General features: G+C 52.0%; 44 protein-coding genes (1 of these 44 running past the window's edge). 33 read left to right on the forward strand and 11 right to left on the reverse strand.

All coding sequences use genetic code 11. From position 1 onward, the window contains the following. From QF669_00270 to QF669_00280, 3 genes are all read left to right on the forward strand, one after another. Window positions 1-1,550: T9SS type A sorting domain-containing protein (locus tag QF669_00270; GenBank protein ID MDP6455879.1), on the forward strand; the 1,550-nt coding region annotated here is incomplete at its 5' end. A 186-nt stretch (window positions 1,551-1,736) separates the two neighbouring features. Continuing rightward, entirely contained in the window at window positions 1,737-2,207 is a 471-nt protein-coding gene (locus tag QF669_00275) for a PKD domain-containing protein (GenBank protein MDP6455880.1), read from the forward strand. Window positions 2,208-2,280: 73 nt separating this feature from the next. Next, complete coding sequence (locus QF669_00280) at window positions 2,281-2,466, forward strand: hypothetical protein (protein MDP6455881.1); 186 nt, start codon at window positions 2,281-2,283, stop codon at window positions 2,464-2,466. Window positions 2,467-2,518: 52 nt separating this feature from the next. On the opposite strand, the gene QF669_00285 is transcribed toward QF669_00280, so the two are convergent. The 3 genes from QF669_00285 to QF669_00295 are packed head-to-tail and all read right to left on the reverse strand — an operon-like array spanning window position 2,519 to window position 11,063. After that, complete coding sequence (locus tag QF669_00285) at window positions 2,519-3,616, reverse strand: PorV/PorQ family protein (protein ID MDP6455882.1); 1,098 nt, start codon at window positions 3,614-3,616, stop codon at window positions 2,519-2,521. Between the two features lies 1 nt (window position 3,617). Next, window positions 3,618-7,316 carry a hypothetical protein gene (locus QF669_00290; protein ID MDP6455883.1) on the reverse strand — a complete coding sequence of 1,233 codons (3,699 nt, stop codon included), beginning with the start codon at window positions 7,314-7,316 and terminating at the stop codon, window positions 3,618-3,620. Between the two features lie 27 nt (window positions 7,317-7,343). After that, window positions 7,344-11,063 carry a TonB-dependent receptor gene (locus QF669_00295; protein MDP6455884.1) on the reverse strand — a complete coding sequence of 1,240 codons (3,720 nt, stop codon included), beginning with the start codon at window positions 11,061-11,063 and terminating at the stop codon, window positions 7,344-7,346. A gap of 153 nt (window positions 11,064-11,216) precedes the next feature. On the opposite strand from QF669_00295, the gene QF669_00300 reads away from it, so the two are divergent. The 8 genes from QF669_00300 (at window position 11,217) to QF669_00335 (ending at window position 26,920) form a co-directional block, all read left to right on the forward strand. Next, window positions 11,217-12,596, forward strand: a complete 1,380-nt coding sequence (locus QF669_00300) for a GWxTD domain-containing protein (GenBank protein MDP6455885.1) — start codon at window positions 11,217-11,219, stop codon at window positions 12,594-12,596. 98 nt (window positions 12,597-12,694) lie between these two features. Beyond that, the gene (locus QF669_00305) at window positions 12,695-14,710 is read left to right on the forward strand and encodes a multiheme c-type cytochrome (GenBank protein ID MDP6455886.1); all 2,016 of its coding nucleotides are present in this window, start codon (window positions 12,695-12,697) and stop codon (window positions 14,708-14,710) included. Window positions 14,711-15,044: 334 nt separating this feature from the next. Continuing rightward, on the forward strand, window positions 15,045-15,704 hold the full coding sequence (locus tag QF669_00310; GenBank protein MDP6455887.1) for a hypothetical protein: 660 nt from the start codon (window positions 15,045-15,047) through the stop codon (window positions 15,702-15,704). Window positions 15,705-15,741: 37 nt separating this feature from the next. After that, window positions 15,742-18,741, forward strand: a complete 3,000-nt coding sequence (locus QF669_00315; GenBank protein ID MDP6455888.1) for a TonB-dependent receptor — start codon at window positions 15,742-15,744, stop codon at window positions 18,739-18,741. A gap of 34 nt (window positions 18,742-18,775) precedes the next feature. Next, a complete protein-coding gene (locus QF669_00320) occupies window positions 18,776-22,036 on the forward strand; it encodes a T9SS type A sorting domain-containing protein (GenBank protein ID MDP6455889.1) in 3,261 nt (1,086 codons plus the stop codon). Window positions 22,037-22,066: 30 nt separating this feature from the next. Further along, on the forward strand, window positions 22,067-23,086 hold the full coding sequence (locus QF669_00325; protein MDP6455890.1) for a PorV/PorQ family protein: 1,020 nt from the start codon (window positions 22,067-22,069) through the stop codon (window positions 23,084-23,086). A gap of 94 nt (window positions 23,087-23,180) precedes the next feature. Further along, window positions 23,181-25,436 (forward strand): T9SS type A sorting domain-containing protein, encoded by a 2,256-nt coding sequence (locus tag QF669_00330; GenBank protein MDP6455891.1) that lies wholly within the window; start codon window positions 23,181-23,183, stop codon window positions 25,434-25,436. A gap of 179 nt (window positions 25,437-25,615) precedes the next feature. Continuing rightward, the gene (locus tag QF669_00335) at window positions 25,616-26,920 is read left to right on the forward strand and encodes a peptidylprolyl isomerase (protein ID MDP6455892.1); all 1,305 of its coding nucleotides are present in this window, start codon (window positions 25,616-25,618) and stop codon (window positions 26,918-26,920) included. Between the two features lie 123 nt (window positions 26,921-27,043). Here the strand turns inward: QF669_00335 and QF669_00340 are convergent, their stop codons facing one another. The 5 genes from QF669_00340 to QF669_00360 form a co-directional block, all read right to left on the reverse strand. Continuing rightward, entirely contained in the window at window positions 27,044-28,144 is a 1,101-nt protein-coding gene (locus QF669_00340) for a M23 family metallopeptidase (GenBank protein ID MDP6455893.1), read from the reverse strand. A 26-nt stretch (window positions 28,145-28,170) separates the two neighbouring features. Next, window positions 28,171-28,608 (reverse strand): type II 3-dehydroquinate dehydratase, encoded by a 438-nt coding sequence (locus QF669_00345; GenBank protein ID MDP6455894.1) that lies wholly within the window; start codon window positions 28,606-28,608, stop codon window positions 28,171-28,173. Beyond that, window positions 28,608-29,543: an SDR family oxidoreductase gene (locus QF669_00350; protein MDP6455895.1), complete on the reverse strand. Its 936-nt coding sequence runs from the start codon at window positions 29,541-29,543 to the stop codon at window positions 28,608-28,610. The genes QF669_00345 and QF669_00350 overlap by 1 nt, the downstream gene beginning before the upstream one ends. Window positions 29,544-29,679: 136 nt before the next feature. Continuing rightward, a complete protein-coding gene (locus QF669_00355) occupies window positions 29,680-31,956 on the reverse strand; it encodes a hypothetical protein (protein MDP6455896.1) in 2,277 nt (758 codons plus the stop codon). Then, the gene (locus tag QF669_00360) at window positions 31,953-32,645 is read right to left on the reverse strand and encodes a glycosyltransferase family 2 protein (GenBank protein MDP6455897.1); all 693 of its coding nucleotides are present in this window, start codon (window positions 32,643-32,645) and stop codon (window positions 31,953-31,955) included. The genes QF669_00355 and QF669_00360 overlap by 4 nt, the downstream gene beginning before the upstream one ends. A 142-nt stretch (window positions 32,646-32,787) precedes the next feature. Between QF669_00360 and QF669_00365 the strand changes: the two genes are divergently transcribed. From QF669_00365 to QF669_00405, 9 genes are all read left to right on the forward strand, one after another. Continuing rightward, window positions 32,788-34,296 carry a UbiA family prenyltransferase gene (locus QF669_00365; protein MDP6455898.1) on the forward strand — a complete coding sequence of 503 codons (1,509 nt, stop codon included), beginning with the start codon at window positions 32,788-32,790 and terminating at the stop codon, window positions 34,294-34,296. A 4-nt stretch (window positions 34,297-34,300) separates the two neighbouring features. After that, window positions 34,301-35,044, forward strand: coding sequence for a ubiquinone/menaquinone biosynthesis methyltransferase (locus QF669_00370; GenBank protein ID MDP6455899.1), 744 nt, complete (start codon window positions 34,301-34,303; stop codon window positions 35,042-35,044). Continuing rightward, window positions 35,041-36,144 carry a glutamine-hydrolyzing carbamoyl-phosphate synthase small subunit gene (gene carA, locus QF669_00375; GenBank protein MDP6455900.1) on the forward strand — a complete coding sequence of 368 codons (1,104 nt, stop codon included), beginning with the start codon at window positions 35,041-35,043 and terminating at the stop codon, window positions 36,142-36,144. Before QF669_00370 ends, carA begins: the two co-directional genes overlap by 4 nt. Before the next feature lie 8 nt (window positions 36,145-36,152). Continuing rightward, a complete protein-coding gene (locus QF669_00380) occupies window positions 36,153-37,058 on the forward strand; it encodes an ABC transporter ATP-binding protein (protein MDP6455901.1) in 906 nt (301 codons plus the stop codon). Continuing rightward, window positions 37,055-37,891, forward strand: a complete 837-nt coding sequence (locus QF669_00385) for an ABC transporter permease subunit (protein ID MDP6455902.1) — start codon at window positions 37,055-37,057, stop codon at window positions 37,889-37,891. The genes QF669_00380 and QF669_00385 overlap by 4 nt, the downstream gene beginning before the upstream one ends. 155 nt (window positions 37,892-38,046) lie before the next feature. Beyond that, on the forward strand, window positions 38,047-38,739 hold the full coding sequence (locus QF669_00390; GenBank protein ID MDP6455903.1) for a hypothetical protein: 693 nt from the start codon (window positions 38,047-38,049) through the stop codon (window positions 38,737-38,739). Next, complete coding sequence (locus QF669_00395) at window positions 38,714-39,760, forward strand: prenyltransferase (GenBank protein MDP6455904.1); 1,047 nt, start codon at window positions 38,714-38,716, stop codon at window positions 39,758-39,760. The genes QF669_00390 and QF669_00395 overlap by 26 nt, the downstream gene beginning before the upstream one ends. Continuing rightward, window positions 39,760-42,987 carry a carbamoyl-phosphate synthase large subunit gene (gene carB / locus QF669_00400; protein MDP6455905.1) on the forward strand — a complete coding sequence of 1,076 codons (3,228 nt, stop codon included), beginning with the start codon at window positions 39,760-39,762 and terminating at the stop codon, window positions 42,985-42,987. Before QF669_00395 ends, carB begins: the two co-directional genes overlap by 1 nt. A gap of 16 nt (window positions 42,988-43,003) precedes the next feature. Beyond that, window positions 43,004-44,260 carry a pyridoxal phosphate-dependent aminotransferase gene (locus QF669_00405; protein MDP6455906.1) on the forward strand — a complete coding sequence of 419 codons (1,257 nt, stop codon included), beginning with the start codon at window positions 43,004-43,006 and terminating at the stop codon, window positions 44,258-44,260. A 94-nt stretch (window positions 44,261-44,354) separates the two neighbouring features. On the opposite strand, the gene deoC is transcribed toward QF669_00405, so the two are convergent. Continuing rightward, window positions 44,355-45,137 carry a deoxyribose-phosphate aldolase gene (deoC, locus tag QF669_00410; protein ID MDP6455907.1) on the reverse strand — a complete coding sequence of 261 codons (783 nt, stop codon included), beginning with the start codon at window positions 45,135-45,137 and terminating at the stop codon, window positions 44,355-44,357. A 526-nt stretch (window positions 45,138-45,663) separates the two neighbouring features. On the opposite strand from deoC, the gene hisG reads away from it, so the two are divergent. The 13 genes from hisG to QF669_00475 all read left to right on the forward strand — a co-directional run bounded on the left by hisG (window position 45,664) and on the right by QF669_00475 (window position 56,942). After that, a complete protein-coding gene (hisG, locus tag QF669_00415; GenBank protein MDP6455908.1) occupies window positions 45,664-46,539 on the forward strand; it encodes an ATP phosphoribosyltransferase in 876 nt (291 codons plus the stop codon). Continuing rightward, window positions 46,539-47,813, forward strand: coding sequence for a histidinol dehydrogenase (gene hisD, locus QF669_00420; protein MDP6455909.1), 1,275 nt, complete (start codon window positions 46,539-46,541; stop codon window positions 47,811-47,813). Before hisG ends, hisD begins: the two co-directional genes overlap by 1 nt. Continuing rightward, window positions 47,806-48,870, forward strand: coding sequence for a histidinol-phosphate transaminase (gene hisC, locus QF669_00425; GenBank protein MDP6455910.1), 1,065 nt, complete (start codon window positions 47,806-47,808; stop codon window positions 48,868-48,870). The genes hisD and hisC overlap by 8 nt, the downstream gene beginning before the upstream one ends. Continuing rightward, window positions 48,867-49,673, forward strand: coding sequence for a hypothetical protein (locus QF669_00430; protein ID MDP6455911.1), 807 nt, complete (start codon window positions 48,867-48,869; stop codon window positions 49,671-49,673). Before hisC ends, QF669_00430 begins: the two co-directional genes overlap by 4 nt. Continuing rightward, window positions 49,666-50,238 (forward strand): imidazoleglycerol-phosphate dehydratase HisB, encoded by a 573-nt coding sequence (gene hisB / locus QF669_00435; GenBank protein MDP6455912.1) that lies wholly within the window; start codon window positions 49,666-49,668, stop codon window positions 50,236-50,238. The genes QF669_00430 and hisB overlap by 8 nt, the downstream gene beginning before the upstream one ends. Beyond that, window positions 50,235-50,831 (forward strand): imidazole glycerol phosphate synthase subunit HisH, encoded by a 597-nt coding sequence (gene hisH, locus QF669_00440; GenBank protein MDP6455913.1) that lies wholly within the window; start codon window positions 50,235-50,237, stop codon window positions 50,829-50,831. The genes hisB and hisH overlap by 4 nt, the downstream gene beginning before the upstream one ends. Then, a complete protein-coding gene (hisA, locus tag QF669_00445) occupies window positions 50,818-51,540 on the forward strand; it encodes a 1-(5-phosphoribosyl)-5-[(5-phosphoribosylamino)methylideneamino]imidazole-4-carboxamide isomerase (protein ID MDP6455914.1) in 723 nt (240 codons plus the stop codon). The genes hisH and hisA overlap by 14 nt, the downstream gene beginning before the upstream one ends. Next, window positions 51,534-52,310 (forward strand): imidazole glycerol phosphate synthase subunit HisF, encoded by a 777-nt coding sequence (gene hisF, locus QF669_00450; protein MDP6455915.1) that lies wholly within the window; start codon window positions 51,534-51,536, stop codon window positions 52,308-52,310. The genes hisA and hisF overlap by 7 nt, the downstream gene beginning before the upstream one ends. Then, entirely contained in the window at window positions 52,300-52,698 is a 399-nt protein-coding gene (hisI, locus tag QF669_00455) for a phosphoribosyl-AMP cyclohydrolase (protein ID MDP6455916.1), read from the forward strand. The genes hisF and hisI overlap by 11 nt, the downstream gene beginning before the upstream one ends. A gap of 149 nt (window positions 52,699-52,847) precedes the next feature. Continuing rightward, a complete protein-coding gene (locus tag QF669_00460; GenBank protein MDP6455917.1) occupies window positions 52,848-53,039 on the forward strand; it encodes a pyridoxal-phosphate dependent enzyme in 192 nt (63 codons plus the stop codon). 213 nt (window positions 53,040-53,252) lie between these two features. Continuing rightward, window positions 53,253-54,503, forward strand: coding sequence for an argininosuccinate synthase (locus QF669_00465; GenBank protein MDP6455918.1), 1,251 nt, complete (start codon window positions 53,253-53,255; stop codon window positions 54,501-54,503). Between the two features lie 5 nt (window positions 54,504-54,508). Continuing rightward, window positions 54,509-55,699: an argininosuccinate lyase gene (gene argH, locus QF669_00470; GenBank protein MDP6455919.1), complete on the forward strand. Its 1,191-nt coding sequence runs from the start codon at window positions 54,509-54,511 to the stop codon at window positions 55,697-55,699. Between the two features lie 106 nt (window positions 55,700-55,805). Next, window positions 55,806-56,942: a PQQ-dependent sugar dehydrogenase gene (locus tag QF669_00475; GenBank protein ID MDP6455920.1), complete on the forward strand. Its 1,137-nt coding sequence runs from the start codon at window positions 55,806-55,808 to the stop codon at window positions 56,940-56,942. Between the two features lie 27 nt (window positions 56,943-56,969). Here the strand turns inward: QF669_00475 and QF669_00480 are convergent, their stop codons facing one another. Both QF669_00480 and QF669_00485 read right to left on the reverse strand, forming a co-directional pair. Beyond that, complete coding sequence (locus QF669_00480) at window positions 56,970-57,371, reverse strand: hypothetical protein (protein ID MDP6455921.1); 402 nt, start codon at window positions 57,369-57,371, stop codon at window positions 56,970-56,972. Then, window positions 57,364-57,671: the final stretch of a DUF3108 domain-containing protein gene (locus tag QF669_00485; protein MDP6455922.1), read on the reverse strand. It continues 436 nt past the right edge of the window; 308 of the gene's 744 nt are visible here — the last part of the coding sequence; its start codon lies off the right edge, out of view; the stop codon is at window positions 57,364-57,366. Before QF669_00485 ends, QF669_00480 begins: the two co-directional genes overlap by 8 nt.

A 57,671-nucleotide genomic window follows, 5' to 3' on the forward strand; every position in this document is an offset into this window, starting at 1 on the left:
GGCCCTCCGGCCCCAACCCTGCCGGGAATGAATTTCATGAAATAACAAATACCCTTTTAGAAAAAGAGGCTACAGTTGCCTGGCGGGGTTCTTCTGACGGGAATCTCTATGTAAAAACAATCTTTGTGAATACAGACGGGGATGTAGACAGCACAACGCCTAAAGTTCTCGTTCATGACAGAGCCGGTGGATCCGGTGGGGAGGCGTGGAATTACGATCAACCGGGTTCTTATAGGTTGGCCCATGACGGAGTCGGTGGCGCTATTTTGACTTGGGAGCAGGATAGAAACATCGACACAGCTGCGGATATTTATATTCAGCAGATTGGTAATGACGGTATGCTGGGAGCGAATAATTTCACTCTCGTTCCCAATCTCCACGGGAATTTCCGTTTCATCTGGAACAGCCATGGTGAAATGACCCATTGGGACTTAAATGAAGGTACTCCACTTGGCCCTAATGGCGAGTGGCCGGCGGAATCTGGGGCCCATTATCTTTCTTTTGGTGGTCTGTTGGTTATGGGATATGACGGTGAAGACCTGTTGCTGGGTGGCATAGGTAGAGATGAAGAGAGTTGGATTCCAAACTCCTGGGGCATTAGTTCTCATATTGAAGAAGGCTTTGAATTTGTGTCCAGATACATGATTGATCAAACCACTGGTCTGAGAGCAAAAGAGCTCATTGTTACCATGGACGGCGAAGATATGGTCTTGATTGGAACGAGCCTCAGTCACGATGGTCCTGATCCTTTAACGTTCGTCAGAGCCGGTTATGCTTTCGATTGGGACGTTTCTTATTCTGGGGATGGTGATCTTCTATATGCTGATGACGATCTTTCAGGTTCGTTGAGCTTTAATCTGATAGATCCCATCTATGCCAGCACTATTCCTGTGAAGGTAAGCTACATGTATGATGCTGACGGTTCTTCACCCGGTTATGTAGGTGCAGCCACCATTTTCGAAACGGAAACAGGTGCTGGTATGCACCTCTCATTTGACATGGATGAAGATTTAGAGGATGAGGAGTTCGTCGAACGGTTGCAGTCAGGTACCGATTCTCCCGATGAGACAGATCCAGCCGATTACGCTGTAATACAGATGTCTGGAGCTGTCGATCTGGGTCCCGGGGATAAAATGAAGTTTATTACTGTTGTGATGGCAGCGGACTCTCCTGACGGTTTTCAGTCCATGTTGCAAAGTGCGCTGACCTACGCGGTGCTTGCTGATATGGGGGAGTTCAGTGCTGCTGTAGATGAGCCGGTTGTATTGCCGGAAGAGTACGCCCTGCACCAGAATCATCCCAATCCGTTCAATCCGGTAACGACGATCCGCTACGATTTGCCGCAGGCGGGTGACGTCAAACTGACCATTTATGACATGCTGGGACGGGAGATGAAGGTACTGGTGAGTCAGGGTATGTCGCCGGGCAGCTATACCGCTGTGTGGGACGGTACTGACAGGTACGGCCAGCCGGCGGCAGCGGGAGTGTACATTTACCAGCTCAAGGCGGGTGATTTCAGCAACACAAAGAAGCTCGTCCTCTTGAAGTAATCACTCGCTGAAGCTCCCGATGGAGATGGCACGGTGGATGATGGGGAAATTTCACTGTTAATCTTTCTTTACGAAAATGATTGCAACCAAGAAGAACCGTTAGTATTTTATTCAAAGTTAGCTCAATAGAGGCTATGGTTTGACGGATCTATTTGAAGAGTTAAACAAAATAAAGGAGGGTAGCCCATGAACAATGGTTTTGGTCAATTAATCGCATTTATTTTACTTTTAGTTCTTTCCATTGGCGGCCGTATCCACTTAATAGATCAAAAAGCCCAGAAAGAGCAAAGATATCGAGCCACTCAAGAGGCGTTGAAAGCTGAGGAAGCAGAGTTGCAGGCCATAGAAGATGCTATCATCAAAAATGAAATCGAGCATGATGGCGATCCTGAGACAGCAAGTATGACCATCTCCCTGAATGGTGACGGCTTTGATAGTGATGGCGATAAGCTCACTTATAAATGGGAACAGATTGGCGGTAGCGAGGTTACAATTGACAATCCAGAATCTCCTTCTAACAGTTTTGAATCTGGTCCAGGTGAATATACATTCCAACTAACTGTAACAGATCCTTACGGTGCAACATCAAGCAATCAACAAACTTACAGGATCAGCGTGGAGCCTAACTCAGGTCCTGAGGCCATTATTAGCGAATAATTCTCATTCAGTAACACAAAGAAGCTCGTCCTCTTGAAGTAGTCATGAAGTAGTTACCTGCTGAGCCGGTACTATGACCGCGGCAAAGAAAAAACGGAAGAAGCGCCCCGCAAAGGGGCGCTTTCGTAAATCGTTGCGCCAGTCCACCCATCCGATTCCCGGAGAGAAGGTGGAGGAATCTGAGAAGAAGTATGACCGCGGCAAGACTAAGAAAGAATCTCAGAAGGATATAGATGCTGAGCTGGACAAGGAGGAGTGAGAGGCTGTTTCCAACCTGTCAGGACTGGTGCGACTTGACAGGTTTCACTCTGTCAGAATTTCAGTGAAAGGGTGAATCGCTGTACGCCTGAAAAGAACGGTATATTGGAATAAGAATAGTCCACAGTAACCACCGTATTGCTGAACGGAAGTTTCTGCTCCAGCCCAAAGCCAAACGTCATCAACTGTTCATAATCGCCCATCAGTGACGACGATGTTAAGATGTTCGAAATTCCCTCTGCTTCATCATATTCGAAGTTCCCCGAAAAGCGGTTTACGAGTCCTGCTCTCAGGGCTAGCACTTTGAAGACGACTGCCTCCGCTCCCACGTTCAGATACGGATTGAAGTCCCGCGGATCGAAGTAGTCCGCGTTGACGGTGACGGTTGCTATGCCGGGATTCATAATGCCACTAGGGCCCACGGGCTGAAGAGACATACCGATGCGGATGGAAGTGGGCAGGGGCCACGACTTGGGTTCCAGCAGTGAGTTTATATTGGGGTTGGAGCCGATGTCGGGATAGGGATCAGTTTTCTTATAGATAAGGTCCGTGCCGCCCATGGTCATTTCTGTGCCAAAGTTGGAGATTGCCATCCCTATTTTAAGTCCAAGGAAGTCAGTAGTGTAACGCGTCCCCACATCGATGGCCATGGCCCGAGCTCTTGAAAAGGAGATGACTTCTTGAATCAGTTTCATGTGTAGGCCTACACCGAATCTATCGGAAATCTTGCGTGCATATGCCACGCCGAACTGGAAATCACCCGCGGGGAATTTTCTGCCTGTCCCTTCTGGTTGCTGTTCGGTTGTCTCCTCCAGATCTTCCATACTCAGGGAAACAATGCTTAGTCCGAGGGAGCCGAACTTGGGACTTACAGGCCAGGCAATGCCAAGGAAAACATGATTGATATCTGTGATCCAATTCGTCTGCGAGAACATTACTTGGGGCGAAGCCATGACCGCCAGCCCGGCAGGATTCCAGTAGAGAGAACTTGCGTCGTCCGCCTGCGCCGTAAAGGCGCCTCCCATGGCTTCCGCCCTCCCGCCAACACCGATCTTCAGAAAGTGCGCCACCGAGGTGGCCACATTATCATTGGTTGCCGTCAATATGGTGGAGCAGATCAGCAAGGTGATTATTTTCCTGACTAATTTCATTCTATCTGATAATGGCGAACTTACCTGTTTCGCTGAATGTCTCTCCGCCGCCGTCAGTCTCAACGTGGAAAATATAGACGCCAAATGCCACCTCCTGATTGTTGTATGACCTCAGGTCCCACGCCTCCACTGCGGGACCGCGCCAGCCGAGACTCCCCTCCCGGTGCTCAATGACGCGCACCAGTTCACCGGCAACCGTGAAAATTCTGATAGTGCACTGCTGCGGCAGATAATGGAACTGCACTTCCTTTCTCTCAATATTTGTCTCAAAAACCGATGTCACCACGTAAGGATTGGGAACCACCTTCACCTGTTTCAGCTGATCCTTGTCGGACACTTCAGCCTGGCTGGCCGAGGTACGAATGAGATAACTGTCCTCCGACGTGAGCGGTTTACTGGTTGCAATGTATCTCGCATCACCAATGATAGGAGCGATGGCAGTATCGCAGATGGCGGCAACCTCGGCGGTGAATTTCAGGCCGATGAGGGTGTCGAAAGTAAAGGTGGATAAGTCATACTGGAAAACGTCAAGAATCTCGCCCGTGATGGTGGTATCCATTTGAGGCGTTGCACAGAGGGTGACGCTGTCGAGGAGCATCTGTGTCATATTAGCGATACCAATGTTGAGAGCCGATAGGGCGGTGGCTGAATCGAAATAACAGTCCATGAAAGATTCTCCCTCGTTCCACGTGCCGCTCGTGTCGAGGTCGGTGAACGGTTCCCCTTCGTCGTATATGCCGTTCCCCGCAAGGGTTGTATCGCACAGCACTGTCACATTCGTGTCCGCTGAAATTGTTGCGGGCTCAGGGGCTTGGAAAACAAAACTCCACGTGATGGCGCCCTGCTCCGCATTGTTAGGTACCTCTATGATTCTGACATCTGTCCCGCTGGTGATGACGCCGCCTTGGGGAGTTGGGGAGACAATGAGAGGTTCTATACGCAAGTTGTCTGAAGTGTTCCACAATTCGATGGGGACTTTTATCCCCGGCGGGGAGAGGATCTCTGTACTGTCGGTGGAGTAGCGGACTTCATAGTCGTCCGGATTCCCCGGGTCGATGAGGGATGTTGCCGTGATGAACCAGTTAGTGTTGGAAATATCGCCTTCGTTATCGGGGTTGTACCAATAGCTGGTGAGCGGGTCGGGCTGGATGGCGACCGGGTCGGTAATAGTGAGGCGTACCCCTTCAAAGCTGGGGTTGGACGTCTCGCCTGCCAAGAGTGTACTTTCATAAATGGGATAATACTTGTAAGAGATAGTGTATATGGTCCCTTTGACCAGTGCCCCCTCTTCTGCGGCGTAGATTATTCCGCTCTCATTCTCAACGGTAAAATCGGTGTTTTTATTGAATGTCACCTTTTCATCCCAGGCGCCGCTGGAGTTTACGTCCGTAAACGGTTCGCCGAAATCGTACGCGTTTGAGTTGTTCAAATCCTCATACCCCTCAGGCCCGGAGACAGATAGCTTGCCCTTTACCAGATTGCGCCGTGAAAGTTTAGTACCCGTCGGCACGATTAGTGTCGCTTCGGTAAGTGTGGCGTTATTAAGGACAGTGTAACTCTTGGTGTTGTTATCCTCACTGTCAAGATCGTCAGAGACGGTGAGAACGTAATCGTAACCGGAGAGTCTATCATTATCGTAGACATCAAACACAATTTGAGCGGTAGAATTTCCGCTCTGATGCTCCACATCGATTATCCCCTCCTGATGTCCTGCCGGCTTAGCCTGGGGCACCAGGATGACAGTGTTGTTGCCTGGCGCGGAGGCGTCACTACGCGATTTCTTAGGTGGATTCTCAAGAGGCGGAACGATGCCGTCAGGGTGGTCGTAAGCGGAGACAGCGTACCAATACTCTACACCGTTGAGTACTGTCTTATCAGTGAATGAATACTTCAATCCTGAGCTGTTGCCGAGATCGTAGTAGAGGGATGGACTCCCGTAGGCGAACATCCCGGACCAGTCATTCGCCTTGTCATATACTGCTTGCGGAACGTAGAAGGCGGTGTTTCCCTGTCCGTCAGTGACTGGCTTGCCCCAGGTGGCTCCCTTATCGATGGACTTGTAGACGCGGTAACCTTCGAAAGCGTTGTTGCCAGTGTTGGGATCGATGCTGAATTCGCTGGGATAGGCGTCCCAGTAGAGCGTGATTTCCTTGTCTCCGGCCACGCCGTAAACCACAGGTTCCTTGGGAGGCTGAGCTGCCTTGAACCCCACGTTGAAGAGACGCTGGGCTGTTCTGGCGTTGGTTAAAAGATCCGTTTCGTTGACACCCAAGATGTCGGCAAAAACGAAGTCGACGCTCTGTCCGGGTGCCAAGGTAAAGGGTCCCGATGTCATAACGGTGGTGACATCCGGTCCATAAGCGTACGGTTTCTGATTGATGTCATCGGCGTGGGGGGCTTCCTGGTATCCTGTGTAATCCGGATTATCGAAACCGAATCCGCCCCGGATCTGGGTGAAGTATGCTTCATTATCACTCTGTGCATCCAAGTCGTACGGGTAGGCGAAATAGTTGGTGATGCCGATCTCTTCCTGTTCGTCTTCTTCGTCAATATCGCCATCGGCATCATTGTCCAGACCGTCAAATCCTTCATCAATGAGTCCGTTGAGATCGTTATCTTCACCATCAGCTGTCTGGGTGTAGGGAGTCTTCAGTGCCTTGAGCCCGACCCAGCCGAGACCTGAAGATTTGAACCCTTCCGACTGATCGTCACCGTCCCAGATGATGCCGAGGTCCCACAGCAGATTAGATTCAGTTGTATCGGCCAGCTTCTCCGCCATGAGAGGGTCGTCCTTGTGGATGAAGAGTGAGTAGTCGTCTGTCCATTCGGCGCCGCCCTGCTCAGGTGTATCCGGATCGCCCACCAGCCCGACAAACACTTCGTACAACGTATCCTTGCCGACGTTCGTAAATTTCTCCCAGTAGATGATAAAGTCTTGGTTAAGGATATCATCGTACTGCAATGCCCACATATCGACGCGCACGTTGAGTGGACCAATGCCGTTACTCTCCAGCGTATTTCCTTCCAGCGGATCATTGTCTGTCGCTACGAAGTAAGCTTCCCGGGGAGCCACTGAAACGCCATCCAGGACGCCCGGGAATCTCAGACCGCTGCCGCCGGGCTGATCGATATCCAGTAAGCGCTCAATACCGCTCCACGATTTGTTGGTGACAGCGTCAGTATAGCTCCCCGTTGGATCTGTCTCGATAGGCCACGATGCTGGCCATGATGCCGGTTTGTCGTTGAAGGCGATGCCGATGTTGGCCTGTTCATCAACATAGTCGGCATCGTAGCCGGGAAGCGGTTCGAATTCCTCTTCGTGATCTCTCACGGCGCCGCGTACTCCCACGGCAACGGACGGCTGCCCTTTGATGAGTCCGCCAATGATAGGAGCCAGGGTCCAGTAATAAGTGCAGCACTGGAAAGTACTCATACTTCCAGCAGGAAATTCATGGCTTAGTCCCCACCGATCGTAGCCGAGGATAGCGGCATTGGAAAAGCGGAGCACGAGGTTACCAATGTCAAGGACACTTCGTTTTCTGTGCTCGTATCCAAACAGTCGGCTAAGAATGGGTGGACGCCCTTTCGACGGTGCGATCACCGTGTTGTAATATTCCAGTTTGTTCATTTTGTCCCGCTGTGGTAACAGAGTGCTGCAAAAGACAAGTAGCAGGAGAATGAGCGTCTTTTTGCCGGACATGAGATTACTCATCGTAAAGCATCGGGGCTACAGCCTGTCCTTCTTAAGGAATCCACTGAACAGATCTCCCGATTCCTTGAACAGGATTTCGATACCGATTTCAAGATGCCGCGGCGGGCCGAAATAGTGAGGTCTGTCTTCCCAGACCGGTGATGCATTAGGGTTAAGACTTTCATCCGGTTTGCCGGAATTGGAAAATACATTGTAGATGTTTCTTGTGTTGAGAGCATTCCTGACATCAAGGAAGAGGCGGGCGACCATGGACTTGAACTGGAAATCCTTGTAGGCCATGAAATCGATATATGCGTTTGACGGCATGCGGCCGCTGTTGCTTTCGCCGAGGTTGAGTCCGCGGACGTCTGTCGGCGTGTAGGGAAGACCGCTGCCGTAGTAGCCGATTAGGTTGAGACCGTATCTCTTTGGGTGTCTGTAGTCGAGGATGAAGTTGAGGGTGTGGGGTTGATCCCAGCTCATGGTTACCGTCTTCATGGAAGGATAAGTGCCGTAGACAGACGAGAGGTATTCTTCGTTCCAGTGGGAGTGTTCATTAGATGCGTTGCCGACAGCCTGTGAATATGTGTAGTTGATCGAGAACGAAAAGTTGCGGTTGAAAAGCTTCTGCAGATTGAGTTCAATGCCCCGGGAGTTGGCGTAGTCCTGATTCTCAAGGACAGCGTAATCCGTCGGGTCGACGTAGTAGTTAACGAAGGTTACATAATCGTATACGTCTTTGTAGTAAAGAGTTGTCTTAAGGAAGAAATTCTCGCTCAGATGCCACCGCAGTCCAAGCTCATAGAGAACAGTTGTCTCTGGCTTCATGTTCGGATTGCCGACGCGGGCAATGTACCAGTCATTGAGGGAGTACGGGAAGGGCCAGAGGGAATTTTGGTAGATATTGGGATCAGCCATGTTCGCCAGCCTGTACATAAGGTTGTATTCGCGCCACTTGAAGAACTGAGCGTATGAAAAGTGAAATGCTACCCGGTCAGTGATGGGAAAACCGATGCCGATGCGAGGGCTGATTTTCCACTTCTTCTCCGCCCGGGGTGCCTCTACAAAATTGCCATCGTCGTCGAGGTAGCCGTACTTGGCGACCCTCCCCGTCCAGAGACCGTCACCGTTGCCGTCTACAAAGTATTCGTGGTCATCTTCGTTGTCGAAGAAGCCGTTAGGGGTGTCGCTAAAGTTCTCGCCGTCGTCGTATTGGCCGTTGCCGTTAGCGTCGCTGAACGATTCTCCTACATCCCACCTGCCGTTGGGAGTATCGGTCCAGTCCCATACGCCGTTGCCTGTGTCGGTGAAGATTTCACCATTATCGTACTGGCCGTTGCTGTTGACGTCTTCAAAGTATTCACCCGAGTCCCATGCGCCGTTACCTTGGTCATAGAATATTTCTGGACCGGCGTTACCTGACGTAAAATTGCCGTTTTCATCTACCCATACGAGGGAACGCAGGGGATCGGGGAAACTGCTCTTGGGATCCACATAGTCCCACCGCAGGCTGAGGTTAACAATCCAGTCCCGGTATTCGATTTTGTCCTTGATGTAGAGACTTTTCTCCTCCGGTTTGTTGTGCCAGTTGACATAGCTGGCGTCGCTGGCGAGGCCCCAGATGCCACCTCCATAACCGCTGATCTGGTAGTCCGACAGGTCGTGCTTCTTGATCTCACCTCCGATCTGCAGCTGGTGAACCGGTGTAATCTGGGAGACGAAGTTGGCTTGGAGCGTTGTCGTGTTGGAGGTAGAGTTAGTATAGGAGATGTCTTCTGACTCAGTCCATCTGACGGAATCACCGTTCAGATCGTAGATGGGATAACTGCCGAAGAACTCGTAATTGGATGTCCCTTCGAAAGCTGATGTCCGGAACCAGGGGGTGGCGCCGTAGTTGTATTCCCCGTCGCCGTCCACATCGGTGAATTCTTCACCCTCGCGCCAGACACCGTCGCCGGCGATATCGATAAAGTAGTCGCCGTCTTGCGGATCATAAACACCGTCTTCATTGGCATCATAGACCAGAATGTCTGTGCTGCCTGCACGGTAAACTCCGTCGGGTTCATCGACGAAAGGCTCGGCGTAAAAACTCCACCACCGATCCATTACACCTTCTTCCCCCGGGGTCGGCAGGCCGTCCAGTTCGCCCTCATCCGGTCCCGTCCAGATACCGTCGCCATTCACGTCCACAAACGCCTCGCCCGGATCCCAGGTGTAGTTACCGTTGTCATCAGAGAACGATTCGGAAAAAATGCCGTCCATGCCGGTATCATAAACGCCTATGTCCCACTGGCCGTCATCGTCTATATCCTGGAACGGTTCTCCCTCTGTGTAGGCACCGTTGCCGTCCACATCGGCGTACGGTTCGTACGACCGCCAGTATTGATTAATCTTGGTGGCATCTTCCGTGTACCACATTTCACGATTCTTCATATACTTATCAAGGCCCGATCGTGTATCCGTTACAAAACTTGAAAACTTGATGTTATAGAACGTCTTCGGCGACAGTGTGTGACTCAGTGTCACATAGTAAAGATCGCTCTCATCCCAAGTGGGAGCCAGATTGTCCTGTACGAGACGAAAGCTCTGGCTGTATGATCTCCGCTTGATGCGGTTGAGAATGCTGGCGGTTGTAATCTTAATACCTGACAGAGGTCTGAACACCAGTTTGGCGTTAATCCTGATCTCGTTACGGAAGGTGCCATTCTTAGAGACAAAGCCCTTCACCAGTGGCTCCTCCTTGTCACCGTCCATATCCATATCGTGAATATCACTGACATATTCGTCGCCATCTTCCTCGTCATAAACACCGTCGTCGTCCACGTCGGTCAGCAGGATCGGTTTGGGGAATTTGCTTCTGGAGAGATAGGTGTTGGTGTTGTACGAATCGCCGGAGATGAAGAAGGTGGCAAAATCTTTCTTCAGAAATGGAATGGGTATCGGTCCGCCGACAGACGCCTCGATTCTATGGCTGTCCCAGTCAAAATCAGGTGGCGCATCAGAGAAGAGGCGACCGAACTGATCGGTTGCGAACCTTATGGAACCGCTCAGCTTGTCCGTCCCTTCCTTGGTGAGGATATTGACCACACCGGACATAGCGTTGCCGTATTCAGCGTCGAAAGCACCGGTGACGATGGAAAGTTCTGAAATACCGCTGCGCGTCACATCTGATGCGGTGCCTCCGAAGATGGGGTCCAGGACAAGGAATCCGTCAACAAGATAGGCGACCTCGCCGGTCCGGCTGCCGCGGATATGAATACCGGTGTTTGAATTGTGATTCTCTACTACACCGGCCACTGTCGTCATTATATCCTGATAAGAGTTGACCGGCATGTTTTGGATCTCCTCGGCAAGAACCGTGGATGTGGTGGCTGTCTCATCCTTTACGATCACCGGTCGTTCAGCCGTGATGATGACCTCTTCCCCTTCAATTGCTGTCTGCTCCAGTTTAATATCGGCGGTAGTGGTATGATCGGCCAGGACTGTAACATCGACCATTTCCACTGTTTTGAAACCGATCATACTGGCGATAACGGTGTATTTACCGCCGCGTACATTAAGGATTGTGTAGTTGCCGCTAGCATCGGTGGCGGCGCCCAGCGGTGTGTTCTTGAGTAAGACGTTGACACCTACGAGGGGTTCACCTGTGGCGGAGTTTACTACGATACCCGTGATCTTCCCGGTGACACCTGCCGTCAAAGGTACAGCGGTGGTAAAAATGAAAAGAGAGAGCAGGATAGCTTTAGTTGTCTTCATGAAGATCCTTCCCGAGAAACAACGCAGTGGTATCTTCTTGAGTTTACATTGCCATTAGCTATCTGTCAAGGTTAAAAGGAAGTGTCCCGCTATTTACCACTTTAATAGGGAGTCAGCATTGGTTACATTCATGTCAGTAAATCAGGAAACTCTATGCGGGGTCGAATCCTTTACTATCCATTATTGCTCTCTACGTTTTCCGTCTCCCTTTCGGCGGACGCCTTTAACGTGGATGTGGACTTAGCCCAGTTTCGCTACCAGGGCGATGCCAACTATCTAGAGATTTACTATGCGTTTGATGAAACCCAGATCAGCTACAGCCAGGGTGACGAAGCGTTTGAAGGGGGGATAATACTCCACGTTACTGTTCAAAAAGCGGAAGAGGAGTCCGCGGCTGTCGATAATGTCTGGCAGATTCCTCACACCGTCCCTGACACTGTTTTCCGGAGCGGAGGTAATTCGGTGGTAGGTGTGGTGGGACTCACCATTCCAGTTGATGTGCAGACTTTAACTGTTGAAAGTATCGATATGAACCAGCACGCCAACCGCTCTGAAACCGCTCTTGAGATTGAGCGCAAGACTTTCCATTCCTCAGAGACAACCTTAAGCGATATCGAACTTTGTTCATCTGTGCGCCGTGCCGCCAGTCCTACGGGAAGCATCTTCTATAAGAATTCTCTTGAGGTAGTGCCAAATCCAGGCCGGGTCTATGGTGATGATCTTCCTTCCCTCAACTATTACATTGAAGCGTACAATCTCCTGACTGACTCTCGCGGTGGTCTTTATCACACAAAAGCAGCGGTGATAGACAGACAGGGGAAAGAACTTCTCGTCAAAACTCGGAAGAAACGCCGCACCAGCGAATCGAGCGTTGAGATCGGTTTTCTGAATGTTTCATCTCTCGCGCTAGGAATCTATAACTTTGAGTTCAGTATAACCGACTCAGTTGGGAAAGTTGCTATATCAGCAAAGAAAGAGTTTTATATTCTTGGTGGAGGTCCGCTAGCCGGTCAAATAACGCTGCAAAGGCTGGCGCAACTTATGGCTGAAGTGTACGGTACGATGACGCCAGATGAACTGAACAGGGAGTTCAGTATGGCAGAACACATCGCCAGCGATCAGGAACAGGACTATTATGCTTCTCTCTCTTCAGCGGAAGAAAAGAGAAGATTCTTGTTTGAGTTCTGGGAACGCCGCGATCCGTCGCCCGGTACGTTCGAGAATGAGATGAAGCTGGAGTATCTGCGAAGGGCGGAATATGCCAGCCAAGCCTTTTCCACCGGCCGCAAGGAGGGGTGGCAAACCGATCGCGGCAGAGTCTATATAGTTTACGGTCCACCCGATGAGTACGATCGCCATGCCGCTGACATGGCTATGAAGCCGTACGAGATCTGGCTATATCATGACCTTCAAGGCGGGGTTCAATTTGTGTTTGGCGATATTCTCGGATTTCGAGACTACATTCTGATTCATTCCACACACCGGGACGAGTTGCGGGACGACAACTGGAAGCTTCAGATCAAGGAGAATTAATCTATCTTCAGACGCCAACTCAAAACCTTGAAGGTTCAAGACCGCTTGACTTTTCGAGTTCGTATGTGGATTGAAACCTTCAAGGTTTGTAGCAAGTAGTGACTCTGTGGCGAACTATTTGTTTTAAGGAGTTTCCCCCGCTCGCTGTTGCCGGGCTGGCAGTTCTCTTTCTAGTTACCCTGTTTCTCGTCTTCTTCCTGAAATCCGACAGCGAGGGGGAAACGCCACTGCAGCAGGAAACCAGCGCAAGTCTTGAAGAACTGGGCATAATCCCGTTTCCACCCGTTCGGAGCATAGAGGAGGAGAGCCGAATCACTTTCGACGATTTCGCCGGCGAGAATGAATGCAGGGAGTGTCATGAAGACGAATACAATTCGTGGCAGAAATCTACACACGGAAACGCCGGCGGAGAGCCGTCGCCGGAGCGAATCATCGGTCAATTCGATGGGAAGCCGCTCCAGTTCAAAGATGCGGAAGTTGTCCCTTCGGTAACAGGCGAAGGGGAGTACCGGTTTACCGTACGGCAGACCGGCCAGGCCGAAAAGGTCCTGACGGTGGATGCTGTTATCGGCGGCGGACACATGATCGGCGGCGGCACTCAGAGCTATTTCTCCAAGTTCCCTGATGGCACTCTGCGCATGCTGCCACTTGACTTTATCCGAGATGAAAACATCTGGTTTGTCCAGTTGAAAAAGGGGGATGTCTGGACTCATGTAAACAGAGAGATTGCTCTAAGTGACCTGACTCACTGGCCGCCGTTCAGAATCCTAGGTACCCATTCCGATTTCTCCAACTGCCAGAACTGCCACGGCAGTCAGATTCAGGTGGCATATGACGCCTCGGCAGCGAGAGTCGAGACGAGGTTCACTACGCTTGCCATCAATTGCGAATCGTGCCACGGCCCCGGAAGACGACACGTGGAACTGGCCCGGAGCGAAAATCTGCGGCAAGGAGATATTGGATTGCCCTCTCTTTCCGCGCTTAATAAGGATCAGTCACTGAACGTCTGTTTTCAGTGTCATGCCGTGAAGGACGTTTTGAGAGACGGCTATCTCCCCGGGATGGAGCTGGAGCGCTACTACTCCCTGAAGCTGCCGATCCTGGGCAACAATCCCTATCTCCCTGATGGACGGGTAGCCTCATTTGCCTATCAGCAGAATCATCTCTTCAGCGACTGCTACCTGAGCGGCTCCATGACGTGCGTTGACTGTCACGATCCTCATTCGCAGGACTACCGCGACATCAATGGGAATCGGCTTGATGGAAGATTCGACGACCGTCAGTGCACAGGATGCCATGCGGGGAAGAGAGCGTCTCCCGAAGACCACAGCCATCACGCGCCCGATTCACCGGCGAGCCGTTGCACTTCGTGCCACATGCCTTTTTTGCAGCACCGCGGCATCGGCGGGCAGCTTAAATTTGCCCGTTCTGACCACACCATATCCATCCCGCGGCCGAAGTTTGATGCTATGCTCGGTATCCATAATGCGTGCGGACAGTGTCATGCCGATAAGAGTGCCGACTGGCTGCAGGCGAAGATGGAGGCGTGGTACGGTGAACTGAAGCCTCGCAACAACAGCGTAGAAGGAATCCTGAAGGTGAGAACAGAACATGACCGTAGCGAGGCGGCAGAACTGCTGCTGCACCACGACTCGCAACATCCTGCGGCACAGGTGATGGGGCTGGTTCTGTTCGTCAACAATTTCCTCTCCCCGGACTTGGAGTCCCTCGAACCGGAAATCATAGAAGAGTTGAAGATGCTCTCCACCAGCGGCGATCTCGACGTCAAAGCTCTTTCTCTCGCAACACTACACTACTGTTGCGGCGCAGATTCGTCCATCCGGCAGTTCCTTGAGGAAAAACTGGGAGGCGCGGCCGACGATGAACTTCCGCTGCGGATGCGGTGGACAATTGCTCTCGATGATCTCGGTTCACTCCACTCAGAGGCGGGAGAGACTGATTTCGCTATTACTGTTCACAGGAGGGCACTGGAAGTATCCTTGGACGATCCAACCGCTTGGTTCCATCTCGGCAGAGATTATGAGCGTGAGGGGAGCTGGCGTCTGGCCGAAGCTTGTTACGGGAAAGCCAGTGAGACTAGAGCGACCGATTGACAGGTTATACTCGGTTGGAGCTGGTTCTCATTGAACACGGACGCGGGACGGTTGCAAGTGGCGCAGTCAGAAACCACTGAAATATGACTCCGGGAATAGAGAGGTCAAACAGCTATTTGAAGCGTCAGAAAGGCCCGATAGACGCTATTTTTAGTGTCTTGGGTCTTTTCTTGACATATATTAGTAGTAGGGTATATATTCAACAACGGTATAGAAGTCCAACAGGTACCGAGGTAAGGGAGAAACTGTCATGTTTCCCTCACAGCGGATTTTGAAGATGAGGCATAGAGGTGCCCTGTTGTTTAGATCAGGGGTCAAAGGAGAAGAACTTGAAATGAAGTTGAGAACACCAAGTTTTATTGCTATTGCTCTGGTTACATTTTTTTTCAGCGGCTGTATCGAGCTTGATAAGACACTGATTGAGCCTATAGATTATAAGGCTGAAGCGCGCTTTATCAATCTGTCGAGTCTCGGCTCGGCCACGGTAAAACTGACCGATGTGGGCGCCTCTTTCGGTTCACTCGGAGCGGGTGAAGCCAGCACATATGAAGAAATTGATGCAGGCTCACGCACCCTGGAGATACAGTTTTCTGACAGCGGTGTTGACACAACCTTGCAGATGGTCTTTGTGACTGAAAAGAAGGGCACAGTTTTTATGCTTGGTGATACATCGTCAGGTTTAAAGTTAGCTAATGTTCAGGAGAGATACACTTTTGGTGACCCCACAAAAGCGGACACTGTTCTCGTGCGCGTTCTTAATGGGTCTGTCGCTTTTGCCGATCTTTCTGTGAGTGCTTCCGGCACCAGTTCGAGTTTCAGCGCCGCTGCCTCCTATGGCTCGGCGTCATCCTACAGCGCGGTTCTCCCCGGAGAGTACGCTTTTGACATCGCAGTGAGTGATTCCACGGTGATGACGGACACGCTCACTCTTTCCGGCAGCGCAAGATATACGGTTGCCATTTACAGTCAGGTGAAAGTATTTCAAGATGATTAATCCTTGGGTGGAGACTAAAACAAGAAGGGGAAGTAACATGTTTAGAAAAATATTTCAGGTTGTTGCATTTGCGGCGATTATGATCTCGGCGGCGTTCGCTCAGTACGGCACTATTTCCGGTACGGTGGTGGATCGTGAAACCGGTGAAACTCTCATAGGAGCCAATGTAATAGTTATCGGGACGTCTCTTGGTGCAGCCACGAATCTTGACGGTAAGTTCAATATTGTGAACATTCCGGCAGGTTCGTACGCCGTAAAGGTAACCTATGTAGGTTACCAGGAGTTGACTGTCAGCAACATCAGGGTGGTGGACGGTCTGACAGCGTACGTGGAAGACCTGGAGTTGGCGTCAGAGGCCCTCGAGACCGAGCCTATTCTGGTGGTGGCGGAGAGACCGCTTGTGGAGAAAAGCGCTACCAATGCTATCCGGATTCTTACCTCTGATGAAATGGAGAACATGCCCGTGCGGGGAGCTCAATCTTACTTCACTCTTCAGCCGGGAGTTGTCTTACAGAATAACAGGGTGCACATTCGCGGCAGCCGCGGCGACGAAGTGGGCTATATTATTGAAGGTGCATCGACAAAAAATATCTACAGCCGTGATGGAGGAAACTTGATCAATACGATTCCCGAAGCACTGGAAGAGGTACTGGTGCAGGCCGGCGGTTATGCGGCTGAGTTCGGCGAAGCCAACGCCGGTATCGTTCAGATGAACTTCAAGACGGGATCGGAGCAGTATCATTTCTCCCTGCAGGCCGAGACAGACAACTTCGGTAACTATCCCGGAGAAACTTTTCTGGACACCTATTCCTACGGCTATTCTGATGCCGTTTTTACCGTCAGTGGACCTCTCCTGCTTAAGAATGTAAAGTTCTTTCTCTCCGGCGAAAACTACTTCACCCGTGACTATGCACCCATGTTCTGGTACGGATCACCTGAATTATGGAGTGATGGCGATTCTATGGGCGTGGTATACGATACGGGTCTCAGAGGCGGTGATAAATCGGATTCTGAAACACTCCATTGGATGCCTGGCAATGTTAACGGCAGGCTCAGAAACCGTAACACTGTCAACGGTACCATTCTGTTCGATTTCAAAAGACTCCTCGTAAGAACGGCGGTTGCGTTTTCGGATCAGAAGTCAAAGAGCAACAGTCTGCCCCTTATGAATCTCTTTTCTCTGGACAGGTTCAGTCAGTCTGACGCAACCGAATTATTGGTGAATACGAAGGTCAGCTTTTTCCTTAATCCGCGCAGCTTTATTGAGTTAAATGTCAATTTCGTGGATGATCGTAGTAACTGGTACGACCCGCATTTTAAGGAAGACCTGCTTGCTTATGGGGACAGCCTGAAGGTGGCACAGTACGCTGAAGCGAACGGCTTGGATTGGGCTAATTACATGAATTACACCAGCATCCCGCGCGACTACGATTTTTACGGTTTCCCGTTCAACCGCCCTGGAACTCCAATGTCAGGCTATGGCAAAACCCTGATGACAAAGAATGCGGGATCCTTGGCTTTCACGACCCAGATGAAGAATCACGAGCTGAAGGTGGGCGGTGAAGTGAATAATTGGACCATGCGCCGATTTTCATACGGCAGCGGCGGCCTGCGCGGTTTGCTCAGTTACTTTCGTCTGAATCCTGATAAAGCCAGGGAAAAGGAGGATGATCTCGTCAATATCATCCGGCAGCAGGCTACCCCCAACATTTACGGCTTTGATGAATTCGGCGGCCTCACTGATGAAGGTAGTGACGGCCCGAAACACCCGCAGACAATGGGGATCTATCTTCAAGATAAGATTGAGTACAATGATATGATCATTAATGCCGGCGTGCGCTACGATTATCTCTATATGGACGACTTTGTTCATAATGATCCCACAAGACCGGAATTCGACAGGGATGAATACACCGTAACGAACATTGAAAAGAGCAAGCCGCACACGTATTTGTCGCCAAGATTGGGATTCTCCTTTCCTGTCACTGACAGGACGGTGTTTCACATGCAGTATGGGAAATTCGTCCAGACTCCCGGCCTCGACGTAGCTTATCGCGGTCTCGCCTATACCGCATTCGTGTTGACAGGCGGATACTACTTTACGAATCCGGTGGCATACGGCCTTGAGCCGGTGAAGACGACACAGTATGAAATTGGCTTTACGCAGCAGTTCACCGACTTTGCCGCCTTTGATGCAACCGCTTTCTATAAGGATATCAAGGACCAGGTGCAGTACGACATAGTTCGGGCGGAGGCCGGTTGGGAGATTTCCTCCTATCCCATCTACTCAAACCAGGATTTTGCCACGACAAAGGGAATAGAGTTTCAACTCCGCCTGCGCAGAGTGAGCCGTATCATGGGAATGATTAACTACACGCTCCAGAGCGCCCGAGGGACCAACTCGTTTTCGCAGAGTGCCGGCGGTGCTATCGAAGGCCCCGGTGGAATTCCATCGAAGATGACCATGCCGTTAGCGTATGAGCAGACTCATAAGGGGAATATAAATCTTGATTACCGCTTCGGTCGCGGAGAGGGCGGGCCCATCTTAGAAAGGTTCGGACTCAATATCTTGATGACCTTCAACAGCGGTCACCGCTTTACGCTGGCTAAGACGCCCGGCGGATTGGGGCAGGAAGACGCCTCTTCGGGCGGTATTCTGAATGACGGCGACGCCCGTCAGAGGGCACCTGTGGAACCGATAAACTCGTCAACGACACCGTGGTTCTTCAATATTGACTTGCGTATGGACAAAACGGTGACTGTCGCGGGGCTGGACCTCAACATCTACACCTACGTGCAGAATCTGTTAAACATGCGGAATATCGTCAATGTTTATTACGCCACGGGCAACGCCTCCGATGACGGTTTTCTCACGAGCAAAGATGGTCAGCAGGTGGTAGCCGGGTATGGTGAACGATTTGGCGATCTCTACGAGACTGTCAACCTGCAGAACCGCCAGCACAATTTCTGGCTGAACGGTTTTGACCTCTATGGATCACCGCGGCAGATTCGTTTTGGTGTGAGACTGGAACTCTAACTTTTCTGAATAAGATATCAGGAGAATAACAAGAATGAAAAAGGTAACAACCTCCTTATTGATCCTGCTTCTTCTCATCGTGCCGGGTTTGGCCAAGGAAGAACGGGAAAGCGGCCCACCAGCTCTTTACAGAGCAAATGAAGTTGACGGTCCTGCTCAGTCAGTAATTAACATCAATAATCTGACGGTCTGGGTGCGGGGCGATGGCTTTCATGACTGGGTAGTAGACGGTTCGTGGAACGGGACATTTCCCAAAGGAACGGCCGGCGCCATTTTCTCGGAAGGGATTGTATGGGCCGGGAAAGTTCAAGACGGCGGAACTGTGGAGTTGAGGTCTGGCGGATCGACGTACAAGTCAGGCAATATAGCCGGAAGAATCCTTACCGACGCTTCCGGAGCGGTCACCGGCCGCGAGGATGACAGCGACCCCTCAGTACGCCCCTACCGCGTGCGTCCCGATTTTCAATCAGTTGATTTGAGCGACGATGCGGCAAACTTCTTTCTGATTCCGGTGGGGAACGTTACAGACGCCGATATAGAAGTGATATATAACCAGTATGATATTGACTGGGTGAACTGGCCTTGGGATAGAGGTGCACCTTATGACGATCGTGATGGAAATGGTGTCTATGAGGCGGATCCCGATGGCGACGGAGTCTACGGTGAATTGGAGGTGAGTGAAATTGGTGATACCACCTACGCCGAAGACATCCCCGGAATAGGGGGAGCCAGTCAGACTCTCTGGACGGTCTATAACGATCTTGACGAAGGTCAGAACATCGGCATCTATGGTGCCCCTTCCACTGGTCTTGAAGTGCAGGAGACTTACTGGGCGTATGCCCTGGCAAATCCCCTTGGCAGTACCGTTTTCAAACGGGTACGCCTGATATATAAGGGTACGCCCGATACTCCGAACGATGCCGTCGTAGAGGAGATGTACATCGCTCAATGGTCCGATCCTGATCTAGGCCAGTATACGGACGATTTTGCCGGTGGCGATTCTTCTCTCAGCCTGGGATACGTCTATAACGGCAGCAACAACGATGCGGTCTGGGATTCCTGGGGGATGGCACCCCCGGCGGCCGGATATGACTTTCTTCAGGGGCCGGTAGTGGCTAGCGAAGGCGATACGGCGTTATTTAATTTCAAACCTCTTCCGGGATATAGAAATTTGCCCATGACAACGTTTACATTCTTTGCTGCCGGTTCACCAAGATCAGACCCAGACCTGAATGACTATGCCGGGACGCAACAGTGGTACAATCTGATGCGGGGGTGTGAGCCGCGACCTGAATATCCCACGTGCGATCCTCTCTACGATAATCTTGGTGACCAGACGAATTTTGAGCTTGCCGGCGACCCGGTGCTCGCTTCCGGTGACCGGGACGGGATACCCACAGCTTTTAACGACAGAAGATTCCCTCCTGGGGACAGGCGGCTGGTGCTTGCCACAGGGCCGTTTACATTGGCCAAGGGGGACACTCAGGAAGTCGTTGTGGCGCTCATAGGTGCCGCGGGTGAAAATTTCCTCCAGAGTGTCGCTATCCTCAAGTTCAACGACAACTTTGCGCAAGAAGCTTACGACAACGTCTTCGATCTGCCCAGCGGTCCACCAGCTCCCAACGTTAATGTTGTTGAGCTCGATCAGCAGATCGTCCTCGAATGGGAATCTGATGAAGAAGCTCGCATCAATACGGAGAGTAGTAATTTAAAGGGGTACAAGTTCGAGGGCTATAATGTCTATCAGCTTCCCAGCGCAACGGCCACGAAGGAGGATGGTGTTCTATTGGCGACGTACGATCTGGAGTCCTCTCCCGGCTACATCTTCCAGGACGTCTTTGATCCCAGTGCCGGCGTGGCGGTCAATAAACCGGTACAGTTTGGCATCAACAGCGGTCTTACACGCTACTATAGCGTGTCGACTGACGCCTTCACCAACAAACCACTTGTCAACGGTAAAACATACTACTTTGTTGTGACAGCTTATAATCAGAACATGAGTGAGGATGTAAGCACTCATTCCCTTGAGAGTCCCGTCAGTCAGTCGTTGCGAGCGGTGATTCCGCACGCGCCCAATCCACAGACGATCTATCCCTATTCGCTCGGTGATACAGTTGTTGTGGCGAACAAGGTAGGGATCAATGATGCCATAGTAGTTCCTGTGATCATGGATCCTGACGCGCCGGCTGGAGAGACTTTTGAAGTGAGGTTTACTGTTGATGAAGTGGCGGGAACCAAGATATGGGATCTCTTGCGGACAGATACGTCTCCTGAAGATACACTTGTCGGACAGTCCTCGACTTTTGACTCAGCAACTGAACACCGGTTTCTCGGTAAAGGCGGTTTTGTGCTTGAGCTGGCGGATGCGCCGGCGGGCATTCGTTCTGTGAAGGACGGTGACGTCAGTGTAGCCGGTGAACCTTATGAGGATAGCGGTTACTACATTGCTGGTTCTGTCACGACGCTGGCGGGGCCAGCTGTGGACGAAAGTGACTATGAGATCAGGTTTACTTCCGGCGGAAGCTGGGCCCTGACGGGCGCTCCGTTGCCGGCAACCTATTTTGTGAACGTTCCATTCGAGGTGTGGGATCTCGGCATGCCGGACGACGCGTCCGACGATGTTCAGGTAATTGCATATTTTAATGACGCTGCTGAAGACGGCGAGTGGAACACAGCCGGCAACGACCAGATCGGCGGATATCCCGTCTTTGACAAGTTTCACATTGCCAAGGTTGAGTATCAAAGCAACCCTGATGATGTCAGCGCGCCGGATAAGGCTGCCATTTTCTTCTCTAATCAGTATAAGCCGGTGGATAATATCTTGTTTGTGGACTTGACCGGTACCAGTTCGCCTCCTGCAACAGGGACTACCATCTATTTCAATACCTTTAAAGCCATTAAGGATGGTGATATCAAGAGCTTTACCGTGGGAACGGTGGACAGAACGAATACCGGTGATGGGCCGAAGAGTCGCGTGCGACAGCAGGTGACAGTCTTTCCGAATCCTTATCTTGGTATGAATACTTGGGAGGCGAGTCGATTTGAGAAATTTGTCACATTCTCACACCTGCCAAACAAGGCTACTATCAACATCTACTCCCTGACCGGTGTTCTGGTGAGAACGATTGATAAGGATAGTGAAAGTCAGTTTGTCCGCTGGGATATGACCAACGGATTTAACCTGCCGGTTGCCAGCGGCATCTATCTGGCTCACATTGAGATGCCCGATCTGGGCGAGGAACTGATCCTCAAACTGGCTATTGTCCAGGAACAGCAAGTGTTGAGATCATATTAGGATTCTTCCAGTGCGAAGGAGGCATAAAGAATGAAGAAACTGGTTGTTTTAGTGGTATTTCTGGGAGTGATTTTTTCGCTCCATTCCCCAATCTGGGCCGGGAGTGAAAAGCGCGTAGGCACCAATGCCGGCGCCCAGCTCCTCATCCCCGTGGGCGCTAGGGATGTAGCTATGGGCGGCTCGGCCGTCGCTTATAGCTCGGGAATCGAAGCGCTCTACTGGAACCCGGCGGGACTGGTTCGCTCTGAGCATAATGCTGACCTGATGGTCTCGCGCATGGACTATATCGCTGATATCGGCGTCAACTATCTCGCCGTCGGCGGAAACTTCGCCGGTTTCGGCGCCCTCGGCTTCAGCCTGAAATCACTTTCGTTCGGTGATATCCCGGTTACCACAGAGGAAGCTCCCGATGGAACCGGAGGCGTGTTTTCACCCACATTCATGACTGCAGGACTGACCTACGCCCGACAGCTGACGGATCGTGTCTTTGTCGGCGCCACCCTCAATCTGATTAACGAGGAGATTGAACGTGTTAAATCGTCCGGCGTAGCCATGAATATCGGTGTTCAATATCAGGATTTTGTCAATATCCCCGGCCTCAACATGGGTGTGGTCATCAAGGATGTAGGTACACAGATGAAATACGACGGCCCGGGTCTCATGCGCATTACGACTGTTGACGGTGTATTAAGATACACCAAACTGGAAGCCGCCTCTTTCGACCTCCCTTCGACCATGGAACTGGGGATGTCCTACACACTATCACTCCCCGCCAACAGCGTGCTGCATCTGAACGGTGTTTTCCAGAATAATAACTACGCCAGCGATGAATACCGGCTGGGCGGTGAATACGCATTCAATAATCTCGCCTTCGTACGGGTGGGATACGTCTCGGCTGATCAATCTTCGGACGAGTATCTATACGGCATGTCCTACGGCGGAGGTCTAAAGTTGAACATTGCGGGACTCGATCTCACCGTAGACTATGCATACCGGGATGTGCAAGTTTTTGCGGCAAATCACATTTTTGCGCTCAAATTCGGGTTTTAAATAAAATTGTTGCATTGAATCTGATTTGAGGATAAACTACACCAAATTGTGCAGAGGAGATCTGCGCATAACTTCAAACAAGGAGGAACAGCAAATGAACAAGGTTAAGAGCATAGTGCTTCTTTTCCTGATGGTGGGTGTGGCTGTCGGTTCCAACGATTTTTTCATTGGTTCTGACGGTAAGCACTATACCAACCAGGAAGTGAAAGCACTGGAGGCGAAGATGCAGAGTCGCATCGATGCGAGTAAGCCGACTGCTACTCTTCGCGCCGACGACTTTTTGCTCGAGTGGCCTGACGGCGGTTCCATCGTCAATTTTGGTTTCGGCACACCCGGGGAAACCTGGGGCGATTCCATGGCGATCTGGATGCAGCCGCTGGCTAACGCAATCGTGAAGAAGATCGGTATCTTCAATGTAAACTTTGAAGGTACTTTCGAGTTTTTTCTTCACAAGTCCAACTATGCTGGTGAAGTTACCACATCAGCTTGTGCCAATGCGGCCGGCTGGGTTGGTCACTATCTGGATGCTGATGGAAACCAGACAGCTCCCGGTGAAGGCGGTACATGGTCTGCTGGAACCAACGAGTGTTTCAGTGAGGCTCCCATCGGTGCAGAAATCTGGCCTGGATTGGGTATTGGCGGCTATTCCCATACGCTGGATTCAACCAGTTTCATGGTATACACAGAGCTCGATTTTGAGTCGACTCTGGGTGTGTCTGAAGAAATTACGGATGAGTCTTTCTTCATTGATGCCCATGCCGTATCAACGGAAGGCTGGGGAATTGGCGCCTTGAATACGCCTGTACCACCTTACCACGGTTTTAAGTGGTATGTTGGATCTGGCACTGGCACCAGCGGTAATGGAGGCTGGCACATTCGTACCTACGGCTGGATGGTCTACGCCATGGTGGAATACACAGAAGATATCCCGCCCTTCATTAACTATGTGCAGGGTCTGCCGACAACACTGTCAACAGATGCCAGAACAGTGGAAGCCCACGTTGAGGATGCAAATCCTACAGGGGGCGCTGCCGGTGTGGAATCCGTCTCGCTAGTATACAGTGTGGATGGTGGTACAGAAGCGACTGTGGCTATGACGGCTACGGATGATACTACCTTCACTGGAAGTCTCCCAGGAGCATCTGCTGGAGAATCAGTTGCCTATTACGTTACAGCTACAGACGTTGGCGGTAATACAGCAACAAGCTCAGCGTTCACTTACAACATCTATGCCAAGGGCGCTACTGCAACCTACCTGATGCTCTTTGACGGTCTTTCCGGTGCTGGTTATCCCAGTCAGTACTACTTCTACGATGCCTACGGGCAGTACAAGGAGTGGTGGGGTACTGGCGCTGGCGATATCTGGGCCTACGGGGCTGCCACAGCAGAGCTTCTCGATCTGTATGATACAATCATCGAAATCACAGCACTTGGACCCATTGCCGGTAATGCAGTGGCAGTAAAGACGTGGCTGGATGCCGGCAGCAAGAACTACGTTCTGGCTGGCGACGAAGCCATGGGTGGCTATTACGGCTGGCCTGGAGCTCCGTATACAATAGGTTCGACAGCCGACGACGCTGATGCTTTCTTCACCTATCTTGGTGTTACCACCTATAACGGTGACATCAATTATGCCGCTTCTGGTGATCAGAATCTGCCGTGGGGCGTGCAAGCTGTTGAAGGTGATCTCATCTCAGGCGACCTGTACGCTGCTTTGACGTCGATCCCCACCACCCATGCCACTCCACGTGCGCTGATGTACGACCCTTATTATGAGATAAGCGCGACGAACTGGCTTGACGGTTTTGGTGTGGACGCCACAGTGACTACAGCCTTTACAGCAAGCGCCAGAGACACAGACACGTGGGGTACAGACGCGATGACTGTGGGTGCTTACAAAGCGGATGCAACCTTAAGCAACAAGGTGATGTTCCTCGGATTCGATCCACTATCACTCAACAGTGCGCCGTCGTACATCTGGTTTGGTGCAAGACCGGAAGGACCGCTATTCCAGGCAATGGAATGGTTTGGTGCCTTCTCATTGACAGTTGATGAAGAAGCGCAACTGCCAACCAGTTTTGCACTGCATCAGAACTATCCCAATCCGTTCAACCCTGTGACTACCATCAACTTCGAAATGCCGAAGGATGGTCAGGTGACTCTCTCGGTCTACAATATGCTGGGCCAGAAGGTGAGTACACTGGTGAATGGTGTCCGCAACGCCGGACAGCACTCAGTTACCTGGAACGGAATGGATGATAACGGTCAGGCTCTGGCCGCCGGTCTCTATATGTACAGAATCGATGCCGGTGACTACACAGCCACCAAGAAGATGGTTCTGTTGAAGTAACATCATCTTCATCTGTTAGTTTGATAAAAAAAGGCGGCTTTTCAGCCGCCTTTTTTTTATCTTCAGCGCTGATTCTTTGATGGGAATCGGGTGACGATGGGCTTTCACAGGGTCGGGAGACTCCGTGAGACGGTTCATTGTTGAGAAATATGATCAAAGTAGAGGAGTGGTGTATCAAAATGAGACGGTATAAGGATTTCGTTCGGATATTTAGTTTATCGGTTGTTACCACTTTTTTTGCTTGTACACCGAGGATGGGTGAAAAAGATGTTGTCTCAGTGGACAGACAGGTTTTTTCAGCGGCCGAATTCTTCACTGAAGAGAGTGAAACAGAATTCGGGGCTTTTCCTGATTCCAGCCGGCGCGAGGCTGTTGCAAGATTTGCCAAACGCAGGATCATCTTTCTTGAGAGTAAAAAGAGGGGTATTCCGTTAAAAGAAGCCGTGGCGGTACAACTTGCGGTGCTCGGAGATAATGCTGTCGTAGAAAAGATTCTTGAAGATGAAGTGTGGAGTCAGCTCATGTCCGATTCATCCCTCAGAATCCTTTATGATCGGCTAGGACGGGAAATAGGGCTCCATCACGTTGTGCTGACTTATGAAGGTTCCAACCGTTCAGTCTCTGATCGTACCGAAGAAGAAGCCATGAACCTCATCAGGGAGATCAGGGAGAAGGTTGTCAGCGGGGAGATGAAGTTCTTCGAAGCGGCAAAAGAGTACTCTGAAGATCCTGCACGGTTCAATGATGGTTATGTTGGCCAGATCAAATGGGGAGAGTTCTTTGAGCCCCTCCAAAGTGTCGCCTTTTCTCTAGATGCCGGGGAGATTTCCCATCCAGTCAGATCCAACGTTGGCTATCATATAGTGCGCGTTACCGGCGGAAAGAAGATTTCGCTCCCCGATTACGATGAGATGCTCCCCCAATTGCAGGGGTTCCTGCGCGGCGGCCGCGGACACGAATTCAAGCTTGAACTGGAACGATTTGAATCCAAGTTGCGCAAAATCTATGCTGTCAGATTCAATACAGATCACGTCCAGCAAGCCTACAGGGAACTGATAAAGATCCACGGTGACAGGGAAGGATCGCCCAAAGTAACCGAAATACCTGAGATGACGGCCAATGTGGTTATGTGCGTCGCTGGGGGGGTCCCTGTGGATTTGAACTGGTTTAAGGCACGGATTGTCCGTTTCAGCCCTTTCCTCACTTCTTCCATCATTTCCTCTGAAGAGACCCTTGTTATGAGCCTGGAGCACATCTTATTCCGTTTTCTGGCGCAAAAATACGCCGAAGATAACAGAGATGAGTCTTGGTTTCAAGATGCTGAACGTCTGAAGAAGCGCCGTGAATATGAGCTTCTTATGCAGAAACTGCTCGATGAACTTGGGCGGGATGATTCTGAATCGACACCAAAAGAGCTGCTCGATTCGGTTATTTCGCGCCACGCCATTCGCATCAATGAGGCATTTCTGAAGCAGCCGCGCTGAAGAGGTGGTCTGAGCGTATGCGGAGGTTTGTGCATTAATAGAGAACTCGGAGTTCGATGAAGGCAGGAGAAAGAGAGGTAGTCTTTATTCTGTTTCCTCTCCTCAGATGGAGAATCACCGGCACTATTCGCGGCTGAAGACTGTTCCCAATAGGTCTAGAAGTTTGGCGTGGGCAAATCCCTGACCGAGAAATCTTTCCCCATTTTCGTCTTGGATGATGATTTCGAAATGGAGATGAGCACCCTTCTTTGTCCCTTTAGCTCCATCGCTGGTGCCGCTGTTACCCACCAGGCCCAGTAATTGACCGCGCTTCACACTGTCACCTGCCCGGAGGTCGCCGTTGATCTCCGCAAGATGTGCGTAGATGGAAATAATCCGCTTACCGGGAACGATCTTCAGGCCGTGGTCGAGGAAGATACTCCGGCCGAGGAGAACATGCTCAAAGACGTCCGAAGGGGTTCGCTTGATGGTCGCCGCTTTATCAAGTAGTGATTCACGGAATTCATTGGTGATTTCCTGGTATCCTTGGTCAGCTCGGATAACAATACCGTCAGCCACTGCCCGGCTCTCTTTGCCGTATGGTGCTGGAAAGTCAATTCCGCGGTGAATGCCGCTGCGGTAGGAGCGGGGTGCGTTGGGCAGCAGGTTTGGCCGCTCTGGAACATCAACGCCGGCACAGGGGAGGAGGAACGTACCGGGAGAGAGGTAAGCAAAGTCGTCCCACAGTGGTGCCGATACCGCCATGGGAGCGTGGTCAGTTGCTTCAATCTTCATATATTCACCGAGCAGTTCTTTTGCTAGCAGCGCCAATCGTAAGGAATCTTCAGCAAAAGTCACCGTGATGCTGGTGGCATCGGAGATCATCTCCCGCAATAGGTGGGCGTCAAGCTCTTCGCGGATAACAAGATTGTGCAGGCGCCCGGCTAATTCGCTGCGGAGTGAGTCATTTCCTATGCTCTCGAAATAGTCTTCATAAATAATCCTTTCCCTGGCTGAGGTGACTATTTCGTCCATCTCATCTCCCGGAATAGTAGCGCCGTGAGGAACGGAGATAAGTATATTCTTGCCGTCGTCATCAATTCTGTGGCTCATTTCCGGTGGAGGTAAGGGTTGTTCCTCAGCCGTGGGCGGTGGTGAAGATATCTCTTCAACGACGGGGGGCGGTGTCACCAGATGCGTACACCCCATCAGAATGAACAGCGATGCGATAAACGGAAGTTTCAAAGCTTGTGGGAGATTACTTATTCGGATTAGGTCGAAGAGAGGTGCTCTTTCAATTGAACAAGTGCTTCCTGATATACTGTTGGCGGGCGCCCTTTCTTGACGTCTATCGCCACCTCGTTAAAGATGGATCCGTCTCCGTAATCATCCACGAAGAATTCAGTCGTGAAGTGAATCTCCACCGTGGGGATGTTGATCAGCTTTAGAGTGTCGAGAATGTCGTAGTGCGATTTTGCCCACGGTCCCGGCGTAAACAGCAGTCCATTGGCCCAGTTGCGATTGCGCTGCAAAAACGTGATCGCCTTTGTGGAATCATGCGTCTGAAGATTCTTTAGTGTTACGTTGAGTTCTCTCGCCTTCTCCCTCAGGGATCTATCGATTTTATCCAATGTCACCCGTTCACCGGTCACAGCCGAGCGGACGCCGATGAGGTTCAGGTTTGGACCGTGCAGCACAAGGATGTTCATTAGTTCTCTATGACATTCCTGAAGTAATCCACTGTCTGTTTAAGGCCTTCACTGCGGTCAGTTGTCGCTTCCCAGTTTAACCTTTCTTTTGCCAGGGAAATATCAGGTTGTCGCTGCGTAGGATCGTTCTCAGGCAGGGCTTCAGACGTCACCTCGCTGTCAGAGCCTGTCAACTGAATGATTTCATCAGCCAGTTTCTTGATGGTGATCTCATCAGGATTGCCTAGGTTTACCGGCCCGATTAAATCTTCCTGTTCCATCATGGTGATCAGTCCTTCTACCATATCGTCCACGTAACAGAAGGAGCGGGTCTGGCTACCGTCGCCGTAGATTGAGATTGGTTCGTTCTTCAAAGCGGCCACTATAAAATTGGAAATGACGCGGCCGTCGTCCAGTGCCATGCGCGGGCCGAAGGTGTTGAATATCCTGACCACACGAATATCGAGACCGTGCTGACGGTGGTAATCGAAGAAAAGGGTCTCCGCCGCCCGCTTCCCTTCGTCGTAGCATGCCCGCGGTCCAGTTGGGTTCACGTGTCCCCAGTAGTCCTCTGGCTGAGGGTGAACTTGCGGCATGCCGTAGACTTCCGAGGTGGAGGCCTGCAGGATCCGTGCCTTTGTCCGCTTGGCCAGACCAAGCATATTGATACAGCCGTGGACACTTGTCTTGACGGTCTGAACAGGATCTCTCTGGTAGTGGATGGGACTGGCAGGGCAGGCGAGATTGTAGATCTGATCCACTTCAACGTACAGCGGGAATGTTATATCGTGGCGCAAAAATTCAAAATAATGATGTTCCAGTAGGTGCTCGATGTTTTCCTTCCCGCCTGTGAACAGATTGTCGACACAGAGCACCTCATTGCTGCGCTCCAGAAGTTTTTCGCACAGGTGAGAGCCGATAAAGCCCGCTCCGCCTGTTACCAGGATACTATTCATAGTTTAAGCCTTTTCTCATTCTGATTCTTGATGTTTCAGTGGTTAGAATCGTGTTATCTCTCTGATGTATTATCATTCTGTGGCGGAAGTTACGAAAGCGGAGGTTTTTTAGTAAACATACCAAAATGGTCGCCTCTTACCACTGTAGATGGACTTTTACGCCCCGCAAAATCATCGCCTCTGTAATGCCTGAAAGTACTTTCTCCTGGCCATTATAGCGAATAGTGTATTTATTGACGTAAGATTTACCTGCTTCCTTACCGGTGAAATACGGGACGGTAAATGTGAGGCTTCCCATGGAATCGGCCCGCACAGCCTGCATGTATGGAAACCACCTCTCTCCGGGTGTGTGAACAATTCCAGTAATGGAGGCTGCCTCTCCGGGAGACAGTCCCGACAGTTTAATCCCGGCCCCGGAAACATACTCGAACAGCTTAATCTGCGCTATCTCAGGTCCTGATGTAATCTGCTCATCTTCTGCCTCACTTTCTGCTACCAGGCGGAGTCTGTCGAGGGGCGGGGCGTAGTTCCCCTGTTGATCGGTCACCGCACTGCCGTAGCGCCGGGTCAGACGATAAAGGACTGTGGGATATATCCGCGGGGAGAAGACTATTTCGCTGGCTGATTGTCCGGCAGGGATCTGACCGGCCAGATAGGTCTCCTTCCCTTCGTCCATGAGAAGACTCTGGAATGTCCAGTATAGACCTCTGCATAACACATAGCGCACATTGTACCTGTCGAGAAGTTCGTAGGTACTTTGATTCTCTGTTGCCAGAAAAAACTCAGTCAGCCTCGACAGGTCACTAGCGTGTTCGCCGAAATTGTCTGCCAGTGCGGGGCGGCGTCCGTAGTACTGAATGTAGTGGCCGAGTGACCATTCGGACAACACGCCGTATTCGGCGCTGGAATCGGGAAGGGGATAGTACGAAGTATCAGGGGTGTTTTCATCCAGCCACGTCAGAATAGGGTGAAGCTGAGTAAACGTGTCGTAGGTGATATGTTTGGTGCCAATTGCCTTCAGACACGGTATATAACCTGCCGCGACTAATAAGGGGAATAGAATTGCTATGGCTCTCTTAGGGAGCTTTCGCGATAGCGACATGGCCGCGATGCCGAGTATGATTCCCATATAGAGAGACAGGAAAGGAAGATACCGTATCTGAAGTCCACCCATCACCGCGAATACCGCTGTGGCGATGAACAAAACTCTATGCCCGGAGTCAGTTCTTTTCCAGGAGATAAGCATCAAGACCCACCCAACCGGAATCAGCACGGCTAACCACGACATTTGTAACCCGAGTTGACTGAGTGCGTCGGCAGGAGATAGCCTCAAGATGGATTGGAATTCGCCGATGTGCTCTTCCCACTCTGACCAGGTTCCGAGAATGAAGGTTGCACCCGCCATGATCTCTTGCAACAGGAATCCGCCAGCCAAGAGTGTCAGCGTGACACTGGTGATAAGGATCAAAGAGTGGTACTTTCCCATTCGTGTCTTAGCCGCGGATGTGATAAGCCATAGAGTAAAGTAAAAAAGAGACGCTTCCATGACTATCAGCGGTTGGAATGCACCGAAGTGGGTGTGGGCAAAAGGGACGCCGTTCAAGTGGGCGTAGAGACCAAACGGAGCAGTCACCAGGAAAGCGACGGTGTTGACAGCGGCACCCACTGTCCAGACATTACTTCCACTCCTTGGATAGCACAAGATGAGTGACAGCAGGATGACTGCTTCCATGAACAAAAGCCCATGTTGGACAAGGAGTCCGAGGCCAAGAAACAGTCCCGTCATCCATCCAGTACGGAGTGTGGATCGTGTGGTGGAGTTGCGAGGAAGATTTTGAAGGGTTTTTACCAGTCCGTCGATAATGAGAGCAATGAACAGAAATTCAGCCGCATGGTGATCGAGCTGGCCGATGTAGCTGTAGAGGACGGTTGCCGGAAGCAAAGCGGGGGCCAGCGCGACGGTGCACGCCAGCCACTTCTTGCGCGGCCAGAGCCTTAGTCCGGTACGATAGACGACTCCGCAGACAGCCGCCATCAACAGCGGCGGCAGAAGCACAATTACTGAAATTGGCGAAGATATACCGGGAATCAGTTTCAAGATAAGCCACACTGTAGCTAACACCAGATCGTAGAGGGGCGGCCAGATGACGTAAGCCCCGTCGGGATGATTAATGTAGGAATCATATACGGGGACGACGGGATAATTCTGAGTGGTTAACTCCGCCCGCCTAAGATGATAGACCGCATCGGGATCCCAGACGAGAGGACCGTCTTCAGAGAATACCAGGTTGTAATAGGGGAAGATGCGGATAGAGAGTATCACTCCTGTGAGAATGAGTATCTGGCGCCAGTGGGGACGCAGTTGACGCCACCAGCTGCGCAGACCGCAACGATGTGTCCTGTTTGTATTCAAGTCTGTTTACTCCAGAAACGATTTTGAATTAACGTCCATAAACCCACGAGCCCGTCATGCCAGCGGATCTTCTTTCCTTCGGAAAAAGATCGGGGATAGTAAGAAATGGGAACCTCGGTGATCTCGATGTGTCTGTTGCTTAGCTTAGCTGTTACTTCGGGGCAGAATTCGAATCCTCTGCATTTCATATCGAGATCTTGAATTACGTCTGTTCGGAATACTTTATAACAGGTGTACAGATCTGTGAGTCCACTCGAAAAGAGGAGATTCGCCACACGCGTAAGGAACCAGCTCCCCCACAGATATCGTGAATAGGAGACGGGACTTTTGCTTAATCGCCGTGAGCCGTACACCACTGATGAACTTCCCTCTATAATTGGTCTGATCAGGGCGGGATAATCTTTTGGATCATACTCAAGATCAGCATCCTGGATGAGCACAATGTCGCCAGACACAAAACTGATACCTGTCCGGACAGCGCACCCTTTACCGCGATTTTCTGAGTGGTAATAGGTTCTGATATTACTCTCCTCTAAGTTCTCAAGAAGTTGCCGCGAACCGTCTGTCGAACCGTCATCCACGATGATAATCTCCTTCTCGAGACCGATATCAACATCCTGAAGATTCCTAATCACTTCAGGCAGGTTTTCCGCTTCGTTATATGTGGGGATGATAATTGAAAGTTTCACGGCATTATTGCTATTTGAATGACCCGTAAGTTAGAACAATTTAGGTTAATCAATTGATGAGCTTGTTTTCGGTTGCCGACCTTCTGGAGAGAAACTAAATTCCGATCCGATAATTTAGGTGGAATTATATTAAGGAGTAAAGATGAACAGTAAATTGGACGAAAAAATCCTAAACATGTTGGATGAGGCAAACTTTCTCACCCTTGGGACATCCGTAGGGGGAAACTCGTCCGCGGCGAATGTTTTCTTTGCTAACGATGGATTTGACATTTACTGTTTCACATTTAATCCCACCCGCAAGGCGGAGCAGATGCGCGTCAATCCCCGGGTGCAGTGCGTGGTGCGACCTGACGGCACAGAGGGGATCAAAGAACTGCAGATAGAGGGGAAGGCCTCTCAGATCAAAGATTCAGCGGAGATCGAGAAGGCCTACAACATGATCTTGGAAGTGACAGACGCATTCAAGACTTACATGGAGGACGAATTCCTCAAGAAGAATAAGGTCATAGGATACTACAAGATCGAACCGACGGTTGTAAAGTACGTGGATTTTTATGCTGAGGATCAATTCGAGTGGCGTGAGTTCCCGGAAAATCGGGAATCGTTAGGTGCGGCCATACTCAAAGGGATGCTTCGTAAGGTGGGTCTCTACCTGCGGGCGGTTCGGGCGCCGTTTTTTACGGCCTCAATTGCACCGGTAGCGTTGGGAGGGGCGGTAGCCTACTTTAACTTTGGCGCCTTCGACTGGAGCCTCTTCTGGTGGACGTTTCTCGGTGCGATTCTTGCCCATGCCGGCACCAATACAGCCAACGACTACTCGGATCATGTCACCCGCAATGATGAAGTGAATAAGCTGTTCAGTCCCTTCAACGGTGGTTCGCGGATGATCCAGGCGGGACTCATGTCGCCGGCTAAGGTGTTTATCCTCTCTCTCACGGCATTCGCGGGAGCCATCGCCATCGGCCTGAAGCTGAATGCCCAACTCCACGGCGCACCGTTTGCTCTCAGCCCACTTTTATGGTTTGGCGTGGCCGGCGTGGCTCTCGGAATCTTCTACACGGGAGCACCGCTGCGTTTCAGCTACAACGGCTTTGGCGATCTGGGCGTTATGCTCGGTTTTGGGCCGGTTATGGCCCTCGGCGCCCACTATGTGCAGAAGCAGGCTCTTCTGCCTGCGGTGGAATGGAACTATTTGCCCATTCTGGCAGCGTCCGTTCCTGTGGCCATCTTGGTTGGATTGATCCTCTTTATTAATGGATTTCAGGATTACAGGGCCGACCGGGAGGTGGGGAAGCGTACGTGGATTGTCCGGACGGCGGACGGCGGTGACGTGGCTGACTATGCCCGACCGTTCGCCATCTACAAGGCATCTCTTTATCTCACGTTTATTTACATCTTAGCTTTGGGAGTGGCAGGAGCTGTTAATGCCGATTTTTCCACACCGTGGGTCGTGATCGCTCTGGCTCCTTTTCTGCTGGCACGAAAGGCCATCAAGATGGGAGAGGCGTGGCTCATGCGGTGGGCCGAGCGAGACGCAGATAGGGAGAAGCTCCCATACGAACTACTGTTAGTCAATGTCGCTACCATTGGAACCCATTTCTCCGTTGGACTGCTGATGACACTAGGATACTGGCTGGGATCGGTTCTCTGAGGTTTTGGGAAGTAAGAATACAGTTGAGCGAGAGCCTCACTATAGGGGCTCTTTTCTTATAGAATCGAAGCACGACATGGCGCGGATGTTCCGGCATGTGAGCCCTCGCTATGATCTGCTGAATCATCTCTTCAGTCTGGGTAGTGACATCCGCTGGCGCCGCAAGTCAGCGAGAGCTCTTAACTTCAGAACCGGCGATAAGATTCTGGATTTTGGTGCGGGGACGGGCGAATTTGGACTGGCTGTGAGGAACGAAGCTGATGTTGAAGTTGTTGCTCTCGATCTCGTTCCGGAAATGCTGGAGAAGATGAGATTGAAAGCGGGCGCAACCGCCGATTGGCTGTCATTTGTTGTGGCGGATGGCGAAGATATCCTATTCAGCGATAACTGTTTCGACGGCGCGGTAGCGGGATTCGTTGGGAGAAATCTGTTTGATTTGCGCCGAGGACTAAGCGAGATCCGCCGCGTCTTAAAATCAGAAGGACGGCTTGGATTTCTTGAGTTCTGTCGCCCGGACAGCGTTTTCATGCAAAGGATGAGTTGGCTCTACTTCCGCCTTATCGTCACCCCGTTGGGAAATCTCATTGTTTCGAAAAAGCTTCCGTCCTATCGTTATCTAATTGATACTATCGAAGCATTCTACTCGGCAGCGCAAATGAGGGATCTCTTTCGGGATGTCGGCTTCAGGGATGTACATACCATCAGCTTAAATCTGGGGACTGTCGCCTTGACGGTGGGTAAGAAGTGACTGACAAGAATTCTGCAGTTCTGCTATTGGATGACGGCCGCTCTTTTCAGGGATGGAGCTTTGGCGCCAAGGGAGAAACTGTCGGCGAAGTCTGCTTCAACACGGGTATGACCGGCTACCAGGAGATTCTCACCGACCCGTCTTACTGTGGTCAGATCGTCACCATGACCTCTCCTCACATCGGCAACTACGGCGTCAATCCTGAAGATGTAGAATCTGATCGCATCCAAGTTGCCGGCTTTGTAGTCAAGGAAGAGACAGAAAACCCGTCCAACTGGCGGGCGACCCAGTCAATTGGAGATTATCTTCGTGAACACGATATCGTCGGAATTCAGGGGATCGACACCCGGGCCCTTACCCGCCACATCCGGACGGAAGGGGCCATGAATGGAATCATCTCTTCGGCGGATCAGAATCTTGATAGCCTGAAAGAAAAACTGTCTGCAGTACCTTCCATGGCTGGCTTGGACTTAGCCAGAAATGTGACCACTGCAGAAAGGTATGAGTGGTCCGGGAACGGGAAAGGAAAGTTAAAAGTTGCCGCTATTGATTATGGGATAAAACTAAATATTCTCCGCTTACTGGAAAACAACGGCTGTGATGTGACTGTATTCCCAGCGCAGACATCTGCTGAAGAGTTACTTGAGTTCAAGCCAAACGGAATTTTCCTCTCCAACGGTCCCGGCGATCCGGCAGCGGTGGACTATGCCATCAAGACGGTGAAGAATCTGTTAGGGAAGACACCGATCTTCGGCATCTGTCTGGGACACCAGATTCTGGCGCTGGCGTTAGGAGCGGAAACCTTCAAGCTGAAGTTTGGCCACCGGGGCATCAATCATCCCGTGAAAAACCTGGAAACGGGCATTGTGGAAATCACCAGCCAGAACCACGGTTTTGCGGTGGATCTGGACAGTCTGCCGGCAAATGTGATTCCAACTCACGTGAATCTGAACGATAATACATCGGAAGGAATCCGGTGCAAGGATATTCCGGCGTTTTCAGTGCAGTACCACCCGGAAGCGAGCCCGGGACCCCACGACAGCCGATATTTGTTTAGACAGTACATTGACATGATGGCGAAGAAGGTGGGGATTACCTGAATCGGGACATGATTCTGCGAACTGAACACCTGAGCAAATCTTTCGGTCCCCGGAAGGCGGTTGATGATCTATCGCTGGAAATCTCTGAGGGAGCCATTTTCGGTTTTCTGGGTCCCAACGGTAGCGGCAAGTCCACTACCATCCGGATGATGACTACCCTCATCAAGCCTGATGCTGGTGAAGTGTTTATCAACGGGCAATCAGTCCAGAGAGCAAAGCACGGAGCGATGGAGGGCGTGGGAGCGCTCATCGAGAGACCGGACTTCTACAGGCACCTGTCGGCGGAGACCAATCTGCAGATGCTGGCGCGCATGGACGGGATATCTTTTCAGTTAATACCAGCTGCTCTGGAACGGGTCGGCCTGCTGGATAGAGCGCACGATCGCATCAAACACTATTCTCAGGGAATGCGCCAGAGGCTCGGCATCGCGCAGGCGCTTCTCGCCAGTCCGAGGCTTCTCATCCTTGATGAGCCGACCAACGGACTTGATCCTCAGGGGATGAAGGAGGTGCGGGACCTCATTCGTGAGCTGAGCGAAGAAGGGATTACCATCTTCCTGTCATCCCACCTGCTTGATGAAGTGCAGAAGGTCTGCAGTCATGTGGGCATCGTTCACTTGGGCCGGCTGATCACCAGCGGCACCATGGATGAACTGTTGTCTGGCTCTGACTTCTTTGTGACGGAGGTGAGGGTTTCACCTCTGGAGGAGACGAAAGCTCTTCTCGATAGACAGGACTGGATTCATCGATGTGATGTTGAACATGACGTACTGAAGGTTAATTTGGCGCCGGATCGAAACGGGGAGATGGTACGACTGCTGGTAGAAAACGGCTGCGCGGTGGAAGCAGTAATTCCAAGGACGTCTCTGGAAGATGTGTTTCTCTCCAAGACAGGTACAGAAAGCACGATATGATCGGATTAATCTATAACGAACTTCTGAAGATTGTCGGCCGGTGGCGAAGCTACATCGGCTTTATCGGTATTGCAGTTACGATGCCGCTCATTCTGTGGGGATTTTCCATCGGCGGCGAGAGTATCCATCGGGATTATGCCCGCGAACTGGATGATACGTTTATCATAGTAGGCACCGTATTCAATGCGTTCCTGGCAACCTACATTGTGATGAATTCTCTCTGGATCCATGTGCCGTTTTTGGTGGCGCTGGCCGCCGGTGACTCGGTTGCGTCAGAGGGGGCAGCGGGGACCTTCCGCATCGTGCTCACAAGGTCTGTCAGCAGGCTGAAAATTATGGTGGCAAAACTGTTGGCTACCTACATCTATACTGCCGCACTGATCATATTTCTTGCGCTGATGAGTCTCGGCCTGGGGGCGGTATGGCTCGGCACCGGCGATCTGATCGTTTTCGACAAGGGAATTCTGATCCTGTCCCAGGAAGAGGCGTGGCTCAGGATGGGTCTCTCTTTCGGATTGGCAATCCTCGTGATGTTTGTGGTCGCCACCCTCTGCTTCATGTTCTCCGCCATGGTCAATAACGGCATAGGTCCCATCATCGGCGCCATGTTTATCATCGTCATCGGTTACATTATCACGGCCATACCGCTCGATCTGTTGGAGAGCATCGAACCCTACTCTTTTGTCTCCTATTTCGATGTGTGGCAGCAAGCGTTCAAAGAACCGATTCCGTGGTGGCAGATTGGCAAGAGTCTAAGTGTGCTGGGACTCTATACGGCAAGCTTCATTGCGGTCGGTGTAGTTATGTTCTTGCGCAGGGACATCAAGACGTGATCTCGGGAACGAAACACGAACAGTCGTTCGGATTGAAAGGGAAACCTGTGCCAAACAGTAGGCCGTCCAGACTTTGGATCACGATTCTAATTCGCCGATGGATCCCAGGTTTACTACTGGTTGTCACAGCCCACGGGCAGAGCCCCACAGTCGAAATGGTAAAAGATAGCTTGCTCGCCCGTTTCAACCGCATCGAGGATTACACAGTCAATGTGAAGATTTCTGTGGATATGACAGGGTTGCGCATGCCGCGCAAGAAGATCAAGCTTTACTACAAAGCACCAGACAAAATAAAGGTGGAAGCAGACGGTTTTGCTATTGTCCCCAAGACGGGATTGGGCGGTTCGCCGATGCAATTCCTGAGGATGATGGATTCCGTTTATGTGATCGGCAGGGAAACGGTGGGGCAGCGTGATCACTGGAAGCTGTCCGGGACTGTAATACCCGATTCACTGAAGCTTCCTGTGAGTGACTCGGATGATTTACCGGGTATCGACATGTTCACCTGGGTTGATGTGGAATGGTGGGTTATTTCAAGAGTAGAGACAATGCTGGACAATCAGAAGGTCTTCACCGTGGAGAATGAGTTCATGGAGATTGACCACTTTCATCTGCCGCAGGAGACATTAGTCAGAATAGGGTTCAAAGGTCTCAAGGATTGGTCCCTGCGTGATCCTATGGGTGGTCCCGCTGTTGACAGGAAAGATTTTGGCGAAATAGTGGAGGAGGCCGGTAATGAGCAGGAAGAGAAGGAGTTTGCCGGTACTGTCACCATGGATTTCAGCGGGTACAAAATCAATAGAGGTCTCGAGGATAAGGTTTTTGAGGAATCAGGTTCTTCCAAGTGAAGCAATCAACAAAAGTGGAGCGGTGATGGTAAATGTAGCCATGTGGGGTCAGGCGCTGCGCATTATTCCCAGGATTACCCATGAGGAGTGGGAGGAGCTGGATATTATCTCGCGCTGGTTGGTCGCCAGCCGGGCGGCCGTATTCGTTATGACGTTCATTTCGGCAGCATTGGCGGGGCTCTTTGCCCAGCTGCACGGTCAGTTTACCTGGTTGCCGTGGGTTCTTGTCACAATGGGGCTGATTATGGCGCATGCGTCTAACAACCTCATCAACGATTTTATTGACTTTGTGAAGGGGGTTGACAGGGATAATTACTCCCGGACACAGTACGGACCGCAAACAGTGGAAAGCGGTCTATTGAGCAAAGGTCAAATTTTGACCTATATTGCAGTGACTGGTATCTTGGCTGTTATCCCGGGGATTGTTCTCGCCATCAGTGGCGGCAGGGATGTCTGGCTACTCATGTTTGTCGGCGCCTTTTTTGTTCTGTTCTACACTTGGCCGCTGAAATATATCGGTATGGGTGAAATGGCTGTGATGCTGGTGTGGGGACCGCTTATGATTGGCGGCGGCTATTTAGTGATTACAGGAGTGTGGGACTGGAACGTCGTGATAGCTTCTTTACCCTACGCCATTAGCGTCACAACAGTCCTGTTCGGTAAACACATCGACAAGATCGAGGACGATCGGGAAAGAGGTATTCACACATTGCCGGTGATCATTGGCGAAAAGGCGGCACGGTATGCGGTGCTGTTGATGATGGCCTCCCAATATGCCCTGATAGTATATCTGGTGGTGGTAGGATTCCTTTCGCCGATCATGCTGGTTGTACTGCTAGGCTTGACGAGATTCTGGAATATCCAGTCTCTCTTTCGCCAGCCGAAGCCTGACTCTCCGCCAGACGAATACGAGGGGAACTGGCCGCTATGGTTCGTTTCTCTCGCTTTCTGGCACAACCGCCGTTATGGAGCACTTTTCATGTTTGGTTTGCTTACGGAAGTATTTATTCGGGCGCTATAGTGCCAAAACGAACTGACATAGAATCGATTTTAATCATCGGCGCCGGACCTATCGTCATTGGGCAGGCGTGCGAGTTTGACTATTCCGGTACGCAGGCTACTCGGGCGCTGAAAGAAGAGGGCTATCGCGTCATTCTGGTGAATTCCAATCCCGCCACCATCATGACTGATCCGAATCTGGCGCACCGAACCTACATCGAACCGATTACCACGGAATATGTTGCCGCTATCATCGAGAAGGAAAAACCGGACGCCATCCTTCCGACAGTTGGCGGTCAGACAGCGCTGAATCTGGCCATGGATTTGCATCGAGAGGGCGTCTTACAAAATCACAACGTGCAATTGATTGGTGCTCAGGTGGAGGCCATTGAGAAGGCGGAAAACAGGGAGCGCTTCAAGGAGACCATGGATGCGACCGGGATTGAGACGGCAAGGGGCGGATTCGTTTATTCGTGGCAGGAGGCGGAAACACTCATAAAGAAGATGGAGTTTCCTGTCATTATACGGCCCAGCTTTACGCTGGGCGGCACCGGCGGTTCTGTGGCTTACAACAGCGATGAGTTCCGGAAACTGGTGGAAAACGGTCTCAACGCCAGCCCTATCACGGAAGTGCTCATCGAAGAGTCCCTCTTGGGATGGAAAGAGTTTGAGTTAGAGGTGATCCGGGACAAGGCCGATAACGCCATCATCATCTGTTCTATTGAGAATGTCGATCCCATGGGTGTACACACCGGCGACTCTGTAACTGTAGCGCCGGCCATGACGCTCACGGACAAGGAATTCCAGCAGATGCGGAACTGGGCCATCCAGTGCCTACGTACCATCGGCGTGGAGACGGGTGGGTCGAACGTACAGTTTGCCGTGAATCCTGACACGGGGCGCATGATCATAATCGAGATGAATCCGCGCGTGAGCCGCTCATCGGCGCTGGCTTCAAAAGCGACAGGATTCCCCATTGCCAAGGTGGCGGCAAAACTGGCTGTCGGTTATACGCTGGACGAATTGCCCAACGATATTACGGGCAAGACGCTGGCGGCATTTGAGCCCACTATCGATTATATCGTTACGAAAGTGCCCCGGTTCGATTTTGAGAAATTCCCGTCGGCGTCTGGACACTTAGGTGTCCAGATGCAAAGTGTGGGAGAGGTGATGGCTATTGGGCGCACATTTCGCGAGTCGTTACAGAAAGCTTTCCGATCGCTGGAGGTGGGCCTTGACGGGCTGGAACCGAAACTTCCGGCAGCGGGCGATCCAGACGTAAGCCGCGCCCGCACTCTTGACATGACCACCCTGCGGTTCGCCTCCGCATTCCGACTGCTCAAAGTGCGGCAGGCATTCCTGGATGGGCAGTCGATAGAGGATGTCTTCAGCGAAACCAAGATCGATCCATGGTTCTTGCAGCAGATTCAGCAACTGGTGGAGGCGCAGGATTCCGATCGGCCGGAAGCGACCTTGCGTAGATTGAAGCATGATGGATTTTCCGACAAGCAGATTGGCCGCATGACAGGTGAGACAGAATCAGAGATTCGCCATAAGCGGAAGAAGGAGAAGGTTCTACCCATCTACAAAGTGGTGGATACGTGCGCAGCCGAATTCGAAGCAAGGACGCCATACTGTTATTCCACCTATGATGAGGAAAATGAGATCACACCTCTGGAATGCGAGTCCGAAGGAAGTTGTGGTAAAGTGATGATTCTGGGCGGCGGACCGAACAGGATCGGTCAGGGCATTGAATTCGATTACTGCTGTGTCCAGGCCGTCTTCGGGCTGAAAGAGATCGGCTACAAAACAATCATGGTCAACTGTAATCCCGAAACAGTCAGCACAGATTTCGATCTCGTGGATCGCCTTTATTTTGAGCCGGTCACCTACGAGGACGTGCTGAACATTGTAGAATTTGAAAAGCCGGACGGAGTGCTCGTGCAGTTCGGTGGACAGACACCGCTGAAGATCGCCAACGCCTTGGCTGATGCAGGCGTCCCCATCATCGGCACGTCGCCAGAGAACATCGACATGGCGGAGGACAGGGAAAAGTTTGGCGGCGTCGTGGATAGACTTGACGTGGTCTGCCCCAAATACGGAACGGGCCGGACGCTGGAAGAAGTGGTAGAGGTGGCAGAGCGGATTGGATTTCCGGTACTGGCCCGGCCAAGTTATGTCTTGGGCGGCCGCGCCATGGAGATTGTCTATTCAAAGGAGCAGCTCATTGACTATATTGCCCGGTCCGCTGACGTGACGGAAGGACATCCTATCCTGATTGATGAATTCTTAGAGGATGCCTTTGAATTTGATGTGGACGCACTCTGTGATGGAAAATCGGTTCATATTGGCGGCATCATGCAGCACATCGAAGAGGCGGGTATTCATTCTGGCGATTCAGCCTGTGTCCTGCCGCCATACAAGATTACCACAGCGGCTATGGAGGAGATCATCCGCATCACTGAGTCGCTCGCTCTGGAACTAAGAGTAGTGGGGTTGATAAACCTCCAGTTTGCCTACAAGGACGGACAGGTGTATGTGCTGGAAGTGAATCCCCGCGCCAGCCGCACGGTGCCGTTTGTGAGTAAAGCCACCAACGTTCCTCTGGCACGGATCGCAGCACAACTGGCCACGGGCAAGAGGTTGAATGAGTACGATCTGAAACCGTGGGATGACAATCATCATATAGCTGTTAAGGAAGCGGTGCTGCCGTTCAATAAATTTCCTGATGAGTCCATCTTTCTCAGTCCGGAGATGAAATCGACCGGAGAAGTTATGGGGATTTCCGGCACGTTCGGGCAGTCATTCAGGCGGGCGACCATCAGCGCCGGTAACGCTATTCCGCAAGAGGGGACGGTGTTCATCTCTGTGAACGACCGGGATAAGATGAACGTTATCCCCATTGCCAGAGATTTACACGAGATGGAGTTTACAGTCGTTGCCACATCAGGGACTGCGAAGGAACTGAACCGCAACGGCATCCCCGCCGAATCCATCTATAAGGTAGGCGAAGGAAGACCGAATGTGGTTGACGGGGTCAAGAATAGTGATATTCAGATGGTGATCAATACGCCCCTTGGACAGCAGTCGCGCTATGATGAGGAATCCATCGGCCGGGCGTGTATTCAGAAGGGCATCATGGTCATCACGACACTTTCTGGAGCGGCGGCGGCTGTGCGGGGAATCAGGACGTTACAGAGGGGGAAACTGACGGTGCGAAGCCTGCAAGAGTACTTCCCCTCCGACTGAGGAAGGAGCGAGCAATATGAAAAATCATGCCATTCCCGGATTCAGACCGGTCCCCAAGACAGGCGTTATCTATGTAATGGAAAAGGCCAAGGAAGTGGGCTACAGTTCGGACGATGCGGAGTGGGCGAATTTAGGTCAGGGAGCGCCGGAGACATCGGCATTCCCCGATGCTCCTGAAAGAGAGGGTTACGTGAAAACCGATTCCGGTAATCAGGAATATTCACCCGTTCCCGGTCTGAGAGCGCTCAGACAGAAGGTGGCGGATTTCTACAATCACTTCTACCGCCGGGGGAAATCGTCGAAGTACACATATCAAAATGTCAGCATCTCCGGTGGAGGACGGGCAGCTCTTACACGGCTGGCGGCATCGTTGGGGAATATCAACATGGGGCACTTCATTCCGGACTACACTGCCTATGAAGAACTTCTGAGCATCTTTAAGGCGTTTACCCCGCTGCCGATCCTCCTGAGTCCGGAATCGGCCTACAGGATATCAGATGAGAGCCTGACGGAGGAGATTACGGGCCGGGGCCTCAGTGCGATCCTGATCAGCAATCCGTGCAATCCTACGGGTCAGCTCATTGAAGGTGAAAACCTCCGTGAATGGGTCCGGCTGGCGAGGGACTACCGGTGCACCTTTATCATGGACGAGTTTTATTCCCATTACATTTATACCCATGCGGTCCAGGATGGCATGAAGATAGTTTCAGCAGCGGAATATGTAGAGGACGTGAATACTGATCCCGTGATCATCGTAGACGGACTGACCAAGAATTGGCGGTTCCCGGGATGGCGCATCAGTTGGACGGTGGCCCCTGAGGAAGTGATTGAGCGGGTGGCGAGTGCAGGATCATTTCTTGACGGTGGCGCTAACAATCCATTTCAGGAGGAAGCTGTGCGCCTGTTGGAGCCTGACTACACCGAGAGGGAGACGAAAGCCCTCCAGCGGGTCTTCCTGGAGAAAAGAGATTATCTTCTCAGCCGCCTAAGTAAACTTGATATTGACGTGGAGATGGAACCCGCTGGGGCGTTCTACGTGTGGGCGAATCTTTCTAAGTTGCCGCCTCCCCTCGATGACGGGATGAACTTCTTCAAGGAAGGATTGAAAGAGAAGGTAATCACGGTGCCGGGAATCTTCTTCGATGTGAATCCAGGCAAGAGACGATCTTATGCCCGCTATCAGGCGTATACGCGGATCAGCTTTGGCCCGGAGATGGAAGAGCTTGCAACAGGGCTCGATTCCGTTGAGAGAATGATCGACGAATACACTTGATCACCCAAATGAGACCTGCGGCGACACAGGTCGCGGCGCTCGCGAGGAGCAGGGAGGGAGTTAGGTATTTTATGAATTGTAAGAACTTTTACGATCAATAGCCGCCGGTTCCGAGTTCTCCGTCGTTTTTTGGGGACTCCCCGGCCGTTTCGCGTTGGCGATAATCATCGAGTATCTCCGCCGTGGCGGTCGCTCCGCAGCGGGTGCCGCCTAAGTCGCGCACCTTGATGAGGCCGTCGAGGTCGCGCACACCGCCGGCCGCCTTGACCTGGACTTTTTCGGAGCAACTGGAGCGCATCAGGGCGAGGTCGTGCTCAGTGGCTCCCTTGTAGGAGTAGTTGCCGTCCGCTTGCTTGACGAAACCGTATCCGGTGGAGGTCTTCACCCAATCCGCCCCGGCTCGTTCGCAGATTTGGCAAAGCTTCTTCTTGAAGTCGTCGCTGTCCAGTCCGGCGCCGCCCTCGGTTAGGAAATCGTTCTCAAAAATCGCCTTCACTTTAGCCCCGTGTTGGTGGGCCTCGTCGCAGACGGTTTTGACGTCTTGCTCCACGTATTCCCAGTTTCCGCTGAGGGCCTTGCCGAGGTTGACCACCATGTCGATCTCGTCGGCTCCGTCCCGGCAGGCCAGCTCGGTCTCGTATCGCTTGGACTCGGTGCAGGAGTTGCCGTGGGGAAACCCGATGACGCATCCCACGTAGACACCGCTACCCTCGAGCAGTTCCTTGGCCCGCTTGACGGCGTAGGGCTTTATGCAGACGGAGGCGACTTCGTACTTGGCGGCGAGGCGGCAACCGTCTTCCAGATCCTGATCCGTCATCGTCGGGTGCAGGAGGGAGTGGTCGATCATCTTGGCGAGTTCTTGGTAGCTATATTTCATCTTGGGGCTACTCATTCTCCTCCTGAAAACCGGCTTGCACACCTGTTTCTCTGGAGACTTCATTAATCGCCTCCAATTCCCGGTCAATGCGTTTCTTCAGAATGCTTAAGCCAGTTCTTGTCTATATTCCCTTCGTCTCATTCGAAGCCTTCACAATTGCTGATTTGGATGGGCATCTTGAGAGGTATATTACACAAATATACACTTATTCTGAAAGAGATTGGGATATCCTCTTGTGATGAATCAAAAGATCTTTCATTCATTCAAAGAAATCAATGTGGGGCGGTATTCCTTCCGCGACATTTTTCTCCTTCAAGGTTGACCCACAAATTCCTTGTATTCCAATCTGGCCAGTCGTTAACTTCGCTACTGATATGGCACAGCGACGACGAATGCATCATCACCATCATTGTATCCTTCTTTCCTATGAGAGGACAGGCGGCGCTGCGTAGTTCGTAGAGAGATATCATAAGACTTAAAAGCCCCTGGACTCCCAGGGGCTTTTTTTATTGATGAAAGGAGAACAATGAATCAGGTATTGAATTTGGGTTTGCCGAAGGGGAGTCTTCAGGAGAGTACATTTAGTCTGCTGAAGCGGGCGGGCTGGAACTTCGTCGTTTCTGCCCGGGCGTACAAACCGTATTGCGACGATCCAGAGATGGAAGCCCTTCTCATCCGGGCGCAGGAGATGTCGGCTTACGTGGAACAGGGCATTTTTGATGTGGGTATTACCGGTCTGGACTGGGTTGTTGAAAACGGGTCTGATGTGGTAGAGGTGTGCGAGCTTGTTTACGCCAAATCCTACATGAGGACTGTGCGGTGGGTGCTTGCGGTTCCGGAAGATTCCGCAGTGAAGACAGTACACGATCTTCACGGCAAGCACATCAGCACCGAAGTGGTCAACATTACGAAAGACTATCTTGCGCACTACGACGTCACCGCCGAGGTGGAATTTTCCTGGGGCGCCACAGAGGTGAAGCCGGGGCTCTTGACGGATGCGATTGTTGAAGTGACGGAGACCGGTACCTCACTGAGGGCGAACAAGCTCCGTGTCGTAGATACCGTCATGGAGTCGTCCACCCGCCTCATCGCCAACAAGGAAGCATATGAAGATCAGTGGAAGAAAGGCAAGATTGATAATATTGCCCGCCTGCTCCAGAGTTCTATCGTCGCGGCCTCCCGGGTGGGATTGAAGATGAATGTGACGAACGAAAACTTGCAGGCAATCATAGATGTGCTCCCCGCCATGAAGACTCCCACGGTAAGTCCACTCTATAACGGTTCCGGTGCCGCGGTGGAGGTCATTGTTGAGGAAGAGACAGTGCGGGACATTATACCATGTCTTGTTGAGATGGGCGCCACAGACATCATAGAGTATCCTCTCAATAAGGTAATTCCGTGATGCTGCCTATCGTTCGGACAGAGGAAGACCTGGAGCAGCGGCTTCAAACTCGCCGGCGGATGTTTGCGGGTCAGTGTGTTGCAGTTGATGATATCCTGTCCCGCGTCCGTGAGAATGGGGACGAAGCGGTGAGAAATCTGACACAACAGTACGATGGTATCTCTGTTGACACACTGCGGGTATCCAGGGAGCGGAGCACTTCCGCCGCAGACTCCCTCAGTCCAGAGTTGCACTCAGCGATCTCGGCGGCGAGTGATAATATTAGGCGATTTCACGAGAAACAGTTGCCGGAGAGTTATTCCATTGCCCAGCCCGATGGTACTCGAGTATCATTCCGATGGCGTCCGGTAGAGCGTGCGGGTGTCTATACACCGAGCGGGCGGTTTCCCCTTTTCTCCTCTGTCCTCATGAACGTTATTCCAGCGCAAGTGGCGGGTGTTCGAGAGATTGCCCTCTGTTCGCCACCCGGCGCGTCCGGCTATCCCAGTGATTTCATCTTAGCTGTCTGTGGTCTGCTCGGGGTGCCGGAGGTCTACAGGGTGGGCGGAGCGCAGGCCGTCGCCGCTCTGGCTTACGGCACGGAGAGCATTCCGGCGGTGGACAAGATCACAGGACCGGGGAATGTTTACGTGGCGGCGGCTAAACAGGCGGTAAGCGCCTCAGTGGGCATCGACGTTCTTGCGGGGCCTACTGAATTGGTGGTCATGGCGGATGAATCTGCCGATCCTGTCAGGGTGGCTACTGACCTCGTCTCACAGGCGGAACACGACCCGCAGGTATGGTCCGTTCTGTTGACTATCAGTGAAGAGACAGCTTCGGAAGTTAATTGCCGTCTGGAGGACGCTCTGGGCGAGTTGCCGACGCGCGCAGCCACCGAAGCAGCGTTGGTGAACAACGGATTCGTCTATGTGGCAGATTCGATTGACAGCTGCATCGCAATGGTGAACAGGATCGCTCCCGAGCACCTGTCGTTACAGGTGGAAAATCCGGGGCGGTGGGTGGACGCTGTCACCGCGGGGGCTGTCTTTGTCGGCTCAGATACGCCTGTGGCGTGGGGGGACTACTGGGCAGGAGCCAACCACACACTACCGACGACTGGTCAGGCGCGATTCAGAGGTCCCCTGTCTGTTTACGATTTTCTGGTTCCCTTCTCGGTCATCGAATCCCCGCAGTCGGCCGTGAAAGCAAGCGGCAGGTCGGTTGTAGCTCTGGCGGATGCGGAAGGACTTTCGGCACATGCCCGCTCGATTGAATTGAGGATGGAAGATGGCTGATCCCGGGGTGACACAGTGGATCAGGGAAGAAGTACGCCGCCAGCCAGCCTACCGGGTAAAGAGCGCCGACTACAGTGTGAAGCTGAATCAGAACGAGAGTCCCTGGGACTGGACTGAAGATCTGAAGAAAGAGATTTCATCCAGAATCATCAGCTCTCCGTGGAACCGATATCCGGAGCTGATCCCTTTGCAACTCAGGACAAAGCTGGCCCAATCTCTCAATATTGAGCTGACGCAAATTGTGATCGGCAAGGGGTCGAATGAAGTTCTTCAGGCATTGGCCACAGCGACTCTCACTAAGGGAGATACTGTCTGTACACTTTCACCTACTTTTGCTGTCTATGACATGGTGGCTGAGCAGCGGGGAGCGGTGGTTCTGGCATCACTGCTCAGTGACAGATTCGAGCCGAACGAAGTAGATCTGAAGAAAAAGGCCGTACAAGCCAAAGTGATCATCCTGTGCAATCCCAATTCACCCACCGGTACGCTGATACCGGTCGAGGTTGTCGAGGAGGTGGCCGAGGCAAGTCCAGGGCTGGTGGTGGTGGACGAGGCGTATATTGATTTCTCCGGTGTGACGGCTCTGCCTCTCGTGAGTGATCATGCCAATCTCGTGGTGACGAGAACTTTCTCCAAAGCATTTGCGCTGGCGGGGTTCCGTCTCGGCTACGCCGTCATGAGTGTGGACTTGGCGACGGAAGTTCAGAAATGCCTCCTCCCGTTCAACATAGATATGCCGTCCGCTGTTGCCGGGGAAGTTCTACTAGATCACGCTGACTTTGTGGCTGAGCGTGCCCGAACGGTCGTGCGGGAACGGGATTGGTTGATTGACAGCTTGAATGACCTGCCGCGAGTCAAAGCCTGGCCGTCTCACGCTAACTTCTTCCTGCTGGAAACGTCTGCTCGTTCCGCCGCCACGTTCGACGGACTCACTCGACGAGGCATCCTCGTGAGGGATGTTTCCTCCTATCCACTGTGCGGGAACGTGGTGAGAGTAACGGTGGGAACGCCTGAGGAGAATCAGAAACTTCTGGAAGGAGTTCGAGCTCTGCTGTGAGATACGACGGTTACATATTCGACATTGACGGTGTTCTTCTCGATACCAGCCGCTCTTTCATTGCGGCGGTGGTGGAAGCGGTGTCGTACGCCACCTCGTCCGCCGCCTTCACGTTTGATGAGGTGCGACAGTTGAAGTCCATCCGCGGCTTCAACAACGACTGGAACGCGGCCATCGCCGGCGCATCCTGGGTCGCGTACAGACAGGAGGTAGACTTCCCATCTTTTGCGCAAGAGGTCGACAGGCACGGCGGCGGAATGTCTGGTTTGAGAGCTTCAGTGAATGAACTCACCCCGCAGTTTGAGTATCATCTCACAAGGCTGGTACAGGAAGCTTACGGTGGCACCTCAGCGTGCCGGAAGCTTTACGGCTTCGATCCGGAGTTCATAAGAATCCCTGGGCTGTGGCAGACTGAGGTCCCCATGGTGATCACTGAGACGATCCGACCTGTCCTCCCCCAATCTGGTATTGTGACAGGACGAAATCGCCGTGAGGCGGAGCAGGCGTTCGAACTCCTGGGCTGGCGTTTGCCGGACGGCGTTGTGGCTGTATCGGATGATCCTCTCCTTGACAAACCCAATCCGGCAAAGCTGAAGTGTGTCATTAAGAATCTGCAGCGTGAATATCCGCTGTATGTAGGTGATGTGAGGGACGATCTTGAGCTCGTGAAGAACTATCGTCAGGAGACCGGTCGCCCCCTCAGCTTTTGTCTGGTGGGACGTAATCATTTAATAGGGGAGTACGACATGAAAGTAGCATCGGTTGGAGAGCTGCTGAAAAGAATGGAACGGAGCGATGCCTGAGATCACTCGGACGACGGCGGAGACGAATACTCATGTTTCCCTGGATATTCACGGAAAGGGAGAGAGTGAAATTCAGACAGGAATAGGTTTCTTTGACCACATGCTGACCCTGTTAGCTTTCTGGGCGCGCTGGGACCTGAAGCTGACTTGCGAGGGAGATCTTCACGTGGACACGCACCATACGGTGGAAGACACGGGACTGGCTCTTGGGGAAGTGTTCAAAAAAACATGGATTGACAACACGGCCATTGAGCGGATCGTCTATGCGTTCTGTCCGTTGGATGAGGCGTTGAGCAGGGTGGTGGTGGACCTCTGCAACCGCGCCTACTGTACATTTGATGCTGATTTCAATGTAGAGAGGGTAGGCGATTACGAAACAGCCATGACCGGTCACTTTTTCAGATCCTTCGCCCAGGAAGCGAGTATCACTATGCATATTCATTCCCTCTTCGGCGAAAATGCTCACCATATCATTGAGACCATGTTCAAGGGACTGGGGCTGGCTCTTAGGCGGGCGCTGACGCCCCGGGAGGGAGGCACAGCTTCCACAAAGGGGAAATTGTGATCGGCATTGTGGACTATAGCGTGGGCAACATCGGCAGTCTGCGTAATGCTCTGACATATATGAACATCCCGTGCGTAGTGAAGGGAGATGTTGATGAACTGTCTTATTGCAAGGGACTTATCCTCCCTGGCGTGGGAGCGTTTCAGCCGGCCATGGAAAGGCTTGACGCTCTTGACCTCGCAACCTTCCTCCAAGAGTGGGCGAACAGCCACCGGCCGCTCATGGGAATCTGCCTCGGGATGCAGTTACTGCTCGACCAGAGCGAGGAAGATGGTCTGCACAAAGGTCTGGGGCTGATTCGTGGTAATGTCACCAAACTTCAGAATGCGCCAAGGGCGATCCATATCGGATGGAATCAGGTTGTCCCAGCAAAGACATCTGGCCCATCGTTTGAAAAAGGATATGCCTATTTTGTCCATTCTTATGTCTGTCAGCCGACTGACCAAGACGCCGTAATCGGAAAAACTTCGTATGGTGATAGTTTTGTCTCCATGCTGCAGTTAGGGAATATCATGGGTGTTCAGTTTCATCCGGAGAAGTCACAAGAATTTGGCCTCGCCATTCTGAGGGAGTTCAGTGATGGATGCGTTTAGAGTAATCCCGGCCATCGACCTCATTGACGGAAAGTGCGTCCGTCTGACGCAAGGAGACTATGAAACAAGGCGTGTTTACAGCGATGATCCAGTCGCATTGTCAAGGAAGTTTCTTGAGGTTGGACTTGATCTGGTTCATTTAGTGGATCTGGACGGGGCGAGGAGTGGGCATCCTATGAACCTGCCGGTGGTGGAGGCTGTCGCAGCCACAGGGATTACTGTAGAGCTCGGAGGCGGGCTGCGTACCATCCACCATCTCCGGCAGGCTACGGAAAGTGGGGTGGAGTATCTGATCCTCGGTTCGCGCCTGCTGTCAGACATCACTGTCCTCCGGGAGTGGACTGAACACTTTCCCCACCGGTTTGTGGCAGCCATTGATGCCCGGGACGGAAAGCTATCCACTCACGGATGGGAGTTCACTACAACAGTTGATGTGACGGAGGTCGTAGAGAAGGTCGAATCTCTGGGATTCTCCCGCATCATCTACACTGACATACAGCGTGACGGGATGTTGTCCGGCCTAAACCTGCTACAGCTAAGATCCGTGGCTCGGAGCACAACCCTTCCTGTTGTAGCCTCAGGTGGAGTAGCTGGTGTGGAGGACATAACTTCCGTGAAGAAACTCCACGCCGCGGGCGTCACCGGTGTGATTGTGGGCAAAGCGTTTTACGAGGGGAAGATCACACTGGAGGAGATGAGCCAGTGCTGACGCGGCGGATCATACCTTGCCTCGATGTGAAAGACGGTCAGGTGGTGAAGGGGGTAAAGTTTGTGAACCTGGTCAACGAAGGGAATCCGGTGGAGTTGGCGGCGCGCTATTCTGACTCCGGTGCCGATGAACTTGTGTTTCTTGATATTACGGCGACTTTGGAATCCCGCCGGCATGTGGTGGATCTGTTGAGGGAAGTGGCGAAGCGGGTGTTCATCCCGTTCACCGTGGGGGGAGGAATCAGAACCACCGACGACATAGGTGAGATTCTTCACGCCGGTGCCGACAAAGTTTCTATCAATTCAGCCGCCCTTAAGAACCCGGGCCTACTGACGGAAGGGGCGAGGCGGTTCGGTTCCCAGTGCATCGTTCTGGCTATGGACGTGAAGCGGAATGCCAGCGGCTGGCGGGTTCATTCTCATGGGGGGACGAAACCGACGAAAAGGGAGGCCATCCAGTGGGCGATGGAAGCGGTGGAGAAAAGTGCCGGAGAAATCTTGCTGACCAGCATGGATGCTGACGGAACACAGAACGGAGTGGACGTAGAACTGACACGCCGGATCAGCCGCTCTGTGAATATCCCCGTTATTGCATCAGGGGGGATTGGGACTGTTGACCATTTCAGGGAGGCTATCGAGACGGGAGAGGCGGACGCTGTTCTGGCGGCATCCGTTTTCCATCGCGGTATCTTCACCGTGCGGGAGGTGAAGGAATCTCTGGCAGCGCATAAGATCCCCATGAGATTGACAGGAGAAGAAAATGAACTTTAATGAAGCGAAAACCCTTGTTCAAGAGATGAATCTGAGATTAGATCACAACGGTCTGGTGCCAGCCATCATACAAGATAGTGCCAGTGGCGACGTGCTCATGCTTGGGTACATGAGCACGGAAAGTCTCGCCATCTCTCTCGCCGAAGGGAGGACATGCTTCTGGTCCCGAGGCCGCCAGATTCTCTGGCGAAAGGGAGAAACAAGCGGACATAAACAGGTCGTCTCTTCCATTGCTCTCGATTGTGACCGGGATACCGTGCTGGTGAGTGTGGAACAGACTGGCGCCGCGTGTCACAATGGTAGCCGTTCGTGTTTTGAAGAGACAATTGAACTTGCGACAGATGAAACTGAGAGCAACGATCAACCTAATAAGGAGGTACAGAAGTGAAAAGCATTGCTGACCACCGACGTAGAGTTTACGACTGCATAACCAATCTCATCGGGAGTTCTGATAATCCCACGCCAATCGTGATGTTGAACCGCAGGATGAATCCGTATCCCGAGTTTCAGATCGGTGTGAAGTTATAACGATTCAATATTTTCGGTTCCATAAAGGATCGTGTTGCCTTGAGCATGATTCGTGAAACAGAGGTGGGAACCGGGCAGACTCTCCTGGAAGCCTCTTCCAGGAATACCGGCCTGGCTCTGGCGGCCATTGCCAACGCTATCGGTCTGCCGGCGGAAGTGGCCGTCCCGGAAAGAATACCAGAGGAAAAAAGGTGCTATTGAGATTGCTGGGAATAGATACATTGGGGGAGGCGGAAGACGAGCTATACCCTCTGTTCCCCAATGAGGGGGCACGGCAGTCACTATCTCAGCGGACGATGTTTTCAAGTATACGAGCTTTTATCAGCCGTACTTGGCGGATGCAAACGAACCTTAAAATGGGGAACAAGGCGATCCTGACCGGACTGGAATGGAATGCTTGACGAAGGAGAAGATATGAGCAAGAAGAAAGTAGTATTAGCATACAGCGGAGGGCTCGATACGTCGGTCATTCTCAAATGGCTGCAGAACAAAGGGTATGCAGTCATTTGTTTTGTCGGCAATGTGGGTCAGCGGGAGGATTTTGCAGCCGTAGAGGAGAAGGCCCTGAAAACAGGCGCCTCAAAAGTCTTCGTGGAGGATCTGCGGCGTGAGTTTATCACCGACTTCATTTTTCCTGCGCTTCAGGGTAATGCGCTGTATGAAGGGAGGTATCTGTTAGGCACGTCTCTGGCCCGGCCGGTCTTGGCGAAAAGGCAGATCGAGATTGCCCGGAGCGAGGGGGCGAACTTCGTGGCTCACGGAGCCACCGGCAAGGGGAATGATCAGGTGAGGTTTGAACTGACCTACTACGCACTGAATCCGGATATTCAGGTAATCTCGCCCTGGAAGGACAGCGAGTTTCTCGCTGAGTTCAAGGGACGGACCGATCTATTGGCCTCTGCTGAAGCGTGGGAGATTCCTGTGAGCGCCACAAAGAAGCACCCGTACAGTGAGGATGAGAATCTGATGCACATCAGCCACGAGGCGGGCATCCTGGAAGACCCAGCTCTGCGGCCTGCCGAATCGGTTTTCAGCCATACTGCCGGCATAGATCAGACGCCGGGCAAGGAAACGATTATCGATATTTACTTTGAGAACGGATTACCGACAAAGGTCGTGAACCTGGATGATGGAACCGAGCAGAGTGATCCTCTGGATCTTTTTCTCTACCTTAACGGTCTTGCGGGAGAACACGGCATAGGGCGGCTCGACATGGTTGAGAACCGGTTCATCGGTATTAAGTCGAGAGGAATTTACGAGACGCCCGGCGCTACCGTATTGTGGGCTGCCCACCGCGACCTCGAAGGGATGGCCATGGACAAGGAGGTAATGCACCTCCGCGACATGCTGATCCCGAAATTCTCGGAACTCATCTACAACGGCCTCTGGTACTCGCCCGAAATGGACTTCATAATGAGCGCATTCAAAAAGAGTCAGGAGGCCATCGATGGCAAGGTGACTGTGGCTCTCTACAAGGGGAATGTGACGGTGGTCGGAAGAGAATCCCATACGTCCCTTTACGATCAGGACTTCTCCAGCATGGAGGTTGAGGGCGGTTTTGACGCTGAAGACAGCCGCGGCTTCATCAATATTCACTCTATCAGACTCAAGGCCCACAATCTTGTGTTGCACAAGCGGCGGCCTTACAACTGGAGAAAGGAGTAGCGTTTATGGGGAAGCTATGGCAAAAAGGATACGACCTGAATAAAGAAATTGAGTCGTTTACCGTGGGCGATGATCCTGAACTCGATCAGCGGTTGGTCCCCTACGATTGCGTCGCTTCCATGGCACATGCAAAGATGCTGGGCAAGATCGGGATTCTTGACGGTAACGAAGTTAGACAGCTCGTTGCGGAACTGGAGAACATCATCGAACTCCACAAGGGCGGGCAGTTCCCCATAACTCTTGATCAGGAGGACTGCCACACGGCTATCGAGAATCATCTCACAGAAAAGCTGGGCGATCTGGGGAAGAAAATCCACACAGCCCGCTCACGGAATGATCAGGTGTTGACGGCATTGCGTCTGTTCTACAAAGATCAGATCAATGAATGTGAGGAGTTGATTGACGGTCTCATCGAGTCAATGGAAAGCTTCATCAAAAGAAGTGGAGAGACGCCGTTGCCGGGCTATACGCACATGCGGAAAGCCATGCCTTCATCTGTCGCTATGTGGGGCGGTGCGTTGGTCGATTCCATGAAGGACAATCGGAAACTGCTCCACGTGGTCCTTGTATTGATTGATCAGTCACCGCTGGGTACTGCCGCCGGCTATGGAGTACCGCTGAAGATCGATAGGGAATTCACAGCGAAAGAGCTGGGGTTTGATACAGTGCAGCAGAACCCAATCTATGTCCAGAACAGCAGGGGGAAATTTGAGATATCGCTGCTGCACGCACTGAGCCAGATTATTCTCGACCTCAACAGAATCGCATCGGATTTGATTTTGTTCAGCATGCCCGAGTTTGGCTTCTTTGAACTGCCTGATGAGTTTTGTACCGGCAGCTCAATCATGCCGCAGAAAAAGAATCCCGATGTGCTGGAAATTCTGAGGGCTAAGTACCATGTGGTGAGGTCGTGCCAGCACGAAGTGGAGTCTATTGTGGGGAATCTGATATCAGGATTCAGTCGAGACCTCCAACTCACCAAGGAGCCCACTCTCAGGGGTATCGACACGACCCTGGAGTGTCTCTCCGTGGCGGCACTGATTTTCAGTGAACTGAGCTTGAACAAGGAGCGGTGTGAGAAGGCGATGACGGACGAACTGTTTGCCACGGAGGAGGTTTATCAGCTGGTGGAACAGGGAATCCCATTCCGGGAAGCATACGGGCGGGTGGCGCTGAAGCATAAAGATTCGTCATAATCTGAGGCAGGAGAATCTGCTCTGCCTGGCTACCTACCAGCAAAGAGATGTTGAATGTCACCTCTAAAATGTATAGCTTCCTCTCTCACTTGAGGAGTATCAAACGATGGTCTCGCCTCCTGTCCGTACGTTAGCCATTTCCCCGCTGGTTCTTGCCGCTATTCTGAAGGTTTGTACGCCTATTCAGGTGGACGGTAACGGTGACCTTCCTTTGGATGAAATTGTTCTTCCCCCGGGGTTCGAGATTCAACTGTATGCCAGCGACGTCCCCAATGCCCGGTCGATGACGCTGAGCTCCAGTGGAGTCCTGTTCGTAGGTACTCGTCGTGAAGGGAATGTCTACGCCATCCGGGACGAAGATGGGGACTTTCATGCCGATGAAGTTATTGTCATCGATGAAGGTCTCAACATGCCCAACGGCGTTGCTTTCAGAGATGATGACCTTTACGTGATGGAGGTAAATCGGCTGTTGCGATATAACGACATAGAAGATCACCTTGATGCCCCGCCCGATCCTGTGGTGGTTTATGATCGCTATCCAACAGACAGTCACCACGGCTGGAAATTCATCCGCTTCGGCCCAGACGGGATGCTCTACATTCCGGTGGGTGCTCCCTGCAACATCTGCGACGAGGAAGACGACCGCTATGCCTCTATTACAAGGATCAACCACGATGGTAACGGTTTCGAGATCTTCTCACATGGAGTGCGAAACACGGTAGGCTTTGACTGGCATCCCGTGACAGAGGAATTGTGGTTCACCGATAACGGCCGCGACTGGCTGGGCGATGACATGCCTCCAGATGAACTGAACCGCGCCCCGGAAAAGGGAGTGCACTTTGGATTTCCGTACTGCCATGGAGAAGATATTCTCGATCCCGAATTCGGAGAAGGGCAAGATTGTGCTGATTATGTGTCGCCGGCTCAGGAACTGGATCCACATGTGGCTGCTCTGGGGATGCGCTTCTACACCGGGGATATGTTCTCCGAGAATTACCGCGATCAGATCCTCATCGCTGAGCACGGCTCTTGGAACCGGAGCATCCCCATCGGCTATCGGCTGATGCTGGTAGAATTGAATGGGGATGACGTCGTCGGCTACAAGGTTTTCGCCGAGGGGTGGCTTCAGGGGATGACGGCTTGGGGGCGGCCGGTAGATGTTCTCGTGATGCCGGATGGGAGTCTACTGGTGTCAGATGACTTTGCTGGCGTTATCTACCGGATCACCTATACGGGTCGGTAGCGAGCAAGAGGAAAAGAGTGACGAGACTTACCTTATGGGTAGCAGATGACCGAGGATGTAGCCGATGAGTATCCCAACAAGCAGCGCCAGAGTTAGAACGCGGGAGCGAACCATCTCTTTGGTGTAGCCTTTCTTGATGGCTATGACAGAGACGATGTAGCCGAGGCCATTCACGAGCCAGAAGAACGGCAGAGCAAAAACTTTCACGATCAGAGGACCCACCACGGGAATGAGTGTAACTACAGCCCCCAATCCCGCAAACGCCTTTGTGAACAGACTGAGTACGATCGTTAAGATGGCAATGATTTCTTTAGGAACGTCGAATGCGAGGAGGACCAGAATGCCGGCCACGATTCCGCCCCACAGAAAAACACTCTTTCCGTATTGCTGCCAGAATGGTTTTCGTTCTGCTTCGGTGTTGTCAGTCATCCTCTATCTCTGCGGTGAGGGTGATCCCTCGAACAGTCACTTCTGCCTGTAATATACGTCTTTCCCCGCCCCTTTCAATCCAGATTTGCCGCACACAGTTGCTAAGCGCAATCCCCCATGTGAAGACGTCTGTTGTTTCCACAAGCTCTGTTTTCGTACCCTTCGTTTTGCGTATATCAAAACGGTAGTGATCAGACAGGTACGATTCTCCATTCACATCGATTTCAGTAGAATCGACCCAAAGAAATCGCCCTTGAAATAGTTGCCCTTCGTGATCTAATTGCCACCATTTGGTATCGA

It is taken from the genome of Candidatus Neomarinimicrobiota bacterium (assembly GCA_030743815.1).
Taxonomy (GTDB): domain Bacteria; phylum Fidelibacterota; class Marinisomatia; order Marinisomatales; family S15-B10; genus UBA2146.

Bases quoted from the DNA above. Each gene is read 5' to 3' on its own strand.
- QF669_00275 (MDP6455880.1), top strand. From the start codon at position 1,737: ATGAACAATGGTTTTGGTCAATTAATCGCATTTATTTTACTTTTAGTT.
- QF669_00280 (MDP6455881.1), top strand. From the start codon at position 2,281: ATGACCGCGGCAAAGAAAAAACGGAAGAAGCGCCCCGCAAAGGGGCGC.
- QF669_00285 (MDP6455882.1), bottom strand. From the start codon at position 3,616: ATGAAATTAGTCAGGAAAATAATCACCTTGCTGATCTGCTCCACCATA.
- QF669_00290 (MDP6455883.1), bottom strand. From the start codon at position 7,316: ATGTCCGGCAAAAAGACGCTCATTCTCCTGCTACTTGTCTTTTGCAGC.
- QF669_00295 (MDP6455884.1), bottom strand. From the start codon at position 11,063: ATGAAGACAACTAAAGCTATCCTGCTCTCTCTTTTCATTTTTACCACC.
- QF669_00300 (MDP6455885.1), top strand. From the start codon at position 11,217: ATGCGGGGTCGAATCCTTTACTATCCATTATTGCTCTCTACGTTTTCC.
- QF669_00310 (MDP6455887.1), top strand. From the start codon at position 15,045: ATGAAGTTGAGAACACCAAGTTTTATTGCTATTGCTCTGGTTACATTT.
- QF669_00315 (MDP6455888.1), top strand. From the start codon at position 15,742: ATGTTTAGAAAAATATTTCAGGTTGTTGCATTTGCGGCGATTATGATC.
- QF669_00320 (MDP6455889.1), top strand. From the start codon at position 18,776: ATGAAAAAGGTAACAACCTCCTTATTGATCCTGCTTCTTCTCATCGTG.
- QF669_00325 (MDP6455890.1), top strand. From the start codon at position 22,067: ATGAAGAAACTGGTTGTTTTAGTGGTATTTCTGGGAGTGATTTTTTCG.
- QF669_00330 (MDP6455891.1), top strand. From the start codon at position 23,181: ATGAACAAGGTTAAGAGCATAGTGCTTCTTTTCCTGATGGTGGGTGTG.
- QF669_00335 (MDP6455892.1), top strand. From the start codon at position 25,616: ATGAGACGGTATAAGGATTTCGTTCGGATATTTAGTTTATCGGTTGTT.
- QF669_00345 (MDP6455894.1), bottom strand. From the start codon at position 28,608: ATGAACATCCTTGTGCTGCACGGTCCAAACCTGAACCTCATCGGCGTC.
- QF669_00350 (MDP6455895.1), bottom strand. From the start codon at position 29,543: ATGAATAGTATCCTGGTAACAGGCGGAGCGGGCTTTATCGGCTCTCAC.
- QF669_00365 (MDP6455898.1), top strand. From the start codon at position 32,788: ATGAACAGTAAATTGGACGAAAAAATCCTAAACATGTTGGATGAGGCA.
- QF669_00380 (MDP6455901.1), top strand. From the start codon at position 36,153: ATGATTCTGCGAACTGAACACCTGAGCAAATCTTTCGGTCCCCGGAAG.
- QF669_00385 (MDP6455902.1), top strand. From the start codon at position 37,055: ATGATCGGATTAATCTATAACGAACTTCTGAAGATTGTCGGCCGGTGG.
- QF669_00390 (MDP6455903.1), top strand. From the start codon at position 38,047: ATGGTAAAAGATAGCTTGCTCGCCCGTTTCAACCGCATCGAGGATTAC.
- QF669_00405 (MDP6455906.1), top strand. From the start codon at position 43,004: ATGAAAAATCATGCCATTCCCGGATTCAGACCGGTCCCCAAGACAGGC.
- deoC (MDP6455907.1), bottom strand. From the start codon at position 45,137: ATGAAATATAGCTACCAAGAACTCGCCAAGATGATCGACCACTCCCTC.
- hisG (MDP6455908.1), top strand. From the start codon at position 45,664: ATGAATCAGGTATTGAATTTGGGTTTGCCGAAGGGGAGTCTTCAGGAG.
- hisD (MDP6455909.1), top strand. From the start codon at position 46,539: ATGCTGCCTATCGTTCGGACAGAGGAAGACCTGGAGCAGCGGCTTCAA.
- hisC (MDP6455910.1), top strand. From the start codon at position 47,806: ATGGCTGATCCCGGGGTGACACAGTGGATCAGGGAAGAAGTACGCCGC.
- hisB (MDP6455912.1), top strand. From the start codon at position 49,666: ATGCCTGAGATCACTCGGACGACGGCGGAGACGAATACTCATGTTTCC.
- hisA (MDP6455914.1), top strand. From the start codon at position 50,818: ATGGATGCGTTTAGAGTAATCCCGGCCATCGACCTCATTGACGGAAAG.
- hisI (MDP6455916.1), top strand. From the start codon at position 52,300: ATGAACTTTAATGAAGCGAAAACCCTTGTTCAAGAGATGAATCTGAGA.
- QF669_00465 (MDP6455918.1), top strand. From the start codon at position 53,253: ATGAGCAAGAAGAAAGTAGTATTAGCATACAGCGGAGGGCTCGATACG.
- argH (MDP6455919.1), top strand. From the start codon at position 54,509: ATGGGGAAGCTATGGCAAAAAGGATACGACCTGAATAAAGAAATTGAG.
- QF669_00475 (MDP6455920.1), top strand. From the start codon at position 55,806: ATGGTCTCGCCTCCTGTCCGTACGTTAGCCATTTCCCCGCTGGTTCTT.
- QF669_00480 (MDP6455921.1), bottom strand. From the start codon at position 57,371: ATGACTGACAACACCGAAGCAGAACGAAAACCATTCTGGCAGCAATAC.